Raw genomic sequence first — 57,671 nt, 5'->3', positions numbered from 1 at the left:
ATTTTTCGTGTGATGACTGCAGCTTCAGCAGCGGCCAAGACTTCTTTGAGCCACGGACCAGAAGAACGATCAACTGTCTGCAGTAAATCACGTCCATTGATCGCCAGCTCCTTCAGTGAATGGATCGGTAGCTGCTGATAGCGTTGACTGATTTTTGCTGGATCATTGGGCAGCTTGTCATAACTCAATAATCCTTCAGCTAAACAGGTTGCTTCTAAACCGAACTGATACAACAGCAGATCGTTCCATTCGCCGTTTCGACGCATTAGCAGTGCTTGATAGACCGTTTGTACTTGGCGGATGCAGTCATTCGAACATTTCCAAGCTTTTAAAAAGCTGCGGACTGCCTCAGGAGCTAAACCGATTTGGTCAATGAGCAATACCCAAGCCGTCGTTTCGTTTTCTAATGGGATCGCTGGCAGGTCTGCCATCCGCAGTAACGCCTCACCGTATTCCCGCAAGCCTGGGCAATAGATATAGCATTCGGTTTCTACTAGTGCTCGTAGTGCTTGGTTCCGATGATTGCCTAACAGCAATTTCACGAATTCAATCATGATCCGTTCAACAGAGATTTTCCCCAACAAGGCATGATTCGCATGGATAGCAGCCAATGTTTCTGTTTCTAAAACAAAGCCCAATTGACTGACAAAACGCAGCCCCCGCATCATTCGTAGGGCATCCTCATGGAAACGTTCCTGCGGGTGACCCACTGCTCGTAAAATCTGATTGTCGATATCTGCAAGTCCATCGAAAAGATCAATGATGACCCCATCTTCTTGAAGTGCCAATGCATTGATGGTAAAATCCCGCCGCTTTAGATCTTCTTTCAAGGAACGGACAAAATCAACTTTGTCAGGTCTGCGATAATCCTGATAGGCGGCTTCGGTTCGAAAGGTGGTAATCTCATATTGCGCCTGTTCCCACAAGACCAGCACCGTCCCATGCTCGATACCAATGTCAATGGTTCGAGGAAAAAGCGCCTTGATTTCGGCTGGAAACGCACTGGTAGCAATATCGACATCATGGATCGGCTGGCCTAAAATCGTATCCCGCACGCTGCCGCCAACAAAGTATGCTTCATAGCCCGCGGCTTCGATTTTTTTTAGGAGTGGCGCAGCTTCTGCAAATTCTTTTGGTAGTTTAGTCAGCTTCATGTACTTTCCCATCTTTTCTTTCAAAACGATACGCATCCCGCTGATTGAATTTTGCCATATTTTCCTCAAACACTTCAGTCAGGTCGATGTCTAGTGAATTGGCCATGATCATCGTCACAAAGAGTACATCGCCCAGTTCTTCTGCCACTGTCTTTTCAACTTCATCGCTTTTTTTATTTTTTTCCCCGTAATAGTGATTTACTTCTCGCGCCAATTCGCCAACTTCTTCAGTCAAACGAGCCATTTGGGCGAGGGGGCTGAAATAGCCAGTTTTAAATTGTTGAATATAGGCATCGACTTCTTCTTGCATCGATGCCAAGGAACGTTTATCTGTCATCTTCTTCACCCTTTCTCGTTTATCTTACCAAAAGAATGGCTGCCTGCCTAGATAGAGCCCCCCTCAGGATTTGTTGTACATTCAATGATTTCGTGCTACATTGATACTTGTGGAAGTTGAATAACGGAGGAAACAGGATGCGGGCATTTTTTTCATGGCGAACGATTCGCGACATTGTTTTGATTATTTTCGGTACGAGTATTTATGGCTTCGGTCTAGTCTATTTAAATATCCCAAATGACTTAGCAGAAGGCGGTGTGACAGGGATCACCTTGATCCTGCGAGCCTTATGGGGAATCAATCCTGCCATTAGTACATTGATCTTAAATATTCCGATCATTTTGATCGGTGGCAAAATTCTTGGTCGACGCTCATTAGTGTATACGATTTTAGGAACCTTTGGTTTGTCTTTTTGGTTGGCATTTTGGCAGAGTGTTCCCCTGTTGATCGATCTACAGCATGATCTACTGATCGTCGCACTCTTGGCTGGTTTGATTGCAGGGATCGGTAGTGGGATCGTCTACAAAGTCGGTGGAACAACAGGTGGCGTCGATGTACTGGCGCGCATTTTAGAGAAAAACTTTGGGGTGACGATCGGGCGGTCGCTTTTGATCTTTGATGTGTTCGTCCTGTTGCTTTCTTTGACCTATATAGATTTGAACCGCATGATGTATACCTTGATTTTTTCTTATGTCTTCACTCGTGTGATCGATTCGATCTTAGACGGCGGCTATTCAGCCAAAGGGATTTTAGTGATCAGCAATCACAGCGAAGAGATAGCTCCTGTTTTAATGGATGAATTGGAACGCGGTGTCACGTTTTTACAGGGCGAAGGGGCTTACTCAAGAGTATCGAAACAAATCATTTATATGGTGGTCAGCGGACGGGAGATTTCTGAAGTCAAGCGCATTGTTCATGACTTTGATCCGCAAGCGTTTGTTTCTGTCATCAATGTCCATGAAGTCGAAGGCGAAGGCTTTACTTACTTAAGACCTAAGTCACGGTTCTTACAGCGCAAAGCAGCGGTCTCTAAAACAAAATAAAGACTAAAAAAGCAGTCCCGGTTAAAGGACTGCTTTTTTATTTGTCAGCGGCTTTTTTCTTTTTGTTGGAGCAAGTGCCGATTTACTTCATCGGAAAGTTCTAAGAAGGCATCACGATCCCCATTTTCCAATGCTAGATCGATCTGCCGATACAAGGTATCAATTTTGGTTTTTGCTTCTTCTTTTTCAAGGTACTGGGTAACATGTTGGGTCATTTCTTGATCCAAGTGGTCGTTCCAACGTTCATAAGGATTGTCTTCTAAAACTGCTAAATAAAAGGATTGCGACCAAGAATCTGGAAAGAGACATTCAAGATACAAGGGTTGTTTCCAATTCATGCGAATCTCGTGAAAAATCTGATCAATGTCATAAAAGGTCTGTCCTTCGATACTCAAGACAAAGGGTTCGCCTCCAACTTCCGTACTGCGGACACTTAAGCCCCGTTTGGCTGCGGCTGCCCCTTCTACAAAATGAACATTGGTCAAGATCGCTTCATGGTTCGCCAGATAGTTTAACACCCAAGAGACTTCTCGGCGGCTGAAGGAAACGGTCGAAACTAACCAATTAAGAAACTTTTTCTTTTCTTGTACATTGATGTTCATTTCTCTCACCTATCTTTCTAATAAGTCCTCCACGATCGACTGTACTTCTAAATCACCTGGTTCGTGTGCCAAATAATGTTGTAGCAAATGAAGAGCTTCAGGTAAACGCCCTTCTTCACGTAAGAAAATGCCATATTCCTTCATAAACGCCGGTTCATGGTGCAAATCAGCATTGGCTTCTTCGTAATATTTTGCTGCTTTGTCAAAATCTTCTAACGCATTGAAGGCTTGCGCTAGATTCCATAAAGCGTGAGGCTGTTCATTGTCTTCCATTCGCTCGATCGCCAAGATCGCTTCTTGCCAACGCTCTTCATTCAAGTATAAATTACTTAAAGTCAGTAATGTATCCTCTTCTTTTTCACCAGTTTCCAGTGCTTTAAGTAAAAATGACTCGGCTGCTTCACTGTCATGAAGTCGGTAAGCATTCTCGGCAGCAAAATGATAGAAATCCACTTGATATGGATCTTCATGAATCCCTTCTTCGATCACACGTTGCGCTTCTTCCAGCTGTTCTTCTTCTTGCAATGCTTCAGCCAAATAAAGATACAAGGCCCGGTATTGGGGATTCATGACCCGCAACTGCTGCAAGTAGCGAATCGCTTGTTCATTTTCCTTCAGCTGCAAATAGACTAAAGCCGTTTGAAAGAGACGCTCGTCCGTCTGTTCGTCTTCTAAGCTTGCTTCAAAATATTCCAACGCCTCTTCAAACTTACCTGCCATACTCAATGAAGTTCCGGTCCGTTCAACGATCGAAATCCCCGAAATATCCGTAATATCTTCTTCCAGCAATCCTTGATAAAGGTCAACAGCTTCTTGATAGCGATCCGTTGAAAAAGCTAACTCAGCTAAGGCAAAACGAATCAAGGGTTCCTCTGGCACAAGGCTTTGCGCTTCTTTTAATTTGGCTTCGCTGACTTCCGGAATACCGATCAGTTGATAGAGATCCGCACTCAATAACAAGGCTTGCAGATAAGCTTCACTCGTTGGTGGTATTTGATCGATATAGGTGAAGGCTGTTTCAATCTGGTCTTCTTCCATCGCAATTTCCGCTAAAGGAAGCAGCAAAGCTTCATTTTCAGGATGCCGCTGCTGCAAGGTTTCAAATAACGTTTTCGCCTCTTCTAAAAAACCGATCTGCAGTAATTCATCGCCTAAAGCGCCAAGTGTCTCATCATCATCTTTTTGCAGAGCTTCGGTAAAATTCAATTGTGCTTCAGCCAGTTCTTCCGCGGCTAATGCTTTTAACATTTTTTCACTATATGTTTCCATTTAAACCCCTCGAATCTCATTGATTAATCGCTGATAAGTCTCCATCGTCTGGACGAGATCTTTTTCCTCGATTTTCGTTCTGCCCCCTATTGTACCAACTTTTGCCAAAAATAACAGTTTTTTTTCTTTTTGCTGCAATTCTAGTACATGACTGAAATATTCGCTTAATGAAAAAGACTCGGGCAATTCGATGGGAAAGCCTAATCGGGCAAGCCATTGGCAGAACACGGGCAGATCGACAGTCAATTGCTGCTGCTGGACGGTCCACATAAAATGAAACAAAAAGCCAAAGAATAATTTCATCGCATCAGACAGCAAGTGCCCATTTTCCGTTCGATAAGCAGCATCAGCAAAGAGTTGGCCAAACTCCTCCAATTCGCTGCCTGATTGCTGGTATAGTTGGATCAACCGATCGGTATACGCAGCCAACGAATGTCTCATCAACGCCTGATGACTGGGATAGGTTCGATAAAGCTCTTTTAAAAACTCACTATCGGCAAGCACGCCACAACGAATCAGAGTCAAAAAATCGACCAATTTCCCATCGATCTGTTTTTCTGCGATCGTCTGATCGTAAATAACAAATTCGGGTGTATTAGGATTTTCCAGCATCGGGATATCTGGCTTTTTCACAACGATCGCTGTTTCTTTCACACTTTTAGCTAAGGCCCGCAAGGAAACGGGAATCAGCCAAAGCTGTGTCGATAGGACCGAAGTCGCATGGATAAAACTGCTCAGTGCCAATACACCTTCATTCCCAAACCCGACGATCAACAAGGACTCTTGCTTTGAAAAGCGACCGAAGAAATCCATCGCGGCCTTAAATTCACTAAAGTTGTTGCAATACATTTGGTTGGTACAAATATACCAATTGACCTCGCGCGGCAAAAACAGGCGGGTTACTTTTTCTGAAAAGCGGTCATAATAACGCTGATTCGTCAAAATGATCACCTGCTGCGGCTCGATCGACTGTCCTTTCATGACCGATGCCAATGTTTCCCCGTAAGAAATCTGGGTTTCTTGCTCATTTCTGTAAAAAACAGCTTCCATCGGCTCACTCCTTTGTTGCTACTACTTACTATTATAGCAAGAAGCCGTTGAAACACCTACTAAATCGCTAACCATTAGGAAGTATTTTCGCCGATTTGTCCCATGATTCTATGCCAAAAAGCAAAAAACATGGTTTCCTGTATTACAAAGGAAACCATGTTTTTTTCTAAACCAAAAGCGAGTAAAGTGATTGATTTTGCTGAAGGTTGATGTAGCCTTGATCAAACTGTTCAATTCGTGACAGTAATGCGGGTAGATCGTTTTTTTGTTTCAACAAGATTCCCAGCATTACTGGTCCTGTTCCACGATTGATTTTTTTCGTATATTCAAACCTCGTGATATCATCATCAGGCCCTAATACATGGCTAACAAATTCCTTCAACGCACCGGGACGTTGTGGGAAATTGACGATAAAATAATGTTTCAATCCTTGATAAATCAGTGATTTCTCTTCGATCTCTGCCATGCGGGAACTATCATTGTTACCACCACTCACAATACAGACGACCGTCTTGCCTTTGATTTGCTCTTTGATCTCATCCAGGGCTGCCACGCTCAAGGCACCAGCTGGTTCAGCGACGATCGCTTGTTTGCTGTATAATTCTAGAATCGTTTGGCAGATTGCACCTTCTTCCACCGTTACCAATTGATCCACATAGCGTTTGGCATGGGCATAGGTCTGAGCTCCGACTTGTTTGACTGCCGCACCATCGACAAAGGTTTCAATATGCTCTAAAGCCACCGGTCCTTGGTGATCAAAGGCTGCTTGCATCGAGGCGGCCCCTACAGGTTCTGCTCCAACAACTTTTATATTTGGCTGCTTTTCTTTCAAATAGGCTGCGGTCCCGCTGATCAAACCACCGCCACCAATGGCAGCCACCACCAAATCGATCGATACTTGTTTTTTTTCAGCATCCGCCAACATTTCCACGGCTACTGATCCTTGTCCTGCGATAATATTGGGATCATCAAAAGGAGCAATGAAAGCCATTTGCTTTTCTTTTGCAAATTGTTTGGCAGCCTGCGCCGCCGCATCAAAGGTATCTCCCACCAATTCGATTTTGACGTAGTCGCCGCCGAAAAAGAGAACTTGCGCGATTTTTTGTTGCGGCGTCGTTGTTGGCATGAAAATGACCGCATGGATCTGCTGTTCTTGGCAGGTATAAGCAACGCCTTGGGCATGATTTCCGGCACTGGCACAGACGACGCCACGACTGGTCTGCACAGGATCTGCCTGGGTGATCGCATAGTAGGCACCTCGTAATTTGAAGGAGCGGACTTTTTGCAAGTCCTCTCGCTTCAACAAAACCGTCGCTTGGTATTTTTCAGATAAAAAGCGATCATACTGCAGCGGTGTATGACTAACTGCTCCCCGCAGTCGTTCATATGCTTGCTCGATTGCAGAAACTGTCACCAACAAACGCGCCACCTCTAATCTTTCGCAACAAACGGCATCATTTTCCGTAACTCGCTGCCGACTTTTTCAATTTGATGGTTGCCGTTTTCTTCACGCATTTTATAGAATTCAGGGAAGCCATTTTGATTGTCTTCAATGAATCCTTTCGCGAATTGACCATTTTGGATATCTGTCAATACGGCTTTCATGTTTTCTTTGGCTTGTGCGGTGATCACCCGAGCACCGGAAACGTAGTCGCCATACTCTGCCGTATTCGAGATCGAATGGCGCATTTTTTTGAATCCTCCTTCATAAATCAAGTCAACGATCAGTTTCAATTCATGACAAACTTCAAAATACGCCAATTCCGGTTGGTACCCGGCTTCTACCAATGTTTCAAAGCCGGCTTCGATCATGCTGGTCAAACCGCCACAAAGTACGGCTTGTTCCCCGAAAAGATCGGTCTCGGTCTCTTCTTTAAAGGTCGTTTCCAAAACGCCGACCCGTGTGGCACCAATGCCTTTTGCATAAGATAAAGCTGTCGCTTGTGCGTTGCCAGTCGCATCTTGATAGACTGCAAACAAGGCTGGCACCGCAAACCCTTCGGTAAAGGTTCGACGCACCAAATGGCCCGGTCCTTTAGGCGCAACTAGGAATACATCCACCTCTTCTGGCGGCGCGATCACATCAAAATGAATATTAAAACCATGCGCAAATGCTAATGCATTGCCGGCAGAAAGATTCGGTTCGATCTCATTTTTATACAACGATCCTTGGATCTCATCGGGTGCCAAGATCATGACTACGTCCGCTTTTTGAGTGGCTTCGGCTACTGGAAAGACTTCAAATCCGTCGTTTCTTGCAGCTTCTGCTGACTTTCCTTCACGAATGCCGATAAAGACTTCATGACCTGTGTCCCGTAAATTTTGCGCATGAGCGTGCCCTTGAGAGCCGTAGCCGACGATCGCAATCTTCTTGTCTCCTAGATTATCTGTAACTTCCTCGTTGTAATATACTTTTACCATACTTGTTTCCTCCGAATTCTTTCTTTATTATAAGCAATTCAAAATTGCACTTACCCTCTTGTAAAGCCAGTGACACCCGTTCGTGCCAACTGTTTGATCCCGTAGGGACGCAAAACTTCGATGCATGCTTCTACCTTTTTCGTATCACCGGCAACTTGCACAACGATCGTTTTCAGTGCGACATCGACAATGTGCGCTCGAAACGGATCAATCACTGCTTGGATCTCCGAGCGGCTAGTGGTTGGTGCATTGACTTTGATCAGCACCAGTTCTCGTTCGATATGAGGAACTTCTGTAATATCAGAAACCTTCAAGACATCTATTTGTTTGTTTAAATGCTTGGTCACTTGTTCTGTTTCTGCCAAATCGTTCACGTTGACAATGATCGTCATTCGTGAAAACTCTGGCCGTTCCGTTGTGCCGACAGAAATACTCTCGATATTGACCTGCCGGCGGTTTAAGACACTCGTGATGCGGCTCAAAACACCTGCTTCATTATGGACGATTGCTGCTAATACCCGTTTCATCCCCTTAGACCCCCATCATTTCATGATTGGCTTTCCCCGGTGGGATCATCGGCAACACATGCTCTGAGGGCGAGACCATTACTTCGATCAGTTGCGGCCCCGTATGTGCAAAAGCTTCCGCTAGCATAGCAGAAAGCTGAGTGGGTTCATCGATCCGACAGCCTTCGATGCCATAAGCTTGTGCTAGTTTAACAAAATCAGGTTGCTGTGCAAAAACAGAGGCAGAGCGTCGTTTGCCATGAAATGTTTCTTGCCATTGGCGGACCATTCCTAACGAACGATTATTCAACAAAACAAATTTGACATTCAAGCCATACTCATTCAAAATAGCAAATTCCTGGTTTGTCATTTGGAACCCGCCATCGCCAACAAACACCACGACCATTTTTTCTGGATGAGCAAATTGGACGCCAATTCCCGCAGGGATACCATAGCCCATCGTGCCTAGTCCGCCACTGGTGATCAACTGCTTAGGAAAGCGAAACGGATAATACTGCGCGACCCACATTTGATGCTGCCCAACATCGGTGATGACGTAAGCCTCTCCTTTGGTCAAACACCCTACTTCTTCGATGACTTTTTGCGGTTTGATTTCTTGTGCTTGAGTGCGATCATAGCGATAAGGTTTTTCCATCTTCCGTTTTTGGCATAGATCCGACCAGGCAGACCACGTTCCTCTAGTTGGCGGATACCGTAGCATCTGTTGCAAAGCAGCCTTGGCATCGCCGACGATTGGGATCTTTGTCTCTACAATCTTGCCGATCTCCACCGGGTCGATGTCGATATGAGCAACGATGGCCTGCTTGCCGAACTGACTGCCGGCAGTCGCTAAGCGATCATCGAAGCGAGAGCCGATATTGATAATCAAATCGGCTTCTGATAAAGCCATGTTCGCCGCATACGTTCCATGCATACCGCCCATGCCCAAGAAAAATTGATGATCATTTGGCAGTAAGCCTAAGCCGAGCAACGTTGTGACTGTCGGCAACTTGTACTTGGCAATAAATGCATTTAATTCAGCCGCAGCTTCAGCCGCGATCACGCCTGCACCAGCCAGTACCACTGGTCGCTGTGCTTTTTCTAAAACGTGCATCAATTTTTCAATTTGCAGACGGGAAGGCTCTGCATTCGGTTGATAACTTTTCCTTGTGATCGGCAATGAGCAGGTTTCAGCGGTTTCTTGCAATGTAATATCTTTCGGAAGGTCGATCACAACAGGTCCCTTACGCCCAGTTGAAGCGATGTGAAAGGCTTCAGCGATCACTTTCGGTAAGTCATCCACACAACGGACTTGGTAATTGTGTTTCGTGATCGGCAACGTGATACCTAGAATATCCGCTTCTTGAAAAGCGTCTTTGCCAATTCCTGGTACGGCCACTTGCCCCGTGATAACCACCAACGGTACGGAATCGCTCATAGCATCGGCAATGCCCGTGACGACATTCGTAGCACCTGGACCACTTGTCACTAAAACGACCCCAACATTGCCAGTAGCTTTGGCATAGCCTTCAGCGGCGTGGATCGCGCCTTGCTCGTGACGCGTCAAAATATTCGGAATCGCTGCATCATATAATTGGTCATATAACGGTAAGACGGCGCCACCCGGGTAGCCAAAGATCATTTCGACGCCTTGCTCTTGCAAGCTGTCCACTAACACTTGCGCGCCAGTCCTTAGATGCGATGCTTGATAGTCGATGTTTTCCATTGCTACTCCTCCTCATCAGGTACTCGCATAATCCCGCCCGTATTCGCAGAGGTCACTAAAGCGGTATAACGTGCAAGCCATCCTTTTTTTACTTTTGAACGAAACTTCGGTCGTTCTTGCGCACGCTTGGCAAGCTCTTCTTCTGAAACTTGCAGATTTAGCGTTCGATTTGGCAAATCAATAATGATCTCATCGCCATCGTTGACTAGTCCTAATGGACCACCGGCTGCAGCTTCCGGAGAAATATGGCCAACGGCGATTCCCCGCGTCGCTCCTGAAAAGCGGCCGTCTGTAATCAAGGCGACATCTTTGCCTAACCCACGACCAACGATACTTGAGGTAGGCGCCAGCATTTCCGGCATTCCCGGCCCCCCTTTCGGGCCTTCATAGCGGATCACTACAACATGTCCTTTTTGTACGGTATGATTGTCGATTGCTGCGACTGCTTCATCATGAGAATCAAAACAGATCGCTTTCCCTTTGAACACTTGGACACTTGGATCGACCCCGCCAACTTTGATGACACTGCCTTCTGGGGCGATGTTTCCGTACAAGATCGATAGACCGCCAACTGGACTATACGGGTTTTCTTTCGGATGGATGACTTCTTCGTTGTGGATCTTCGCTTCAGCGACATTTTCTCGTAACGTCTTACCGGTAACAGTCGGTCGATCGGGATGAATCGCTCCTTCGATATCACATAGCTCCCGAATGATTGCTGAAACCCCACCGGCTTCATGGACATCATGCATCGAATAGGCTGATGATGGCGCGATTTTTGAGAGATAAGGCACTCTTTTAGCGATTTCATTGACCCGTCTTAAGTCATAATCGATCTCTGCTTCATTGGCGATCGCTAAGGTATGCAGCACTGTGTTGGTGGAACCCCCCATCGCCATGTCTAAAGCGAAGGCATCATCGATAGCTTCTTTGGTCACGATGTCTCGAGGTTTCACTTGTTTTTCAACAAGATCCATCAACTTAAAGGCGGCTTGTCTAACTAGTTCTCGTCGTTCTTCAGACACGGCGAGGATCGTACCATTGCCTGGCATTGCCAATCCTAAGATTTCTAAGAGGCAATTCATCGAATTGGCAGTAAACATCCCTGCGCAGGAGCCGCAAGTCGGACAGGCATTTTGTTCCATAAACTCAAAATCTTCTTTTGTCATATTACCCGTCTTGTACGTCCCAACGGCTTCAAACATGGAAGATAAGGTTATTTGATGTCCCCGAGGATCAATGCCGGCTTTCATAGGACCGCCGGAACAAAAAATTCCTGGTACGTTGGTCCGCATGGCTGCTAAGATCATGCCAGGAGTGATCTTGTCACAATTTGGGATATAAAATACGCCGTCAAACCAGTGGGCATTGATGACGGTTTCTGCAGAATCAGCGATCAATTCTCGGCTAGGTAGCGAATATCGCATACCGATATGTCCCATCGCAATGCCATCATCTACGCCGATTGTATTGAACTCGAAAGGGATGCCGCCAGCTTCACGAATCGCTTCTTTTGCGATATCTGCTAACTCCCGTAAATGCACATGCCCAGGCACGATATCGATATAGGAATTACATATCGCAATAAATGGCTTGTTCATATCATGGATATTTTTAACTTGTCCTGTGGCATAGAGCAGACTCCTAGCTGGCGCTGCATCGATCCCTTTTTTAATTTGATCACTTCTCACACTCATCATCTCCTGCATTTTGGAATAAAAAAAAGCATCCCGGTTATAAAAAACTGGGATGCTTTGCCAGAATCCCATTTTACTTACGCAAATAGGACTCAAACAAACGGATAATTTTTGCTTCCGTGTTCTAAGTCCTGGTATCAATAATAATGACTAATAAATATTGATTAAAATTACGCATAGAAAATGGCTCCTTCATTAGAAATAGTAACGTTCTTGTAATTGTTTACCAATATACCCTTTGCAAAATCACTTGTCAACGAATTTTCTGAATTTTTTTTCAATAATGACAATTCCAAGGAACCCTTTCTCACATCAGATGTCATTTAATCGCTTGCTTCTTTTGATAAGAATGACTTTTAAATCACCTTTATTCTTGCTTGAGAATTAAAGTGTGCCAGCAACCCTTGTTTTTTTTAGACCAAAAGAAAAACAAAAAATATTTTTGAATTTTCTGACAATAATAACCGTTTCTTTTCCCATTCGATCCGCCTGCATAGTGGCAGTTCCTAGTTAGACAAAAGAAAAAACCCTTGATTACTCAAGGGTTTCTACAAGACTCAATTATTTCACTGCGTCTTTAAGAGCTTTACCTGGTTTGAATGCAGGTACTTTGCTAGCAGGGATCTTGATTTCTTCACCAGTTTGTGGGTTGCGTCCTTTGCGTTCTGCACGAGAACGAACTTCAAAGTTACCAAAGCCGATCAATTGAACTTTTTCACCGTTAGCTAAAGCGTCTTGAATTGTTGAGAATACAGCGTCTACTGCTGCAGTTGCGTCTTTCTTAGTTAAGTCAGTAGCTGCTGCAACTTTTTCGATTAATTCTGCTTTATTTGCCATGGATGGTTTCACCTCCTGATATTTTTTTTGATGTCATGCATCAACAAAAATCTTGAGTGGTCCAAGGTTTTTGTCAAATATTGATTACCATCAATATTCTGATATAACGTTATCATAAGAACCTTGTAATATCAAGGATTTTAACGTTTTTAGGGGGTTTTTTTTTGGTTTTTTCCCATTTTTCTAGAAAAGGACAGATTTCTTTGTAAAAAGAAACAAAGTATGATAAAATCTCTATTTTCTTCTGCGTGGAATGATCCGAATCGGCGTTCCTTCAAAAGTGAATGCCTTGCGGATTTGATTTTCTAAGAAACGCGCATAAGAGAAATGCATCAGTTCTTCTTCGTTGACAAAAATAACAAAAGTTGGCGGTTTGACAGCCACTTGCGTCGCATAAAAAATCTTCAAACGTTTGCCTTTGTCTGTTGGTGTTGGGTTGATCGCCACCGCATCCATAATGACGTCATTCAACAACGCAGATGGAATACGCATGTTTTGATTCATGCTGACTTCTTCGATCAACTGCGGCAACTTATTCAAGCGCTGTTTCGTCACTGCGGAAACGAAAATGATTGGTGCATAATCCAAATATTGGAATTCATCTCTGATTTCTTCTTCAAAATCACGCATCGTATTCGTTTCTTTTTTCAATGTATCCCATTTATTGACAACGATAATGATTCCACGGCCTGCTTCATGGGCATAGCCAGCGATCCGTTTGTCTTGCTCGCGAATTCCTTCTTCGGCGTTCAAGACCATCAAGACGACGTCTGAGCGTTCAATGGCCCGCATTGCTCGCATGACACTGTATTTTTCAGTAGATTCGTAGACCTTCCCTTTTTTACGCATGCCGGCGGTATCGATCATGGTAAATTCTTGACCGCTTTCGCTGGTAAAATGGGTATCGATCGCATCACGAGTCGTTCCTTCGATATCTGAAACAATTACTCGCTCTTCTCCAAGAATCGCATTGATCAAAGAGGATTTCCCGACGTTTGGTCGACCGATCAAACTAAACTTGATGATGGAATCGTCTTCTTCTTCCGCTTCATTGGTAAAGTGTTTGACTGCTTCATCTAGGACATCACCGATCCCTAATCCATGACTTCCTGAGATTGGGTATGGATCGCCCAGACCTAAACCATAAAATTCATAGATATCGTTGCGCATCTCGGGATTATCAACTTTGTTGACCGCTAAAATCACGGGTTTGTTGCTTTTGTATAACAAACGAGCCACAAGCTCGTCAGCATCTGTTACTCCTTCACGAGCACTCGTAATAAAAACAATGACATCTGCTTCATCGATGGCGATTTCTGCTTGATGCTTGATTTGATCCATAAACGGCTCATCACTTAAATCGATCCCACCAGTATCGATTACACTAAACTCACGGCCTAGCCATTCACCAGTGGCATAAATACGATCTCTGGTCACTCCTGGAGTATCCTCAACGATCGAAATTCGTTCTCCAGCTATCCGGTTGAAAATGGTCGATTTCCCCACATTCGGACGTCCAACGATCGCTATTGTTGGATTTGACATTTTTTACCCTCCATTTAAAAAAGCAGTCCTTGTACGCTGCTTCTTGTATTCAATCTTACTTAGTTTACCTAAAGCCATGGAAAGTTGCAAGCTTTCTCGGCAAACAAAAAATCAGCTTATAACAAATTCAAACATCGAATCGTTATAAGCTGATGGCATACAATTACTCTTCGTCGCTGTCTTTTAAGGCATCACCTAAGATATCACCCATGGTAAACCCAGTTGATTCTTCTGGCAATTGATAATCATCCTCTGAAACTTCTTGTGTTTCATTGGTATTTTCTGCTTTTTCTAATGCTTTGATACTTAATGCGATTCGGTGTTCTGAAGGGTTCACTTCGAGCACTTTCACTTGCACTTCATCGCCTTCTTGTAAGACTTCATGTGGTGTCGCAATGTGTTTATGGGAGATTTGTGAAATATGGATCAGCCCTTCAACACCTGGGAAGACTTCCACAAACGCACCGAAGCTTGTCAAACGTTTAACAGTCCCAGTTAAGACACTGCCAACAGCCGCTTGCTCTTCAATATTGGTCCAAGGTCCAGGCAATGTGTCTTTGATTGAAAGAGACACACGTTCTTTGTCTGCATCAACAGATAAGATACGGACGTTGACGGTATCTCCAACAGACAAAACGTCACTCGGTTTGCCAACATGCCCATGTGAAATTTCAGAGACATGGACAAGTCCATCGATGCCTCCTAGGTCCACGAAGGCACCAAAGTCAGTCAAACGAGCTACTTTTCCTTCTACTTCTTGTCCTTCATATAAATCAGCTAGTAAAGCTTCTTTTTGTTTTGCTTTTTCTGCTTCAACAACAGCTTTATGAGAAAGGATCAAGCGGTTTTCAGAAGGCTCGATCTCAACGATTTTAAAGGTCAATGTTTTCCCTTTGTAATCTTCAAAATCCGCAACAAAATGATCTTCGACCATTGATGCTGGAACAAACCCACGAACCCCTACGTCAACCACTAATCCGCCTTTAACGACGTTGGTGACTGGTGCTTCGATGATTTTTCCTTCTTGGAAATCTTTTTCGATATCTTCCCAAACTTTTTTCGCATCTAAGCGACGTTTAGAAAGGAGATAGCTGCCATTTTCTTTGTCTTTCCCAATTGCTGAAATCACAACTAATTCTAAGACATCCCCTACTTTGACTGCTTCGTTGATGTCTTCAACAGGTAAAGTCGATAATTCTTTTGCAGGAACAACGCCTTCGACACCGGCGCCTTCGATCCCTACGATCGCTTGTTTATCCTCAATGGCCAATACCTCGCCTTTAACGATATCTCCAACTTTTACTTCTTGGAAATTGTCTAAAGCGGCTTCCATTGATTCATTTCCACTCTCAACCTGATTATTTTCAAATTCTGTCATCTCTCATGTCCTCCTAACCAACAATTCTGCAATAATTGCACTACATCTTTTAGTTTAAAATAGAATGAAAAAAAAATAAAGCGATTTCTCTTATTTTCCTAAAAAACTACGGTTTTTTCGTTGAAAAAGTCTTTTCACGTCTGTTTTCTTGCTTGCTTTCATCTTTTTCGTAGGAAAAATAAAAAAACAATGGGGAACACCCATTGTTTTCGCTAGTCGATCTTTTCTTGGATCGTTTTTTTGATCGCTTCTACGACTTGCTCGATTGTTAAACCGGAGGTGTCAATTCGAACGGCATCTGTTGCTTGTTTCAAAGGGGAGACTTCCCGATGAGAATCCAAGTAATCTCTTTGCTGAATCTCTTCTTTTAAAGTTTCATAATCGGTACCGATCCCTTTTTGCTGATTTTCTTTGAAACGGCGCTGCGCCCGTTCTTCCACACTTGCTACCAGAAAAATCTTGACTTCTGCTTGTGGTAAAACCGCCGTACCAATATCGCGGCCATCCATCACGACACCGCCATCTTTAGCGATCATCTGCTGTTGTTGGACGAGTTTTTCGCGGATCGCAGGGTATGCCGATACCTTCGAAACTGCGTTGGTTACTTCTGGCTGACGGATCGCTTCTGTGACTTGCTCTCCTCCTGCAAAGACCTCTTGACCGTGTTCAGTCGGTTCAAAAGTGATGGGGTATTGATCGATCAAAGCAGCGATCGCCGCTTCATCCTCTAATGAACAGCCGCTTTTTAAGGCCAAATACGTGATGCTGCGGTACATGGCCCCGGTATCTGTATAAATAAACCCTAAATCATTGGCGATGATTTTTGCCACGGTACTTTTCCCAGATGACGCCGGACCATCAATAGCGATGTTGATTTTTTTCATTTTTCTTACTCCTCGTTTCCCAACGATGTGTATTCTTCATCGTTTCTGCTTATCGTTCACCTTGGCTTCTTCCTACCAAGAAAAAAAACCGCCAAAGCGGTTTTTTATTTAATTCGTAATGTGTCGCCAGGGTATAGCATGTAGTTGTTTGGATCAATCCCATTTAATTGATATAGGGTTTCAACTGAGATGCCTGTACGGGCTGCCACTTGTTCAGGACCTTCACCTGCTTGCACCGTCGTGTATTCCTCGGTACCAGTCGCTCCTTGCCCTTGATTATTTTGCGTAGTGTCTTGCCCTGCATTGTTTTCCTGTTGAGCCGGCTCACTACTACTTGATGGCGTTGTTGAAGCTGGTGCAGAACTGCTACTGCTTGATGAAGAACTTGATTCACTTGTTGACGAACTCGTTTCACTTGTCGATTCAGCAGTTGATGATTCCGTTGTTGATGACTCAGTTGTCGAAGATTCTGTCGTACTTTCTACTGTACTGCTCGAACTTGCTGCGGTCGGGGCATCACTGTTATGATTCAACACCCAAATACCGGCACCAACCGGAATTGCCACGATCAAGAAAAGCAAAACTAAAACGATCGTCAAAAAGAGTGAATTCCCACGCTTTTGTTTTCTTTGTTGGGATCTTGATGCAGAATCATCGTATTCTGTATCATAGATTGGTTGTTCCCACGGTTCTTGATTTTCTGAATTGTAGTCATTGTCTTTCTTGCTCACTCGTATTCCCTCCTAGTTTCCTTCCGATGTATTATACCATAGGTAAATAAAAACTGTCCTGCAAAATACGATTCAATTTATATCTTTAAAAATTTTTATTAAACGTTCTTGCCAATGAAGGATGACTTTTTTTTCTAAAAGCTCTTCTTCCGCTGCCAATTCGATCCCGTCATTGTCGCAACAATAAGGATTTGCTGGTGCGTCTTCCCCAAAGTGCGCCAATAAAAACTGGCGACGACAGCCGGTAAAATGAATATAAGCCAACATTTTTTGTAATTGTTCTTGCTTTTGCTGTTCGTTTTGTTTTAGCGTTTCCAGCCAAAACGCAGCCCCCAACTCCTTCATCTTCAGCTGCCATTTTTCTTGCAGCGGTGTCAAAGGTCCTTTCATCTTTTCCTGATCCATTCGTTCTAAAGCACGGCGTTCTTCTTTGTTTTCTCGCTGAAAGAAGTAGTGAATCTGCTCATCGTGTTCCTGATAAAGCAAGATCGCACTGCTTTGTTTGCCATCGCGGCCTGCTCGACCGATTTCCTGACTGTAGTTTTCCAGCGAATCAGGCAAGTCATAATGGATCACAAAACGAATATCTTCTTTATTGATCCCCATCCCAAACGCATTGGTTGCGACGAGCAATTTTAGTTTATTCTGAGAAAACTGCTGCTGCAACGTTTTTCTTTGATCGCTCGCTAGACCACCATGATAATAGCCTACCGAATAGCGCTGACGCAGTTTGTTATAGACTTCTTCGACTTTGCTTCTTGTGGAACAATAGATGATCCCAGCCCCGCCTAAGCGGCTGAGATAGTCTGCCAATGCCGCATCTTTGTCTGACGTTTTCTCTACGAACAAGCCGATATTGCTGCGGTTCATCGAATAACGGTAGACATTGGCGTTCTTTGCTAACAACACTTGCCGAATATCTGCTTCGACTTGCGCCGTGGCAGTAGCCGTCAATGCTAATGTGACGGGTGCCTTCAACCGTTTTTTTACTTCACCAAGCTGCAAGTACTCTGGTCGAAAATCAATGCCCCATTGGGAAACACAATGAGCTTCATCCACCACGAGCATAGCGATCTTAGCTCGTTCGAGTTGTTGCAAAATGGCTTCTTGCACGATCATTTCTGGACTTAAAAACAAAAATTTGTACTGCGATAAATGCTGCATCACATAGTGACGATCGGCAAGGTCCAGTTGACTATTAAACGCAATCGCGCGTTTTTCCCCTTGCTTTTGTAGGCCATAGACTTGATCTTCCATTAAAGAAACAAGCGGTGAGATAATGATTACGATGCCATCTATGAGGTACCCTGGCAGCTGATAACAGAGACTTTTGCCATTCCCGGTAGGCAAAATCGCCAACGTATCTTGCTGCGCTAAAACACTTTCGATGACTTCTTTTTGTCCTTGACGAAATGTTTTGAAGCCAAAGTACTGATTCAGTGCGTTTTCTAACATCGAATCCCCCGTTTCTGAGCAATCTGTAACAAACGGATCGTCAAAAAATCAGTCGTAAGAAGCTCCTGTAATTCTTGATAGCTGTTTTTCCAAGAAGTTTCTGGCAGCTTATTCAGCAATGATGTATCAAAGCGCTGATACGGAAATGTCGGATCAAGCAGTGCCCACTCAATCAAATGATCATTAACGGTTCCTCGTTTGATCCTTCTTTTTTCCATGATCTGCTCAACAGAAGCTCCTTGCAAGAACAATGCACGACTTTCCAGCATACTTTGATTCAGATTCCTATTTAGAAAAGGTGACAATCCTTGAAACAGAACCATCTGAGACTCTTTTTCAACCAGGGCTAAAAATTGATGGATCGCAGCTCCTACATAAAGATTGTCCCAAGGCTTACCTTGTACAGATTCTGGCAAAAGTTGGAAAAACGCCTGCCCCAGAAGATCAGGACCAGATAAGGTACCCGCTAAAAAATCTGCGACTTCTGCGGGAAGTTGGGCAAAAACTGCCGAAAGTTCTCGATGAGTGATCTTTTTGATTTCAGGGTATTGATGGATCAGTCGACGCACAGGTTCTGTATATAAAGGCGTGTTCTCAACAGGAATATACTGATTCGTCACCCCTTGATATGCAGCTGCTTGAACCAGCAGTCGGACAAAACGCCACGCCTCCTCCGTCGTTCGTCCATACCGAAAATAATCCGTATGATGCAACAACATTTCTCTTGACTGTTCATAATTTGCAGCGGTCCTTTTGAGCAGCAGACCATCTGAATCTCGACTTAGCATCCCTTGTTGGATCAAGTCAGCGATCGTCTGTTGATACTCCCTCTCATTCAACTGTGGCAACGCTTGAAAAAGACCTAATCGATCATAAAAAAAGGCATAACTCAAGACAGAGCTAGTGCGCTTACCAATGAGAATTTGATAAAGTGTCGATGGACGCAACTTGTCAGTATCAGAAAACAGCGCTAAAATAAAAGAATCCATATCTTCCTCCCAGAAAGGACTAAAAAATGTCACAACGCTGTAAAATTGTTCCTGAGCGCTGCATTGCTTGTGGACTATGTGCGATCTATGCTCCCGAGATCTTCGATTATGATGAAGATGGGATCGTTTTATTTGCCCAAGAACCGAGTGCACGGCAACAGTTTATCATAGAAGAACAACAAGAAAAAGTCAAAACTGCTTATCGCAAATGCCCCACCAGAGCGATCCTTATAGAAAAATAAAAAAGTCGACCTGCCATTAACAGACCTTTCGTCTGCCACAGCAAGTCGGCTCATTTTTTATTTTCCTATAGCAGAATGATGGGGCTGCTTACGAGCCAACCATGGGAGCAGTTTGGCATGTAGTGCTAAAAAGACGGCACTGACGATCGCTCCTTTAACCAAATTGAAGGGTAAAATCCCGATCGCCACATATTGCGGCAAAGACATCCCTAAAAATTGATCGGCTGTGACCCCGAAAAAGCGTAGATAAAGCGGTGTGATCACAAATAGGTTCGCCACACTCATAAAAATCGTTACCGACAAGATACCGCTGATGACACCAACCATTTTGTTTTTGGTGTGGATACCTTTGCGGAAAAAGTAGTACATTGGCAAAGTAAAGGCACATGATGCTAAAAAGCTTGCCGTATCTCCCACCATATCAGCAGGTGAAAAACCAGATAAGAACAAATGCAGGACCGAACGAATGAAGGCAGTCACTACCCCACTCCAAGGACCAAATAAAAACATCATGATCATCACGGGAATATCACTAAAATCGATCTTTAAAAAGCTGAATGCCGGAAAAATTGGAAAAGCGATAAATTGCAAAATTGTTCCCATAGCAGCACACATGGCGATCGTCACCATTTTTCTTGTTTTGTTGTTCATCAGTATAAATCCTCCTAAGTTCAGGATTCCTCTTCAAACGAACCTATTAAATTTCCTCGGCTTTCTTGTCGGCGCCAGACAAAAAATGCCCTCTTTTTTCCACAGGGAAAAAAGAGGGCATTCGAAATAGCCATAAGCAAATCAAATACGCTCTATCTTCTTTATCCAGACTGTACTGTCGGTATCGGAATTTCACCGATTCAGCTATTTCCGAAGAAATAGGTCGTGGACTATAACCACCGGTCGGGAATTGCACCCTGCCCCTGAAGACGAACCTTTATTCTATTTATTACATGTTCTATTATACACAAAATCTAAAAATTAACAATAGTTACGTTTTCAGATACTTTTCAACTATTTTGCACTGTTTTTCAGCTGGCTGACTTCTTTCTTCGACAACTCTCGGTATTCCCCTGGACGAAGACCTTTTAAATCTAACGGACCATAGTTTTCCCGTTTTAGTTTTTGCACAGGCAAACCAACTGCTTTTAGCATGTTTTTGACTTGATGATTGCGACCTTCGTGGATCGTCAATTGCACAATACTAGATTGTGCCGTTTGGTCTGTCGATAAGATTTCAAAGCGAGCAGGCGCGGTCTTACGCCCTTCGATCCGAATTCCTTTTGTCAATGGGAGCAGTTGCTTTTTATCCGCAATGCCTTTGACCTTGGCAACATACACTTTTTCGACTTCGTGTTTTGGATGCATCAGTGTCTGTGACAATTCCCCATCATTTGTCAGTAGCAGCAAACCGGAGGTATCATAGTCCAAGCGGCCGACTGGATACACCCGTTCAGGGACTTCAGCAAAATAATCCAAAACGACTTTGCGTTTTTTATCATCTGTTACAGCTGAGATCACGCCACGAGGTTTATAGAACAGATAATAGACATGTTGTTCTTGTTCGATCGGAACGCCGTCCACTTCAACGACATCTTTTGAACCGACTTGGACCCCTAATTCTTTGATTACTTGTCCATTGACTCGCACACGGCCTTCGGTTATCAGTCCTTCAGCTTTTCTTCTTGAGGTGATGCCGGCATGGGCAATCACTTTTTGCAAACGTTCCATCTTCATTCTCCTTCTGTTTCTGCTTGTTTGTAGCGGTCGTAAAAAAGATCAAACGGTGTATCTTCTTCAAGTTCATCTTCCATTGATTGGATGTCAGGCAATTCAGCCAAACTTTTTAAGCCAAAATAATCCATAAAGTATTCCGTCGTACCGTATAGGATCGCTCGTCCTGGTCCGTCCACGCGTCCCTTTTCTTCAATCAGCCGCTTTGCCACCAGTTTTTGGACCGAACCGCTGGATTGAACGCCGCGAATCTCTTCTACTTCCATCCGAGTGATCGGTTGCTTATAAGCAATGATCGACAAAGTTTCCAAAGCGGCTTGCGACAATGAACTCCCCATCGGTGATTCGGCGTATTTCTTCAATAAAGGGGCAAATTGCTTTTTAGTGGTTAAAATAAAATGATTGCCAACTTCTAGAATATGCAACGCGGTATGTTCATTTTCTTCATATTGCTGATTTAGTTCCTGCAAATGCTGATAGACACTGGCAGTATTACTTTTGACTAAATAACTCAGTTCTTCAAGTCCGATCCCCTCATCACCGACGACGAATAAGATCGCTTCTAATTCACTATATTTACTCATCTTCTTTACCTGTTGGATAGAGCAGAATCGACGCATAATTGTCTGATTGCTCTACTCGAATCGTTCCTTTTTTCATTAATTCTAACAGTGCCATAAAGGTTACCACAACTTCTGTTTTATTGTAAGAAGTAAAAAACGAATCAAAGCTGCGGCCTTTTTTAGCACTCACATGTTGCATCTCCAACTGAATCGCCGCCATCTTTTCATCGATGGTGCTTTCATCAGGAGAAATCTTGGTTTCTAGTACTTGGCGATTTTTCTTTTTCTCGATCATTTTTTGAAAAGCCAAAAAGAGATCGATCGTGTTGAATTGATTGGCTCTTAATTGATCTTCTTCCTCTTTGTATTCATCGACATCCATCGGATCTTTCGTGTAATACAAACTGCGCTCTTCCGCTTTTTCTGAAAGCTGTTCGGCTGCGTACTTAAATTTTCGGTATTCTAGCAGTTGTGCCACCAGCATATCCCGCGGATCTTCTTCGTACTCTTCGACTTCAGCAATCAACTCTTGTTTAGGCAACAGCATCTGGCTTTTGATCGCCATCAAAGTCGCCGCCATGACTAAATACTCTCCAGCGACTTCTAATTCTAAAATTTTCATGGCATGGATGTACTGCATGTATTGTTCGGTGATGGTAGCAACTGGAATATCATAAACATCGATCTCCAGTTTTTTGATCAAATGAAGCAGCAAATCCAACGGTCCTTCAAAGACAGCTAATTTTATTTTGATTTCTTCCATTCCATCCTCGATTTCTAGGCGCGCGGAAAGTGCTGCTTGTACACTTCCGTCATCCGTTTCTTCGTTATATGCGTGTAAATCTGAGTGGTCGAGATGTCTGCGTGCCCTAGCAACTCTTGAACCGTTCGTAGATCTGCCCCGTTTTCTAATAGATGGGTCGCAAAACTATGGCGCAGCGTATGGGGAGTCACATTCTTGGTGATCCCAGCTTGTCGAACCAAGGCTTTTAAATTTTTCCAGATCCCTTGACGAGACAGTTGCGTACCATGGTTGTTTACAAACAGATGGCTTTCATCCGGCGTTTTTCTCGTCAAATACGGACGCGCATCGCTGAGATAGGTTTCGATCCATTGAATCGCTAAGTCCCCTAATGGAACGATCCGTTCTTTGTCGCCTTTTCCGGTTGTTTGCAACAATCCCATACTTAAATGCAGATCGTTTAATTTTAACCCGATCAACTCACTGACGCGCAAGCCCGTCGCATACATCACTTCCAAAATCGCTCGGTCACGGATGCCCAAAACTGCTCGCGTATCCGGTGTTTCGATCAACCGCTCCACTTCTTGTAAACTCAAGGTATCAGGCAGCTTCTGCTGTTTTTTTGGTGAATCAATATGCTGCATTGGATCATGATCGGTAAACCGTTCTTGACGCAAAAATTGATGGAACCTTCGCAAACTGGAAACCATCCGAATCACGGTTGCCGAGGATTTTCCCGCTTCTTGCAGACTTTGCAAAAAAGACAAAACGATCACTCGGTCGATCTGCTGCCACTGAGTGACTTGTTTTTTTTGTAAAAACGCAAGATACTGTTGCAGATCTCGCTGGTAGCTGGCACGGGTATTTTGGGATAGCCCGCGCTCAATGGTCAAATAATGAAGATAATCAATGATTTGTTCGTTCATGGGCTTCCTCTACTTTCAGCTTTTTTATCATATCAAATTCTGGCTCGTTAAGATAGTAGCTTGCCAATAAAAAAGAGGCATCTACCCGTATCTTTTGCCCAAGGAAACACCCGAATCATAGCAGATTTTTCGGTTTCTTTCAAATCGGAAAAAAGAGCACTCTTCCTATTGGAAACCATCTGACTATCATTCGGGTGATAACAAACGTTTATTTAAGATCGCCAAAGTACAATCACTCGGCTTTGCTTTGGCACTTTTGACAGACACCATGAAAGGTCAACCGATGATCCTTTACTAAAAAATGGTACTTTTGTTCAACGATCTCTTCGACACTGCCCAGCAGATCCTCTTCGACTTCTTCAATATTGCCGCATTCCAAACACAACAAGTGATGATGAAAGTGTTTGGCACCTTCTTTACGTAGATCATAGCGAGCGACACCGTCATTAAAGCTGACTTTATCGACAATTTTCAGATCCGTTAAGATCTCCAATGTTCGATAGACGGTTGCCAAGCCAATCTCAGAATTTTTTTTTCGCACAAAAAAGAAAATCTCTTCTGCGGATAAATGGTCTTTCTCATTTTCTAATAAGACCAACAACGTCGCTTCTCGCTGAGGAGTTAATTTAAACCCCGACTCGTGCAATTGTTTCTTGGTCTTTTTTAACGCTGCTGTTGTGTTCATAGTTGCCTCCGTATGCCGTTAATTTATAACGATTCTAATCTGAGTGAAAATCACTCAAGACAAACATTGTAATCATTATAAATTAGAACGATAAAAGAAACAAGTATTCTCAATTAGGTTTTTTGATAAGAATCGTAAAGCCGTCTTTTTGCTCAATCAAACGCTGTTTCATCAAGGTTCCTAATGCCCGTTTAAATTGGCCTTTACTAATACCAAATGTTTGCAAAATCTCTTCTGGGGCTGATTTGTCCGTGAAAGGAATTTTGTTCTCAGGCGCTCGTTCTAAAAAGGTTAGAACCATGGCGGCATCATTTGAGATCGCCTCGTGGGCTCTTGGTTTCAATGAAAGGTTCAAGACACCATCTGGACGAATCCCAATCACTCGCCCTTTGACCACTTCCCCAAGGCGCGGCTCTTGATACCGTTCTGATGGATGGACGAAGCCAATATAAAAATCATCCGTCAGCAAGTAAGTACCCGCTAACTTCAAACGGTACACGCTACCTGTAACATCTTGATTCTTCATTTGCTCCGTACCATTTTTGCTCAATGCCTTAAAAATTTTCTCATCTGCTAATGAAGCCCAAATACGCTCTTTGTCATCGACCCGCAAGCTGACCATCAAACGGTCGCCTTTTTTGGGCCAAAGTTCCCGCATTGTTGGCAATTCATCTAATGAAACCACCATATCTTTGTCTTTCAAACCGATATCGACGAAAACGCCTAAGTCGCGACGGCTTCCTGTGACTGTACCAAAGGCATAATGCCCTTTGCGGCTTTTCGGAATATTCGTAGTGAGCACATTTTCTTGCTTTTGATTTTGATAGCCAAACCCTTCGACGGCTTCACCTAAATGATGTTCGCCTTCTTCCTTGGCTAGTCGGAAGGTAACCCCGCCTTTTTGAACAAAATAATTCTGTTCGTTTTCATCAATGATCAATCCGCTGAATACGGATGCTAATAAGTCTTTCATCTATTCTCTCCTTTTTCTTTAAAACTGCTCGTTCCTATAAAAAGAAACGCAACAGCGCCATAGCAATAACGCCTGTGATAACGATTTTCATCAAATCTTTGGTATAATACCCCACCAATAATGCCGGGATACAGGCAATGGTTTCTTTAACTTTCAAAATGGGGAATTGGCCTTCTCGAAAGATCAGCAAATTTTGCACCAATAATGCCGCCAAAATACACAACGGTAAGTAACTCAAAAAGATGGTGAAAGGTTCCGGAAATATGAGCTTTTTCGAAAATAAAAAAGGAACGATCCGCGGAAGCCAAGTAACCAATCCACATACTAGCATCAGTATAACAAAATTAGTCATGGTGTGTCACCGTCCCAACCAAACATCCTGCCAGTGTCGCCGCAATTACCGCAATCTCTGCGGTCGAAAAACGCATAAATAAAATCAAGTTCACCACAACTGTCCCTAGTATCAAGAGCGTTTGCTGGGTTTTCTTCTTAAGCGGTCGCTCTACTTGAAATAAAAAAAGACCAACAAACATAGCTACTAAGGCAAAATCTAAGCCTAACGCTTCTGGATCTGGAATAAATGAACCCAATAAACCACCCAAAAACGTCGCAAAAATCCAACTCAAATAAGCCATTACGTTCAACCCGTGGGTCCATTTCGCTGTGACTGGTTTGTCTTGTTGAAGTGCCGTCGTCAAAACGCCATAGGATTCATCAGTCAAAAGTGTCCCGATACCAATGGCAGAAAGCAACGGTGTCTTTTTAAAATAGGAAGCTACTGACAAACTCATTAAAAAGTGTCGTAAATTCACTAAAAAAACTGTTGCGACGATTGTCATGAAAGGTGCTTGAATCGCTAGTAAGGCGCAAATGATAAATTGAGCACTGCCAGCATAGACAATAATAGACATTAAAATAATTTCTAGAATAGACAACCCAACGCCTTTTCCCACAACCCCCATTGCAAAACCAATGCCCAGGTACCCAAGAATCGTTGGTACACAAGCAATGACCCCGTCTTCAAACCGATCATATCTCTCAATTTTCTGCACAAAAACCCCTCCTTGTTTGAACGATTATCTCTCATCATATCGAAAACAAGGAGGGGAAACAAGTATTTTTCACATGTGCATGTAATAACTCTGAAAATTTTCTAGTGACTCAGGAGACTTAGCGAACGGTGTGATCGTTCCCATTGCCTCTGAAATAGCCAGTTTTGGCGTTTACCGTAAATAAGTATAGCGGGAACGCTGAATCATCCGTTCCTTTAAGCAAGCTGCCTTGGGCATTTGTCGCATAAAAATTGTAATAGCCTTCACCATTGACGATTCGTACACGTTCAAAAGTATAGCCGCCTTCTACCACATAACCGCGAGCAATCGCTGTGGCGATGATTTTTTCTTGGACACCATCTGCCCACACCCAGGCGCTATTGTTTACATCATTCAAATCACTTTGGCGGGCTGGAATAATTGGCTGATTGTTGGTATTTGTTGGTGTATTCGGCGAAAGCACATACTCTTCTTCAGAAGTACTTTGCGCGGGCGTCGCAGCGCTTGTAGATCCGCTGCTCGAAGCGGAAGCGTTGTTCTCGGAAGCCGCCGCTTGTGCTGCTTCTTGGGCAGCTTGTTGTTGCGCCGCTGCTTGTTGGGTAGCTGTTTCACGCTTCGTCAAGGCAGTATCGACTTTACGTAGTTCCGTCGTAAGACTTTCAACCAGTGAATCGATTGGCAAAGCTTGGATTTTTTTCATCAAGGCATTGTAGTTCTCACGAGTGACACTCGCCGGTGCTTCACCGTCACCACTTAAAGCCACCATACTCTTCACTGCATTTTGAACTTCCTCGATCGCGCTGAACTCTTTTTGTCCCATGTCGATGGCTTGATTGATCAACTCATCAAAGGCATCCCCGTTCTCACGCTTCGCCATTGTGACAGCAGCAGCTTCTTTCAACGAGACTTCTTCCAACTGATCCTCCACAATTGCAGGACTGCTGAAATAGCTATTGATCTCTGTCAAAGCTGCTAATTTATCAGCAATTGTCTCTGCTTCTTGTGACAAGATATCATATCGTTCGTGGTCTTGAAAATCTGCCAACTGATTCGTCACAGCCGTCAGCTGTTCTGCTGTTTTGTCGCTTTTAATGAACACTCGCTCATCATTTGTATAAAAATCATTCAACTCATTTTCGATCTGATCTAACGTACGGTTCTCTTGCGCCTGTTGCGTTTGTCGGGCAGTTTCTTGTTGCTGCTGTTGATGGTAATAAGCCCAACCACCACCCGCTGCCACTAACAAACAAGCCGCTGTAATATAGAGTGCTTTGCGAGGGCTCTTCTTGCTTTCACTGGAAGAAGACGTTTCTTCTTCAGCAGTCGCCTTTTGTGGCGTTTCATCCGCTGCGGTGATTGGTTCAGGAATTGGATCGATGACTGGTTCTGGCTGCTTCTCAGCTTCTTCAATAACTGGCTCCGTCACCACTTCCTCCTCGCTTGACGGCAGAGGTTCCTCGCTGGCTTGCATCTGACTTTCCTCTTCAGCAGAGGAAAGATCAATGGCGGTTTCTTCTGCTTCTAGAGCAGCTGCTGCCTTTGCTTCTTCATCAAGTTTGTGCTGTCGGATATAAGCGGCCAAAATCTCAGAGTCATGCTGTTCATCCGTACTCAGTGCATCGGTCTCATTAACTTCTTCACTGGCTGAAATTGTGTGTTCTTCTGTAGACTCAGAGTTTTCCACTGTTTTTGGTTCTTGTTTAGACTCTGATTCAAGTGGTTTTTTTTGCTCATCAGAAAAAGCCTCTTGCTGTGCAAGGTCGATCGTTTCTTCATTCGAGGATGGTCGATCGCCTAAGTGCTCCTCCATTTTTCCAATCGGAACATTTTTAAAGTCAGACCAGCGAATATCATCGTTTTTGTTTTGTAGCTCTTCTGGCGTAACGGAAGAGTCAGATGATGGTTCCTGTTCATTCTCCTTTGCTTGGTTCCATTGAAACCCGCAATTGGGACAAACGGGTGTTTCTTCTATTGCTTGAAATCCACATTCAGGACATGTCTTCTTCATTGATTCAAACTGACTCCTTTTGTTTTTTGCATTTCCTTCTATGAAGCAGTACCCTACCAGATCAAACGCTTGACGCGCCCACTGCTTCCTATTTCAAAGACCGACAAATAATGGGTCTTTTTTCGCATTTCTTTTTTATTACTCAATTGTGCAGATGCACAAAATTAAATTTATCACATTCTAGGCAATTAGCCAACACTTGCTTGGTTACGTTTTTATTAAGTTCTTTACTTATCCTATGGAGAGATGACAAAACCTGAACAAAAAAGACTTTCCAAAGGGGACCTTTGGAAAGTCAATAAACCTTAATTATTCTAAGAAATCTTTCAATTGTTTTGAACGAGATGGGTGGCGTAGTTTCCGTAACGCTTTTGCTTCAATCTGACGAATCCGTTCTCTGGTTACCCCAAAGACTTTGCCGACTTCTTCTAAGGTCCGAGTACGGCCATCATCGATTCCGAAACGCAAGCGTAGCACATTTTCTTCACGGTCAGTTAACGTATCCAATACATCTTCTAATTGCTCTTTCAAAAGCTCATAAGCCGCATGCTCTGCCGGACTTGTAGCATCTTGGTCCTCAATAAAATCACCTAGATGAGAATCATCTTCTTCACCGATTGGTGTTTCTAATGAAACGGGCTCTTGAGCGATCTTCAAGATTTCACGAACTTTTTCCGTTGGCAAATCCATTTCTGCGCCGATTTCTTCTGGTGTCGGTTCGCGTCCTAAGTCTTGCAATAATTGCCGTTGGATACGAATCAATTTGTTGATGGTTTCCACCATATGCACTGGGATCCGAATGGTTCGAGCTTGGTCAGCGATGGCACGAGTGATCGCTTGACGGATCCACCAGGTCGCATAGGTCGAGAATTTAAACCCTTTGCGATAATCAAATTTCTCAACGGCTTTCATCAAGCCCATGTTTCCTTCTTGGATCAAATCAAGAAATTGCATTCCCCGACCCACATAACGTTTGGCGATGCTGACTACCAAACGTAAGTTGGCTTCTGCCAAACGCTGTTTCGCTTCTTGGTCGCCTTCTTCGATTTTCAGAGCGAGAGCCACTTCTTCTTCTGCGGTCAAAAGCGGTACCCGACCGATCTCTTTCAAGTACATCCGCACAGGGTCATTGATTTTCACACCAGTCGGTGCAGACAAATCTTCTTGAGGTTGGGTTTCTTGTCGTTTTTCATTACTCTTTAAACTATGGACTGAAGGCTCTCCATTTTCATCCACGACACTGATGCCGGAATCCTCCAGTTTTTGAATTAGTTTGTCCATTGCATCAGCATCCAAAGTATAAGGCGTTGCTAAACGATTGGTAATGTCATCGTAAACAACTTGCCCCTTTGTTTTGTTTTCTCGGATGTATTCGGCAACTGCTTTGTCATACGTTTTTTTTGTTTCTTCTGCCATGAAAGAAAGCCCCTTTCAGTTCGCTATTTAGCTTGTTTCAACCGTTTGGTCAAATCAATGATTTCGATTGCAAGTTCAAGTTCTAATTGCTGGTTTCCTATTTGTCTTGCTTCTTGCTGCTGGATTCGTTTTTGATTGATTTCTTCAGCAATGCCCGACTTTTGAAAGACCTGCAGAATGTCCTGAAATTCTTGTTCAGTCCCTTCCTCAGAAGCTTTAAGATCTGCAATATCGATCACCATTTTTTTCATTGAATCTTCTTTTAAAAAATCTAAGAACTTTGCTAAAACAAAGTGTTCTTCTGTTTCCATATACGCATCAAACAGCAGATACAGTTGTTGATAACGATCATGGATAAAGGATATACCACTCGCTCGGAAGCGATGGTTTAACGTACTGTCATGAAACAAACGGTACAATAATAATTCTTGCGCTTTTTCCACCTGTGTTTTGGGCTGCTGCCGTGTAGGCGGCGTAAAGACCACAGGGGTGTCTGTTGGCGGCGGTGGCGCTACATCTTGCATCGTCCGTTGCTCTTGCCGGTTTTGCTTAAGCTGCTGCTGCAAGGTCTCACGACTCAAATTGAACTCTGTAGACAACTGAGTCAAATAGCGGTCTTGCTCCAACAAAGAATCCACACGCTGCAATTCATTTAAAACAACTTGGACATAGTCCAGTTGCTCCTTCTCATTGGCTAAATTGCGATTCATCCGATGATAATCCATCTTGAAGGCAAAAACGGTTTCTTTGCCGTGGACAGCTAGTTTATAAAAAGCTTCTGTCCCATATTTGCGCAAATACTCATCTGGGTCCATCCGTTCCGGCACTCGCACCACAGATAATTTCAAACGGCTATTGTTTTGCAGAAGCTCGATCCCGCGGTTTGTCGCTTCAACCCCTGCACTATCTCCATCGTAACAAAGAATCACTTCTTGTGCCACTCGCTCGATATGGGCGATCTGCTGATTGGTCAAGCTGGTCCCCATTGAGGCGATCCCATTTTCGATTCCTGCCTGCCAAGCGGCGATCACGTCCATAAATCCTTCAAATAAATACACTTGGCCATCTTTGCGCATCGCACGGCGTGCTTTGTCAAAGTTGAACAGAACCTCGCGCTTGTTGAAAAGGATCGTTTCTGGACTATTTAAATATTTCGGCTGGTCTTGATCACCAACTTTTTCGCTTGCTAGCCAACGACCAGAAAAACCAATTGTTTTTCCTTGAGGATTACGGATCGGAAACATGATTCGTTGGTAAAAGCGGTCTGCCAATGAGCCATCGTTTCGTTGAACAAAGAGCCCTGTATCAGGAAAAAATTCAGCTTTGGCTTGTTCATTCAAAAAGACTTTCTCCAAAAACGAGCGTTCATTCGGCGCAAAACCAATATTGAATTCTTCGATCAATGCCATCGTCAATCCGCGATCCAATAAATAATCAAGCGCTTCTTGGCCAGCAGCCGTATTCACCAACATGTGATGATAGACCTCGGCGGCTTTTTCATGCAGCGCAATCAATTGACTCGTTTGTGAGGTCGCTTCATTGATGCCTTCTGATTGCTGGTATTGCGGATCAAGAGGAATATCGTTCATTTCTGCTACTTTGACGACTGCTTCAGGAAAACTGATGCCTTCAAGCTCTTGCAAAAAACCGTAAACATTGCCCCCACGACCGCAACCAAAACAATGAAAAATTTGTTTGTCTTCTGCAACGGAAAAAGAAGGTGATTTCTCATTATGGAAGGGACACAAACCAAAATAATTCTTTCCAGATTTCTTTAACTGGACATACTGTCCCACGATATCAACAATATTGCTGCGTTCGCGAATATCGTCAATGATCGTTTGAGGAATTCGTGCCATCCACTCACCTCCATTTGGTAAGTATTCATCGTTTATTAGGTAAAAAAACGCACTAATAGGTATCAGTGCGAAGAATAATTAGACGGAATCACTCATAATGATTTTACCATATTCTATTTGTATTTCAAGCTTTTTTACTTCAGTTATTTTGTGACAATCAGGAAAAGAACCCTGCCGTAACATCGATTTTCCATCGGTTCAATTTTATTAGATCCGCATAGAACATATTGCCGCCATTGTGATACAAATGACCGCCATTATAAAAGACCGATTGGATGCCCCAATAACGATAGGTTTGTTCTGTATCATTGCCTAATAACGGGGATAAAACCTCTCTGGAATATGTTTCTGCTAATTCTAAGGTGTTCACGCCACCCCGTTCAGCGACATAATCAATATAATCTGTACCAAAATTATAAGCCTGGACTGCGGTCCAAAGATCACAGTTCATTTGCTCTGCTTTTTCGATCAACTCGGCTAAATAAGAAACCCCTTGTTCGATGCTTTGTTCTGGCGTATCAAATTGGTTTTGTTTTCCATATACACTTTCAGAACTTTGCATCGGATCATTGCCTTGTCCTTTTGACTCCGTCAGCATGATACTCATTGCTAAAGACTGATATTCAGAGATGTCGTGGGCTTGTGTCTGCTGTGCGATTTCCGCTTCATACGCATAGACAGCTTTCAATGCCGTGTAGTTTCGATAGCCCCAAACCCCTGCTCCAATCAGCAGCAGCAAGAGCGCAAGCTTCAGTACAAATCCTAGGAAACGTCGAATTTTTCTCATCAAATACATCCCATCTTTTCTAAGTCAGAATCTATCGTACTATGAAATGAACAGGCTGACTAGAATTTTTTCTCTCCTAAAAAATCCTTAATAAAATCACAAGATTATTTAGAAAAAAACAAGCAATCCTAAGCTGATGGAGGGATTGTTGATGGTCTGACATGAAAAAGGAAACAGTGCTCCTTCAGATAATGGAAGCACTGTTTCACTGATTTTTATTTTTCGATCGTGGTCACGATACCAGAACCAACTGTTCGTCCACCTTCACGAATGGAGAAAGTCGTTCCATTTTCCACAGCGATTGGATGGATCAATTCCACATCGATCGTTACGTTGTCACCAGGCATAACCATTTCCGTTCCTTCTGGTAAAACGATATTCCCAGTTACGTCCGTTGTACGGAAGTAAAATTGTGGGCGATAGTTATTAAAGAATGGGGTATGGCGACCGCCTTCTTCCTTTGTCAACACATAGACTTCTGCTTGGAATTTCGTATGTGGTGTGATGGAACCTGGTTTTGCTAACACTTGGCCCCGTTCAATTTCATCCCGGGTGATTCCCCGTAATAATACTCCTACGTTATCACCAGCTTCCCCAAAGTCCATCGTCTTACGGAACATTTCTACTCCTGTCACGACTGCTTTTTGTGTTTCAGGTTTGATTCCGACGATTTCTACTTCATCACCGACTTTTACTGTTCCGCGATCGATCCGACCAGAAGCAACGGTTCCCCGTCCAGTAATTGAAAAGACATCTTCGATTGGTAATAATAATGGTTTATCAGTGTCTCGTTCAGGTGTTGGGATATATTCATCTACCGTATCCATCAGCGTTAAGATCGCTGCTTCAGCCTCTGGGTCACCTTCCAAGGCTTTTAAGGCAGAGCCTTTGATCACAGGAATGTCATCACCTGGAAAATCATATTCAGTCAGCAATTCTCTGACTTCCATTTCAACTAAATCGATCAACTCATCATCATCGACAAGGTCAGTTTTATTTAAAAAGACGATCAAATGTTTCACACCCACTTGACGAGAAAGCAAAATATGTTCACGGGTTTGCGGCATTGGGCCATCTGTCGCTGATACGACCAAGATTGCGCCGTCCATTTGGGCAGCCCCTGTAATCATATTTTTCACGTAATCCGCGTGTCCTGGTGCATCGATATGGGCATAGTGCCGTTTTTCTGTTTCGTATTCTACATGGGCAGTATTGATGGTGATACCACGTTCGCGTTCCTCAGGAGCCGCGTCGATACTTGCGTAATCTTGCGGATTGGCAAGTCCTTTTTTCCCAAGAACTGTGGTAATAGCAGCAGTCAAGGTTGTTTTCCCATGGTCGACGTGTCCTATCGTTCCGATATTAACATGGGGTTTGCTACGATCATAATGTTGTTTTGCCATATTGTTTCCCTCCTAGAGAAAGTTGAGTCGTTCTTTGACTCGAATCATATTTTGCGATTTACGCTTCCAAATTCATAAGTATCAACTTATTTTTTGTAAGTTTAAATCTACTCTTATTATAGGTCAAAATTAGTCAAAGTCAAGTGAGATGTCTCGTCTGCTAATCCCTAAGAATTTCTTTGCTTTTTTCGATCTATTGGACGTAGGACAATTTTTATGAATAATAGAAGATGAGGTGAGAAATGTGAAAAAAATCATTGCAACGCTGGTTTTTGCAGCAATTTTCCTTGGTGGCTGTTTTGCTACTTATCATTATTACTATGGTGGAAGTGACTACTATACAGTCATCAGGGATGCCGGCGAGCACGACACGGAAATTAGTGATAACGGAGTTGCCGAAGATGTCTACCGTTACACACAAGACGCTTACAGTTCCTCTGGAGAAGTCAAAACGGTCAAAATGAATGAGCACCGTTCCGCGCCTTTAAGAGAAGGTGCCTATTTGAAATTATTGGTCAATCCTAATAAAGGTGTTCTGAACTGGGAAGAAGTTTCTGAAGAAGACGTTCCCAAAGCCGCCCTTGAGAAACTGACCGATCAATAATTGCTGATATTGATCAAAGATATCCAGAAAAAAAGCAGAGACTCCTCATTACTTAAAGAGGAATCTCTGCTTTTTTGTGCTCGTTCTATGTTGTTAGATCCGCATCATCCACACATAAGACCTTTGTCCTACATCCGATTAATTACTTCTTCTACATTTTTGATCGTTACGGAAATCGTTCCGTCTGGATTATTGATAAATTCGATCAAATTTGGATCTCGGTAAACATCCAAAGGAACGATCAATTCGATCCCGTTAGATAATTTTAGTTTTTGTTTCCCGAATTTTTTCTCTGAGATCTCACGGACATCCCGCATCATTGGTGCCTGATTGACAAATCCTTTTTCAGCCACTTCTTCTTGAAAAGAAAGCTGAGCGGTAATATTGTCTTTAAAGACTTTTTGCGCCACTTCACTGACATCAATGTGTCCTGACTCTTCGATCGTGTCGTAAACCGCTTCTTTTAAATCGGCAACAACGTTATAGGTAGGTGTTTCAAATTTCTGACCAATTTTTTCCGCTACTTTTTTGATGACTTTGACGTTTTCTTCTAACGAGGGAATCGGTTCGGCATCAATGACTTTCGTTGAAAAGTAGGCATATTTTTCACCTGAAAAGCTATATTTCTTTTCAATCAGTTCAAAGTCTAAGCTCTCCACATCAATTGTGATCCCTTCATCGGCCTTTTGAGTTTTACCTGCTAGTAAGGCACGATGCAAAATCAAATTGTTTTCGATCCCAGCTTCCCCATTATCAATAAAGTGCGTATAGCCGTCTTGATAGTTGACCTTCAAAAATGCCAACTGCATTCTTGTATCAAATTCATACAAGACCACAAAGGCATCCGCACTTGGTGCATCTTCACTTTCCTTGTACGCTTCATACCACCGTTGGACGATCGCTTCACTGGCTGCGACAAAGTCTTCGGGTGCTTGTTTGACCAGTTGAGCGATCATTGATGTTTCGAGTAAACGCCCTGTTTTGGTTTGCGGTGTTGCAAGTTTCTGTATTTTTTTCGTCAAATAATCGCGGATGTATTCCGTGGTCAAATCGAGTTCAACTTGAGAAAAAACCGGATCACCAGTTTGACGGTCAATAATGTGTAATATCGCATGTTTCAAATAAATATCCATTAGTTACGCTCCTTATCCATTTGTCTAGTGTACAAAAAAAATAGGCGAACTGACAAGAGCCAAACGTCATTTTTCTTATTGGCCACTTCCTTTTTGAAAGATGCATTCATTGGAAAATCCGTCCTCGTCTGCTAAACTAAAGGTATCACAGAAAACGGAGGAATGAACATGAACAGCTATACGTTATCAAACAATGTAACCATCCCTGAGTTAGGTTTTGGCACATGGCAAACACCAGACGGCGACGTTGCCGTAGCATCAGTCAAAAAAGCACTGGAAGTAGGTTACCGCCATATTGATACAGCCCAAGGCTATAAAAATGAAGCCAGTGTTGGTCAAGCGATCAAAGAAAGCGGCATTCCCCGCGAAGAACTCTTTTTGACTACAAAATTGTGGAATGCGAACCATTCCTATGATCTTGTGATGTCTTCTTTTGAAGAGTCCTTAGAGAAACTACAAACAGACTATATCGATCTTTTCTTAATCCATTGGCCAAACCCAGTAGCCTTTCGTGACAACTGGCAAACAGCGAATGCAGAAACATGGCGCGCTTTTGAAGAATTGTATCAAGCAGGCAAAATCAAAGCGATCGGGGTCAGCAACTTCTTGCCTCATCATTTTGAAGAATTGAAAAAAACAGCGACCATCTTCCCAATGGTCAATCAGATTTTCCTTGCACCTGGCGAGTTACAAGAAGAAGTGGTGACTTATTGCCAAGAACACGATGTATTGCTTGAAGCATACAGCCCATTAGGTACCGGGAAGATATTTGATGTACCAGAAATGAAAGCATTAGCTGAAAAGCATCAAAAATCAATCGCTCAAGTTGCATTACGCTGGTCTTTACAACATGGTTTCTTGCCATTACCAAAATCAGTCACACCAAGTCGGATCGAAGAAAACATCCATGTCTTTGATTTTGAGCTATCTGAAGAAGACATGAATACGATCGATCAATTAGATGGCGTCGTTGGGAAAGCGACCAATCCAGATACGACAGGGTTTTAATTTTACTCTCTATAAGGAGAAGCCTATGAAGACAACTGATTTGATTCACCTCTCCCCTGCTGTTCAAAAAGCCTTACATGCTGATTTTGTTTTTCTTGTATGGCCAGGCAAAGTCCAACATTTCCCGGCGCGTCAATGGTCGTCTAGCGACTATCAGCAGATGCTGGCTGAGAAACTCACTGGGGAAGTACGCTTTTTTCTTTGGGAAAACTACTTAGTCGCCACTGGAGACAAGGAGCTTTTGATCCTAATGCCTAAGTACCATCAAATCAATGATCTAGTAGAAACGCCAACGCCGCTTCTTTAGCAGCGCTGGCGTTTTTTCAGGAAATATATAATTTTTTTTGTATTTTTTCATGAGAATGACTGTTCTTTTCTGCAAATTTTCCTTATAATCGATAGTGATCGAGAGGAGAAGATTATGAAAAAGAAACAATTAGCAAAATTGAAACAACAATTCCGCCCGTCTTATGAAACAGCTCGACAACAGTTGTTTACAGCGATCGAGCGCAAAACAGCAGATAAGTTCGACCTTCCGACAACTGTTTATATCAATCCTAAAAATCAAGAGGAATTATTGATTGAATTGTTGAAGGAAACACCCAAAGAACAAAAAATCGCTGTTCCTTTAGATGAGAACTTCAAAATCGTCGTGAAACGAATTCAACGCTTAGAAGCTGGCTTACTTGATCGTTTCAGCGATAACTTAGTCGATGAGATCGCTGCTTACTGGTTACCGACCAATCCGCAAGAAAGTGCGGCACCTACCTCCGCTCCTGTGAAAGAACCAGCAGAAGTGAAGGAAGAAACGGCACCAACTATACCTGCATCAACTAAAACTAAAGAAGTGGAAAAATCAACGGCTGATGATTCTGACGAATCCATGACTTTTTCAGCATTTGCCGAAAAAATCGCAGCATTCCCTAAATTTTCTGCAAAACAATCTTCAGGAGAAACGACCGTGATCGAAGCTTCCCCGAAAGAAGATCGTGTTCTAGCAACAATTTCTGAAACAGAAAGTGATACTTTTACCATCGAAACCGCTCTAGAACGCAAATACAAAGTAAAACTAGAAGTCATTCCATTGATCGAGGCGTATGCCCACACGGCGATTTCTAAACGATAAACAAAAGGTTCTCTAGGAATTTCCCTAGAGAACCTTTTTTAGTTACGTATTTCTGTTAAAAATTTACGGGCTTGCTCTTGGTTCATTTGACTCGCCGCTCGCAGCTTAGCTGCCAGCTGTTCAATCTCGGTTCCTTTTGCTCCAACTGAAATAGCTAATGAACGGGCTTGCATGCTCATATGGCCTTGCTGGATACCTTCTGAAACCAATGCTCGCAAAGCGGCCAGATTCTGAACCAACCCGACACTTGCCGCCAGCGAAGCTAACTCACTCGCCGTTTCAACACCAGTCAATGCCAACGCAGCTTGGGCTTTTGGCAATATTTTTGTGGCACCCCCGACTGTGGCGATCGCCAACGGCAGTGTGATACTACCAATCAAACGGTCTTCTATGATGGTCCAGGAAGTCAACCCTTGCACGCGGCCATTACGGACAGCATAGCCATGACAAGCGGCAGAAACGGCGCGAGTGTCGTTTCCGGTAGCCAAAATCAGCGCTTCAACCCCATTCATGATCCCTTTGTTATGGGTAGCGGCACGATATGGATCGATCTTGGCAAAATCAGCTGCATGAACAATTTTTTCGGCAACTTGTCTGCCATTTCCGGTCTTGCTCAATTTGTCAAAAGGCACCGAGCAAGTGGCTGTTACTAACGATTCCGTAGCGAGATTGCTTAAAATACTAAAGAGAATTTCTTCTTCTGGGAACCACTTCCGAAAGAGGTCGGCCACTCCTTCTAAAATCGAATTGATGATGTTGGCGCCCATGGCATCTTTGACATCAACCAACAAATCGATTGAGACATAGGCTGTTGCTAATTCAGATTCTGCTGGCACAAAGTTCCGACCGATCACTCTTCGCAATCCACCGCCGCGTTTCACGATGGAAGGATACGTCTCATTCGCCATTGCAAAGATCGTTGCTTGCTCGGATTCAACTTTTGCCAAAATCGCTTCCGGATCCTGAACATCCATAAAGACGATCTGGCCTCGAAGCAAACGTTCTTGACTGGTCGTTGTAATGGGCCCAGCCATTTTTGCTCCATTGCTCATCGCTGCAATCACAGAAGGTTCTTCTGTGGCTAACGGGACATTGTATCTCTTGCCATTCACTTGCAGATTCAACCCCACACCTAAGGGAATCTCCACTTCACTGATCTGGTTTTCGATCAAGTGATTGGAAGTTTCCTTGTCTAATGCCATTTCTTGAAAAACCAAGGATTCGGCTGCTGTGATCGCCCCTTGTGCTTCAAGAAAGGTTAGTCGTTCGTTAGGCGTAAGGGCGTAAAACTTTTTTTTTTCTGTTTTTTCTGATGCCGACTCTTCATGAAAATCGGTTTGACTTGCTGCCGCCGAAGGGTTTTCTAACAGCATCGCTAGCCCTAACCCGCCACCGACACATAAAGAGGCGATCCCATAACATTCTTGTGTGTCTTTTAGCTGATAAGCGACGGTCGTTGCGATCCGAGCACCGGTTGCTCCAATCGCATGGCCAAGGGAAATGCCCCCACCGTAACGGTTGACTTTCTTGGGATCCAAACCAAGTTCACGTTCTACTACGATCGAGGAAGCTGCAAAGGCTTCATTGATTTCAAAAATACCGATATCTTCAATCGACAGTGCTTGCTTTTTCAGCAAAGTATCGATTGCTTTGATTGGTGAGATTCCCATGATCTCTGGGGCAAAGCCAACTTCAACGATCTCTTTGATCACTGCCAGATAAGGAATCTGATGCTCCTCACAATAGCTTTTTGAGGCGATCAAGACCATGGCAGCCCCATCATTGATGGTTGAGGCATTCCCAGCAGTCACCGTACCGTCCTTTTTGAAAACCGTTTTTAGTTCAGCTAATTTTTCGACTGTCGTAGCGGCGCGAATGCCTTCATCCTGGGAAACGGTAGCAGACTTTTCGGTCACGGGTACGATCTCTTGCTCAAATTTCTTTTCCGCTTGTGCTTTGGCAGCCTTCATTTGGGAGTGGTAGGCAAATTCATCTTGTTCTTGTCGAGTGATGCCATATCTTTCTGCAACAGTTTCAGCCGTTAAGCCCATCGGTTTGCTGCTAAAAGCGTCTGTTAAGCCATCATGCATCATTGTCGATACTGGATTTGAATACTGATCATCCGCCTTGTTATAATAACTGAATAGCGGCGCATTCGTCATACTTTCGATCCCACCAGTCAAGACGACTGATGCCTTGTTTAACTGAATTTGCTCCATGCCCATTAGAATCGCTTTCATTCCCGAACCGCAAACTTCGTTGATCGTTGAGGCTGGAATATCTGAAGAAAGCCCACTTTGCAGGGAAACTTGGCGACTTGGATTTTGCCCACTGCCTGCTTGCAGGACATTTCCGATAATCACTTGTGCGATATGTTCTTTTGCTTGTTGGTTTCTTGCCAACAAGGCTTTCGCAGCAATTGTTCCTAATTCTACTGCTGAATATTCTTTTAATGACCCATGGTATTTGCCAATTGGCGTTCTTAGTGCGTCGATAATGACAACTTCTTCCACGTACGTCACCTCCTCTTGAAATATATCATTAAATCTTCCAAAAAAGAATACCCCACATCAGCTTGCTGTGCCCTTTTCTACTTTCTTTAATAAAGTTTAAATTCTAATCAATTCTTTTTCATTTTTTTCAAAAAATATGATACCTTAGAACGTGTAGCCTACTAAGTACGTAGAACATAAAGGAGCGACGGAATGAACGTTGGTATTGATAAAATAAATTTTTATGTCCCCCCCTATTTTATAGATATGGTTGATCTAGCTCACGCCCGAGAGGTCGACCCAAATAAATTTACGATCGGGATCGGTCAAGATCAAATGGCGGTCAATAAAAAAACGCAAGATATCGTCACCTTTGCCATGCATGCGGCAAAAGATATCCTCACAAAAGAAGATTTACAAGCAATTGATATGGTGATCGTCGGCACAGAATCCGGCATCGATGAATCAAAGGCTTCGGCAGTGGTTTTGCATCGCCTATTGGGTATTCAACCATTTGCCCGCTCCTTTGAAATCAAAGAAGCGTGTTATGGCGCAACAGCAGGCTTACAGTTTGCTAAAGCCCACGTACAAGCCAATCCAAAAAGCAAAGTTTTGGTGGTGGCTTCAGACATCGCCCGTTATGGCTTAGCTTCCGGTGGAGAGCCCACTCAAGGCGTAGGTGCAGTTGCTATGCTGATCTCTGCAGATCCAGCGATTTTGCAGTTGGATAACGATAATTTGATGTTGACGCAAGACATTTATGATTTTTGGCGTCCCGTTGGTCATCAATATCCAATGGTAGATGGCCACTTGTCAAATGACGTCTATATCGATTCCTTTAAACAAGTTTGGCAAGCCCATTGCGAAAAAACGCAACGCACAGCAAAAGATTACGCTGCATTGAGTTTCCATATTCCTTATACAAAAATGGGAAAAAAAGCCTTATTGGCTGTTTTTGCCGAAGAAGAAGAAACGCAACAAGAACGCCTGATGGCTCGCTATGAAGAATCGATCGTTTACAGTCGTCGTACCGGCAACTTGTATACGGGTTCATTGTACCTAGGCTTGATCTCTTTATTGGAAAATTCCTCCAGCTTGCAAGCCAATGATCGGATAGGACTGTTTAGTTACGGCTCAGGAGCGGTTGCTGAATTTTTCAGCGGCGTATTGGTACCCGGTTATGAAAAACAGTTAGCACAAGCTGCTCACCAAACGTTACTTGATGCCCGTCAAAAACTAACGATCGCTGAATACGAAGCAATGTTCAATGAGACCATCGATATTGATCAAGATCAATCCTTTGAAGATGATCTGCTTTACAGTATTCGTGAAATAAAAAATACCATTCGTTATTATAAAGAAGAAAACGAGTGATGTTAAGAAAAACTTTGTTTATTTTCAAGCAAGAAAGCTTGATGAAACAAAGTTTTTTTCTTTCTTTTTAATTTGTTGAAACAAAGCATCTTTTTCAGACTTTTTCTGATTGTTATTCAAAAATTTTCAGATAATTCAGGAAAAACATTTGACAGTCCGCTTTTTTTTGTCTATACTAAAAACAATTCAAGTATGGAGGAACTTTTTTATGTTAAAAACGACCGTGTCCCCACAACTGAATATCTTTTACTTTAGCTACTTTAGATAGTTTGTATTCATAACACATTATGGATGCAAACCGCAAAACGAGTTTTGTTTGTATCTATGATGGCTAAAGCATTTTAACTTGAACTTGCAGCCATGTAGAAAATCTTCTAAATGGTTGCCAATATACGTTTACGCTTGGTATAGGATCGAATCCATTTAGACGATTGTCTGAATGGATTTTTTTGTTCAGGTAAACCCCAATTAAAAAAGAAACGTTTATAGGAGGAGTTACAATGAAAATGAAAAAATGGATCACAACTGGATTATTAACGGCTTCACTACTGGCACTGGCAGCTTGTGGGGAATCAAACAATGCTTCTGAGGGAAACGACGGATCAAAAACAGTCGGTGTCTTGCAACTCGTGGAACATGGCTCCTTGAATGCCGCCTACGAAGGATTTAAAGAAGGCTTAGCAGAAGCGGGCTATACAGAAGGTGAAAACCTGACGATCGAATACCAAAATGCGCAAAACAGTCAAGACAACTTAAAAAGCATGAGCGAACGCCTAGTGAATGCCAACCCTGATCTTTTATTGGGCATCGCTACTCCTGCTGCTGTTTCGTTAGCAAATGAAACCACTGATACCCCAATCGTGGTTACCGCAGTTACTGACTTAGTTGGGGCAAAATTAGCCGACTCAAATGAAGAACCCGGTCGCAACATCACCGGTACGTCAGACATGGTACCCATTGAGCAGCAGATCAATTTGCTGTTAAGCATCGTCCCTGACGCCAAGACGATCGGCATTATGTATAATGCAGGTGAAGCTAACTCGAAAATTCAAGCAGACTTGGCAGAAGAAGCCTTAAAAGCTGCTGGAGTCGACGTTAAAGTATTGACCGCCAATACCACCAATGATGTGCAGCAAGTGACCTCTAGCCTGGCAAAAGATGTCGATGGCATTTATATTCCAACAGATAATACCTTTGCCTCTGCTGCTGCAATCGTCGGTGAAGTGGCGAAAGAAACCAAAACACCGATCGTCGCAGGTTCCGTGGAACAAGTCGATGATGGAGCTCTAGCAACTTATGGTATTGACTATAAATCACTAGGCATTCAAACAGGAAAACTAGCAGCAAAAATTTTAGATGGCGATGCAGAACCAGCTACCACACCCGTTGAAACAGCGGAGAATTTAGAGTTAGTCGTCAATGAAGAAATGGCTGCAGCTTTAGGGATTGATCCTGCCAGCATCACTGCCCCAGAATAACCATACTATTTTAGATTTGAGGAAATCATATGAATTTAGTCGACACGTTCTTACTATTACTACAATCTGCCACCTCTCAAGGGATCCTTTGGGCATTGCTGGCAATCGGAGTATTTTTGACCTTCCGTATTCTGGATATCGCTGATTTAACTGCAGAAGGAAGTTTTCCATTAGGTGCAGGGATCGCTGCAATCAGTATTACGAATGGCGTTTCCCCCATACTAGCCAGTTTGATGGGCTTTGGCGGTGGCATGTTAGCCGGCTTGGTATCCGGACTACTGCATACAAAACTAAAGATCCCAGCCTTGTTGGCCGGGATCATCACGATGACTGGGCTTTATTCCATCACAAATCGTGTGATGGGTGCTCCCAACATTGCCTTGTTAGGACAAGACACGGTCTTCACCCAATTTCAAGCAATGGGTCTGACCAAAAACAATGCCGTGATTCTTGCGGGCTTTCTCTTCGCAGCTATCGTCATTTTGTGCTTGTTCCTCTTTTTCCGTACAGAGATCGGCTTAGCATTGCGCGCAACAGGCGATAATTTAGCTATGAGTGAAGCCAACGGCATCAACACCGATAATATGAAGATCATCGGTTACATGATCTCTAACGGCTGTATCGCCCTTTCAGGTGCTCTTTTAGCCCAAAACAACGGTTTTGCTGACCTAAACTCCGGAATCGGTACGATCGTGATTGGCTTAGCATCGATCATTATTGCAGAAGTTTTATTTGCCAATAAATCTTTGCTTTTGCGGTTGATCACCATCGTGATTGGAGCGATCGTTTATCGCTTTATCCTGGCCGTCGTTTTCGAGTTCAATGTCGAAGCCAATGATATCAAACTGGCATCCGCAATCGTCTTAGTCATCTGCCTCTCGTTACCGCAGCTTCGTTCAAAACTAGGACTTAAAAAGATGCTGCCAAAAACCAAAGGAGGCCAATCCTAATGACTTCAGTCTTAACAATCGAAAATCTACACCAAACCTTTGAAAAAGGGACGATCAATGAGAACCATGTCTTGCGAGGCATTGACCTGACGATGAATGCCGGAGATTTTATCACGATCATCGGTGGCAATGGTGCCGGAAAATCGACCCTTTTAAACAGTATTGCAGGAACGATCCCAACAGAACAAGGAAAAATCACCTTAGATGGGAAAGACATCACCCGTTTATCCGTTACGAAACGCTCAAAGGATATTAGCCGAGTCTTTCAAGATCCACGTATGGGGACAGCGGTTCGTTTGACTGTTGAAGAAAACTTAGCACTTGCTTACAAACGGGGCCAAGTCCGAGGGTTTGCGACAGGCGTCAAAGCAAAAAATCGCGCGTTTTTCCAAGAAAAATTAGCCAGTCTAAACTTAGGCTTAGAAAATCGTCTTTCTGCCGAGATCGGTTTGTTATCAGGCGGACAGCGTCAAGCGATTACCCTCTTGATGGCAACGTTGCAACAACCTAAATTGATTTTATTAGATGAACATACCGCTGCCCTAGATCCAAAAACCTCGTTGACTGTCATGGCATTGACCGATCAATTGATTCGTTCACAGCAGTTGACGGCCTTCATGGTTACTCATGATATGGAAGATGCCATTCGCTATGGCAATCGCCTGATCATGCTTCATCAAGGCAAGATCGTCGTGGATATTGCCGGTGAGCAAAAGCAACATTTAACCGTCCCTGAATTGATGGAAATGTTCCATCAAAATAGCGGTGCTGAATTAAAAGATGACCAACTGCTCTTACGCTCTTAACAAGCAAAAAGACACGTAGAAAGGAACCCCCTTCTACGTGCCTTTTTTGATTCTTCCAAATGATTGGCAAAATCCTTACTTTGCTTCATTTTCCGCAATGATATCTGTGACCTTCATCAAGCGGGTCAATGTTGCTCGTTCGTCTTCTGCCAGATTGCTTTCGATGTATTGAATGGTTTCCGTCAGCTTGGGAATCGTCATATACTCTAACGCATTGACTCTTCGCCTCGTCCGCTCGATCTCATTGGCCATCAGTTGACAGGTTTTCTCGATTTCGGCCAACTGAAGCATCACTGGCAGCATCTGATCAAGATGAGACAACGAGAGATCCAGCTCACTGGTGGTACTTACAAAACCGTAGGAAAAGTCATCATCGGAGCTCTCTTCTTCGTAAACAGGATTTAACACTGGCACATCCATATTCATGATGGTCCGACTTTGTACATCTAGGGTCACTTTATTTAAAGGGATCATAAATGCTTCTTGCAAAACGACATCGGGAATACTACTAGAAGCCAGCACATACTCTTCCATCCCTGCTTGCAGCGCAGTTTCCATTTTTTTACGAAGCTCCTGGTTTTTCTTTACTAGCTGAATGAATTGGCGCACCAGCTCATCTTGCTTGTCTTTCAATAATTTGTGACCACGGGTTGCCGTCGTCAGCCGTTTTTTCAAACGACTTAGTTCCATCCGCGTCGGATTGACATTTAAGATCGCCATTAAGAACTCACATCCTCGTCCGTTGGGTAATAGGCGTCGATAAATTCTTCTTTGATACGGCTCAACTCTTGTTTTGGCAAGGTAGCTAATAGCTTCCAGCCTAAATCTAACGTTTCTTCAATCGTCCGGTTGGTTTCAAATCCCTGGTTGACATACTCTTTTTCGAAAAGATCTGCAAAACGCGCGTACTTTTTATCAAGATCAGACAAGGCAGACTCTCCTAAAACGATCGATAACTCTTTGGCAGCTTTCCCATCGGAATAGGCGGCATAAATTTGATTCATCGTTGCCGCATGATCTGCACGGGTCTTACCTTCTCCCGTTCCTTTGTCCTTCAACCGAGAAAGACTTGGCAAAATATCCACTGGCGGATTGATATTGCGTTTGTAAAGGTCCCGCGACAAAATGATTTGTCCTTCTGTGATATAGCCAGTCAAATCAGGAATCGGGTGGGTTTTATCGCCATCTGGCATCGTTAAGATCGGAATCTGTGTAACCGATCCTTCTTTGCCCATCAAACGTCCTGCCCGTTCATACAGTGTAGCTAAGTTGGTGTATAGATACCCTGGGTAGCCGCGACGTCCCGGAACTTCTCGGCGGGCAGCGGAGATTTCTCGCAATGCTTCGCAATAGTTCGTCATATCGGTCATGATCACTAAGACGTGCATGCCTTTTTCAAAAGCCAAATACTCTGCTGCAGTCAATGCCATCTTAGGAGTAGCGATCCGTTCGATTGCTGGATCGTTGGCAAGGTTCATAAACAAAACAGATCGATCTAATGCACCGGTTTTGCGGAATTCATCCACGAAAAATTCAGCTTCTTCAAACGGAATCCCAATTGCTGCGAAGACGATCGCAAAATTGCCTTCTTGGCTGGGTACTGTTGCTTGTCGTGCGATTTGAGCAGCGATCTCTTTATGAGGCAAACCAGAAGCAGAAAAGATTGGTAATTTTTGTCCACGAACTAATGTATTTAAATGATCGATCGTTGAGATCCCCGTTTGGATAAATTCATCTGGGAAGTCCCGTGCCATCGGATTGATGGCTTCACCGTTTACATCGATGCGTTTTTCGGGCAAGATTCTCGGGCCATTATCTTTTGGTTTTCCTAAACCGTCAAAAACCCGACCCATCATATCTAGAGAAACCCCTAAAGTTAAACCAGTTCCTAGAAACCTTGCTTTGCTTTCTTCAGCACTCAAATTACTGGTACCTTCAAATACTTGGACAACAGCATTGTCATCACTGACTTCCAGTACTTGACCTTGACGGATCTCGCCTGTGTCCATGCGGACCTCAACGAGTTCGTCGAATTTAACGCCTCGAACATTTTCGACCACCATTAAAGGGCCGGCAATTTCGGAAACTGTACGATATTCTTTTAACATCAATGAACACCTCCAGTTTCAATGATTCGTTGTAACTTTTCTTTGATGTCATGCTTGATCGTATCCAAGCGGGTCAATTCTTCTTCAGGAATGTATTTGCTGCGGGCGATGCGCTCACGCAGATCAACCGTTCCTTTTGTGATCTCATCTAAGTAAGCACCTAGCTGCAGTGCACGTTGGGCTTGTTCATTAAAGTAAAGAATATTCTCCAACATTTTGAACTGCTTATTGCGAGATGTATACGTGTCAACGTCATCAAAGGCGTTTTGCTGCAAGTAATCTTGTCTCAAAGAACGGGCTGTCATCATTGTCAAACGGTCTCTTTGAGAAAGAGAATCCATCCCTACCAATTGAACGATTTCTTCTAAACGGCTTTCTTCTTGGAGAATCGCCATTGATTCATTGACTAGCTCCGACCAGCGATCGCCTAATAATTGATCTAAATAAGAATTGATTTGATCTTCGTAAAGGGAATAGGAATTCATCCAGTTGATGGAAGGAAAATGCCGTTTTTGCGCCAGCATACTATCCAATGCCCAGAAGACTTTCACGATTCGTAAGGTATTTTGGGTGACCGGTTCTGAGATGTCTCCACCAGCAGGTGAAACCGCACCAATTGCGGTAATGCTTCCTTCCCGAGGCTGTGTGCCTAATGAATGGAAACGCCCTGCTCGCTCATAGTATTCCGCAATTCGACTTCCAAGGTACGCCGGATAGCCTTCATCTCCTGGGATCTCTTGCAATCGTCCACTCATTTCCCGCAGCGCTTCTGCCCAACGTGATGTTGAGTCTGCCATGATAGCAACACTATAGCCCATGTCTCGGTAATATTCTGCAATCGTGATTCCTGTATAGATTGAGGCTTCCCGAGCAGCAACTGGCATATTCGACGTATTGGCGATCAAGACCGTTCGTTCCATGATGGACTTGCCGGTATTTGGGTCGATCAGTTCAGGAAATTCATTCATAACATCCCGCATTTCATTGCCTCGCTCGCCACAGCCGACATAGACAACGATATCCACATCCGACCATTTAGCAATTTGGTGCTGAACAACCGTTTTTCCGGCACCAAATGGTCCGGGAACGGCAGCTGAGCCGCCTTTTGCCACTGGAAAATAGGTGTCGATGACGCGCTGACCAGTGACCAGCGGTTCGCCTGGATTTAATTTAGCAGTAACGGGACGTGGTTGACGAACCGGCCATTTCTGAACCATCGTCAAGTTTTTTTCACCCTCAATGGTTTCTAAGACACAGATCACTTCAGTAATAGCAAAATTCCCTACCATGATTTCTTTGACGGTTCCTTCATAGTTTGGTGGCACCATGATCTTATGCTCGATCACCGATGTTTCTTGTACTGAACCTAAAATGTCGCCACCTTGTACGGTATCACCGACTTGTACTTGAGGGACAAAGGTCCATTTCTTTTGGCGATTCAGTGGATCGATGGTAACCCCTCGTTCCAAAAAATCACTTTCTGTTTGCGACATAAACGTATCTAATGGTCGTTGGATCCCATCAAACATCTGAGTCAACAAACCTGGTGCTAGTTCGACAGACAATGGTGCGCCTGTCGTTTCCACGGGCTCGCCTGGTCCGATTCCCGCTGTTTCTTCGTATACTTGGATCGAAACCAGCCCTTTTTTGATCTCAATGATCTCACCGATAAGGCCCTTGTCACTGACTTTGCAGATTTCGTGGATTTTTGCGCCACTTAATCCTGAGGCGGTGACCAGTGGTCCCGATACTTTTTCAATTGTGCCAAATGCCACATTTATTCCTCCTAGCTGGCTGACTTGTCTGTTATGAATCTAATATATTCATTCCTACCGCTTTTTCCACATTTTGCTGAATTCGTGCCATGCCGATCCCTAAACTACCCGTACTACTTGGAATCGGAATGATCGCTGGTGTCGGTACTTCTTCATAGCGGCGAACGATCGGTTCTAATTGTTCGATCAGTCGCTCAGTCAAAAAGATTACCCCATAGGCTTCAGCCATTTCTTCTAGTTGTTGGGCGGCTTCATCCAAATCGCTGACTGGAAAGATGTCGATCCCTAGCCCTTTGAAAGGCAAGATCGAGTTCTTACCACCCATCATTGCTATTTTTTTATGCATAACTATCACGCACCCGACTTATTAAAATCTCTTCCGGCACCTTATTGATTTTCCCAATCAGGAGAATACGCAAGTTCTTGCTTTCAATTTCCTTGGCGTACAAGTACCCTGCCAATGCTGAAGGGCCAAAAGGAACAATTTTATGTTCTTTGAGCTTCGCCATTAGAAAATTGTCTTTGCGTATATCAAAGGTATTCAAGGTCTTCTTCTCTACCAACTCTTCATAGCTGTGATTGATCAGTTCTTTATAAGGAGTCCCTTGCAAATATGCCACAAATGCCTCAAGGGAAGTCGTGATCTCAGCTAACAATTCTTTTGCAGGCAGGTTTCCATGATCGGCTAAAACTGCGCTGATAAAGCCGCGCTTGCGTTTCATCGCGTAACTGCGCAACGTTGTTGAAATGTTGAAAATATCGATTTGTCGACGAATCAAGCTTTGCAGCAGATCGTCGTCGTATTCTTTGCCAATCGTCCACAATTGTTCCCAATAGTGGTTATCAAAGATGATGTCGATCGATTGGACCTCATGGTAGTTCTCAATATAAGAGAAGACTTCTTCCACACAATCAACCATCTCTTTGGCAACAAGATTGCTTTTTCTGGTCTTGACCAGATCCTTAAGGACGGAAAGCGGCTGGGTACCAATTGGGACAAGATATTCAGAAAAATCTTCTTGCATGTACGCCGCTTTTACCAAGACTTTCAGATTTTGATAGTCATATTTCAAAGCAAAGAAATCAACGATCGCTTTTTCCGGTGTCAGCTGATACATCGTGTCGTATACCCGTTTCAACTCCGCCATCAACACATGTTCAAAGTCGTGTACACGATCATCCTCGTTGATGAAGTCACCATAAACCGTTTCTTGCAACATACCGTAGATTTCTTCTGCGCTAGCAGCCGAGAGCATCCGCTCATAGCGGCTGCGATCGAATAATTGCGATTCATACGTCCGAATTCTCGTATTTAAGGTATTGTATTTGATGTCATTCATCTGTTTGCACCTGCTTACTGTTCAAAAATCAATTGCAGTAACGTATTGCTTAACTCTTCTTTGTTGGCTTCTAGTAGCGCATCAAAAGTAAAATTCAACTCGATCGCTTCTTGTCGCAACAAAAAGCCACCCTTACGAGGGATCGTTTTATTTACCAGTTTCAGCTGAACATCTGGGGCAGATGCCTGCAATTTAGCGAGGAGCTCCTCATCCACTAAATGGCGGGTCTTCTCACCTAAAAGCAACTCAACCTCACCAGTTAACCTTGCATTCGCCAAGCCATTAGCGATAAACGCATAAAATGCTGCTTGATCCATCGTATTTAAACGGGTCAAAGCCTCAGTAAACAGCTCATCTAAGACCGACTGCTTTGCTGCCAAGACCTTGTTTCTTGATTGAATATGCACATCTGAGATTTCCAAATACATCGCCGCACGTTTTTCTTTTTCATAAAAAGCTAACCGCTCACTAAGCTCTTTTTCTAATTGCGTTCGCTTCAAGTTTTCTTGATTTTCACTTTCTTTTTTCGCTTCTTTGATTTGCAGCTGGTATTTCTTTTCCGCATCAGCGGTTATTTTGTCAGTTAAACGTGTAATATCAGACATTCACTTTTCCCTCCTCTTAATTCAAGACAAGCAAGAAGGAAATAACGAACCCTAAAATACAATACGTTTCCATCATCGCTACCAAGATAATTCCTTTGGTCACATGTTCTGGTTTTTTGGCTAAAATCTGCATCGCAGCACTTGCGGCACGTCCTTGCCATTTTCCGGCTACGATCGCTGTTAATGCGATTGGCAATGAAGCAATAAACAAGTACAATCCGCGATCGAATGAAAGCGAACCGCTGATTTGACCAAAGATCATAAAGGAAATTACGAACCCGTATAACCCCTGAGTACTAGACAGCAACTCTAAGATCAACGCTTGTCCGAATTTCTCTGGCTGCTCTGAGATCAAGCCTGACGCTGCTTCACTGGTCATCCCAACACCAATCGTTGATCCGATACCGCCGCAAATCGTTGCGGTCGCTACACCTAAAGCTGCAAAAACAATTCCACCATTTTCGTAAAAGAAACTAATCCAATTTTCCATTATTGTCCTCCTGTAACTTCTCTTCTGAGATGATCTCTACATAGTTTTCATTTGATTTGAAGGGGTCAAAGGCACGTCCGCCCCCCGTAAAGAATTTTCCAAAATACTCTAAATACTGCAAACGGATACCATGAACATACGCACTAAGGTAACTTAAGAAAATATTTAGGCCATGCAATGCCACAAATAATAAGATACCAACCGTAAACCGGGCTGCTGGCGGCAGGTAGCTGATGATCAAGTTGAAGGCTGAGGCGATACTTCCGCCGGCAACCCCTAACGCCATCAGACGGGTGTAACTGATCAAGTCACCAACATAATTGGTCACATCCATCAATCCGTACAATCCAGAACCGATTTTTCCTGCTAAGGTTTTACCTTCTAAACTGCCTCCGATGGCCACTGCTAATAGACTGGCAGCGATCATTACGATCCCAATCATTTGTAACGGTGTGTCAGGGAAAAGCAGCATTCCTGCGGCAACAAAAGCCACACTGATCAAAAAGACGATCCATGAACCGGCTTGGAACATCGCAGCCAGTTTCTGGTCTTTTTTCTTCCATAGAATATAGAATTTCAGCGCCAAACCAAACATAATCTGGATGTACCCAAAGATCACGGATAAGACTAAGATCTGGTTGACATCATCCTGGGCAGACAACAGTTGGAATGAGAATTCAAATCCGAAGAAGTTGCCATAGATCAAGCCCCAAATAATCGTGGGGATCGAGCATAACTGAAAGAGGGTCAAGTTTTGTTCCAGCCCTTTGCTGAGGTGGAACAGCTTTTTACCAAGAAACGTCGCCAGAAACAAAAGCAAACCATAGCCAAAATCGGCAACCATCATCCCGAATGCCACCATATAAAAAGGCGCCATAAATGGTGTCGGATCTAACTCGTCATATTGCGGCAAGCTGTACATCCGAACAAGTCCTTCAAAAGGTTTGATCCAACGTGCGTTTTCTAATAAAATCGGCACATTACTAATCTCTTTTTCCGTCACTTCTTGGTATTCGAGGTAATAGTTATCCGTGGTTCCTTTTTTGATGCGTTTTTCTAATTCGGCCGTTCCATCAACAGGAACCCAGCCAGAAAGCGAGACCGCATGAGTAGAACGTAAAAGCATCTTATTGCTTTTTAAGCGGGTGATTGCTCCATCTAAATACTCGGCAACGATCCGCAAAGTTTCTTGCTCGTTTGTCATTGCACGAAGAGAGGCTTTGATCTCTTTTTCTTCATCAATTAAACGTTGGGATTTTTCTTTCATCGTTTGCAGATCTTCTTCTGGGATGCCCTCATAAGGGTAGATGTATTGCTCAAAGGCTACTTTTTTAAGAAGTGAAGTTACTTTTTCTTTTACATCTTTGTGGAAAAGGACCAGTAAATAAGTGGTTGTTTGTGATTGATAAACAGTTTCCACATAGACGAGCGGCAGCTTCTCACTGTTCGTCGTAAAGTCAGCCATTTCAGAAGTGGGAATCGAACCTAGCAAGCCACCTGATTTTTTTAATTCCTTTAAAACCGCTGGACGCTCTTTAAAATACTTCCAAATCGACAGCTCTGCTTCTTGTGCTAATACATCGCGTTTTTCTTGATCGATCAAGCGAAGACGTTTGTCTTGTTTACGAAGGGTCTGGCATAATTCTTGCCAGGGATAGGTGTGGGCTGTTTCAGCCAATTCTTGAAGGGTATATTTTTTGATTGGTTGCCGCAGTTGTGCCAGCATTCCTTTTTTGGGTACATATTCTTCTAAAAAATTTAAGCTCCAGTTGACTTGACCAAACTGGTTCTCCATTTCTTCTTCAGACTGTTCCTCGCGAACCGGTGTCAAAACACCCGTCGTTTCTTCAGAATCGTAGTATTTCTCCGAAGAAAGCAGTTCTACGCCCTGAAAGTCTTGCAGCTGCTCTAAAACAGCTTCTTTCTGATCGTAAAAGGTCAACAGACTGAACTTTTGCATTTTTGCAATTGCCATTTATGTCACAACCTTATTTATTATTATTGCCAATGCTTCTTCCTTTAACTCATTAGGGATCGTTCGTAGTGTTTCCACTTCTGCTTTCGTTTTAGCCATGAGCGGTTCTTTTGACTGTGTTAACTCAGCTGCGATTTTTTGATTGATTGCTTCTTTTTGTTGGGCTTCTTTTTCTGCCAACTCTTTTTTAAACGCCTTCAACCGTTCTTCGCGTTCTTGTGCCAATTGTTTTTTTTCTGCTTCCGCTTCTTGGTTTTTATTTTCAGCAAATTGCTCTGCTTCTTGTAATAATCGAATTGCATCTACTGCCATTTTCTCACCTGCTTTCCCTTTTTTTCCGCAAAAAAAACCACTACAAATCAAGCATATGGCATTCGCTGATCGTAGGGTGTCAAAAATCAATAAGTGGCAAATACCTTCACCTATTTCCGTTTTCTAATATAACCGTACCATAAATTTAGCGATAGAACAAGGTTCCTAGCGTTTTTTTATAGTCTTTACATATAAAAGTCACAAAAATTACACATTTTCACAAAAAGAAATCCTTTTCAATTTATAGGGGGTTAAATGATGACAAAAAAGAAAGATTAGAAACAGAATGCCGTTTCAAATCTTTCTTTTATTTTTCTCTCTTCTATTTCTTAACTTTCATAATTTCAAAGCAAAAATCCGTAATTAAAATAACAAAGATTCGTCCTACTCACGAATAAATGGCATACTCATACAGCGTGGACCTCCACGTCCGCGAACCAATTCACTTCCTGAGATCTCATTCAACTTGACGCCTGCCTCTTTTAACAACCCGTTGGTGATGGTATTGCGGTCATAGACCACGACTTCCCCTGGGGCGATCGCCAATGTATTGGAACCATCATTCCATTGTTCTCTGGCTGCTGCCGCTAAGTCGTCACCACCACAGCGAATCAAGTGTACTTCAGGCAAATCTAAATAACGGCAAAGAATGTTTTCCAACGTATCTTTTTCCTCATATACTCGCACACCGTCCTTGTGTTTAGTGATTGAATACAGCGAAAGTTCTCCCTCGATTTCTGGATGGATCGTGAACTTATCATGATCCACCATCGTAAAGACCGTATCTAAGTGCATAAATTTTCGTTCTTCACCAATATTAAATGCCAAGATATGTTCAAAACTCGGTTCTGTAGCAAAAATCGTTTCGGCAATTTTTTCGATAGAAGCAACCTCGGTTCGTTGAGAGATACCGATCGCCACGATTTTATCAGATAAAATCAGCTGATCGCCACCTTCCATCCGCGTCGTTTCGTCCCGATGATACAAAAAGTTCGTCTCATTGCGGGAAAACATCGGGTGGTGCGTAAAAATTTGTTTTCCGTAGAGGGTTTCTCGTCTTCTCGTTGCAGAATACATTCGATTCAAGGAAACGCTATGACCAATCGTAGCAAACGGATCTCTCGTGAAATACAAGTTTGGCATGGGATCGATCAAAAAAGGATATTCCGTTTCAACGATCGCCGTTAACTTGCTAGCTCTTGGAATTTCTACCTCACTTTTTTTCAAGCCCGCCATCGTATGATCGATAAAGGAGCGATTATCTTTGATCGACAGGAAAAAATTGCGCACTTCGTTGCGAATCTCTTCATCAAGGATCGTTGTCTCATTTAAATAATCTTCTAAAAAAGCTTCTTTGGCACCGGTCGTCGACAATGTCTCTGCAGCAAGATCTTCCAAATAAAGGACTTCCACCCCTCTGTTTCTTAAAGTCTCGGCAAAAAAATCATGCTCTTTTTGTGCTTGGTCTAGAAAAGGAATATCATCGAACAACAAGCGATCAAGATAATCCGGCATCAAGTTTTCCAATTCTGCTCCTGGACGATGCAACAGCACCCGCTTTAAGGGCGCAATCTCAGAAAAGATCTGTATTGGCTGGTTCATGGACTTTTCTCTCCTTCTTGGCAATTTTGTAGAATAACTTATGTCATTCTTTTTTTTGATTCTACATCACATAATTATTCATTTCTTCGACTCATCGTGTTTTTTCTACTCGTGATTCAAAGTTTTTTCGGATCATATAGTTATAAACATGCATTTTAAAAAAAGAAACCCCCGATAAAAAAACAACTAATAAAGAATATAAATTCTAGATACTTTAATTTACCGCCTTTTTCAATTGTATATTTTTGTTAAAAAAACAGCAAGGCAAAAGAACTGGCGGACTATAGCCCTAGTTGCGAAACCAGATTGAACTATCTTTGTTTTTTTGGATCATTTCATGATTTTCAAATGATACCGCTATCAAACAGATGAATATTTGATATGATTCAAGTATCTTGATACTAAAGAAACGTCTATAAAGGAGCGATTTGATGAAAACGCAACGTCAGCTTTACTATGGTGCCGACTACAATCCTGAACAATGGTCTAAAGAAGTCATTCTTGAAGATATGCGCTTAATGAAAGAAGCAGGTGTGAACTATGTAAGTATCAATATTTTTGGCTGGGTCAATCTGCAGCCAGATGAATCCACCTATGATTTTGAATTTCTGGATTGGCTGATGGATCTTTTATATGAAAACAATATCATGATCGACCTAGCCAATGGAACAGCTTCTCCTCCCGCTTGGCTTGTTCAAAAACACCCTGAGATGCTGCCTGTGACCATTCATGGCAATCGACTGGTTCATGGTGCGCGCCAGCACTACTGTCCGACTTCCCCTATCTATCGTCAATATGCCGCCGATTTGTCTGAAGCAGTCGCAAACCGTTATGCTAATCATCCAGGGCTGGTCATGTGGCATATCAATAATGAATATACCTGTCACATCCACGAGTGTTATTGCGATCATTGTCGGAAAAGATTTCAGACATGGTTAGCAGAGAAATATCTGACCATCGCTGGATTGAATGATGCTTGGTCAACGAAGTTTTGGAGTCAATCCTATGGCAGCTGGGAGGAAATTTTCTTACCAGAGGCAATGCCAACCTTCAAAAATCCTGCACAGCAATTAGACTACCGTCGGTTTCTTTCCGACATGAATCTGGAACTTTATCAAATTGAAAAGGCGGCGATCGCAAAATATTCCCATGACATTCCTTATATGACCAATCTTATGGGCTTACACAAATACGTAGATGGATTTAAATGGGCACCTGAAATAGATGTGGTCAGCTGGAATTCGTACCCGAATCCCTTTGAAAAAATCCCTTACCCGCAATTTCTTGCTAACGATTTAACCCGCAGTTTGAAGAAAAAGCCATTCTTGATCATGGAGCAAGCCACAAGCGCTGTTAATTGGCGACAAATCAACGGGGCCAAGACACCCAACCAGTTGCGTCTTTGGAGTTATGAATCGCTAGCTCATGGTGCTGATGGTATCATGTTCTTCCAATGGCGACAGTCTCGTGGCGGTGCGGAAAAATTTCATAGTGCGATGGTGCCTCACGGAGATCCTCAGTCAAGCCGTATCTTTCGTGAATGTGCACAATTAGGCAACGAATTTTCGCAACTATCCGAAATCGTTGGGACGCGCTTCTTGGCTGATGTCGCGGTTGTCTTCGACTGGGAAAATTGGTGGGCGCTGGAATTGGATGCCAAACCAAGAACCTTAAAGTACATTCATCAGTTACGCAGCCTGTATGCCGCGCTAAGGGCGTTAAATTTGAGCGTAGACTTTGTCCATCCTTCCGAATCCCTAGATGGCTATCCTTTAGTGATCGCCCCAAATCTCTATTCAGCACCCGAAGCCTTCGGTAAGAAGATCCATGATTACGTGCAACAAGGCGGTATCTTCTTGACCAATTTCTTTAGTGGGATCGTCAATGAAAATGACCAAGTCTATCTTGGGGGCTATCCAGGCTTGTTTAGAGACACATTAGGGATCATTGTAGAAGAGTTTTACCCAATGAAAGCAGCTACCCAGCATCAGATTGACTTTCAAGGTCATCGGAACGACAATTCTCTATGGGAGGAAGTCATTCATCTAAAAGGTGCGAAAGCTTTGGCAACCTTCCAATCCGGTTATTTGACCGATAAGCCCGCCATTACCATGAACCGGATCGACGATGGGTATGCGTATTACGTGGGAACAGAATTGTCTCTTGAAGGACTAACTACATTTTTAGCGACCATTCTGGAAAATCACAAATTAACGACTCATGCCCAGCACTTCTTGGCTGCTCCTACTGAAATCTCCGTTACCTGTCGCAAAGGTGCTGGCTATACACTCGTCTTTTTCTTAAACCATACCGAGCAGACAACAGAAGTGAAGCTGAAAGCCGCTGGAGTAGACCTTCTAACCAAAGAAACCAAACAGTTGGCAGTTCTGAAACCAAAAGAAGTCGCAGTTCTTAAGTATATTGATTAATCTAAGGAAAGAACCTCCATGAAGCGATCGCTTCATGGAGGTTCTTTTATTGAGGTTAC

General features: G+C 43.2%; 54 protein-coding genes and 1 riboswitch (1 of these 55 only partly in view). Of the genes, 11 read left to right on the top strand and 43 right to left on the bottom strand.

The features are described from left to right. Window positions 1-1,154, bottom strand: partial view of a CCA tRNA nucleotidyltransferase gene (locus IGK63_RS05160; protein WP_016613091.1) — the 5' portion only. 61 nt of this gene lie to the left of the window's left edge; only the first 1,154 of its 1,215 coding nucleotides appear in the window; the start codon lies at window positions 1,152-1,154; its stop codon lies beyond the left edge, outside the window. Then, window positions 1,141-1,491: a nucleotide pyrophosphohydrolase gene (locus tag IGK63_RS05155; RefSeq protein WP_008381054.1), complete on the bottom strand. Its 351-nt coding sequence runs from the start codon at window positions 1,489-1,491 to the stop codon at window positions 1,141-1,143. Before IGK63_RS05155 ends, IGK63_RS05160 begins: the two co-directional genes overlap by 14 nt. Window positions 1,492-1,628: 137 nt before the next feature. Between IGK63_RS05155 and IGK63_RS05150 the strand changes: the two genes are divergently transcribed. After that, complete coding sequence (locus IGK63_RS05150) at window positions 1,629-2,534, top strand: YitT family protein (protein ID WP_005237068.1); 906 nt, start codon at window positions 1,629-1,631, stop codon at window positions 2,532-2,534. 44 nt (window positions 2,535-2,578) lie between these two features. Here the strand turns inward: IGK63_RS05150 and IGK63_RS05145 are convergent, their stop codons facing one another. The 15 genes from IGK63_RS05145 to IGK63_RS05075 form a co-directional block, all read right to left on the bottom strand. Then, window positions 2,579-3,136 carry a YpiB family protein gene (locus IGK63_RS05145; RefSeq protein WP_034872191.1) on the bottom strand — a complete coding sequence of 186 codons (558 nt, stop codon included), beginning with the start codon at window positions 3,134-3,136 and terminating at the stop codon, window positions 2,579-2,581. Window positions 3,137-3,145: 9 nt separating this feature from the next. Beyond that, window positions 3,146-4,405 carry a tetratricopeptide repeat protein gene (locus tag IGK63_RS05140; RefSeq protein ID WP_016613089.1) on the bottom strand — a complete coding sequence of 420 codons (1,260 nt, stop codon included), beginning with the start codon at window positions 4,403-4,405 and terminating at the stop codon, window positions 3,146-3,148. Beyond that, the gene (locus IGK63_RS05135) at window positions 4,406-5,455 is read right to left on the bottom strand and encodes a hypothetical protein (RefSeq protein ID WP_016613088.1); all 1,050 of its coding nucleotides are present in this window, start codon (window positions 5,453-5,455) and stop codon (window positions 4,406-4,408) included. Between the two features lie 166 nt (window positions 5,456-5,621). Then, window positions 5,622-6,875: a threonine ammonia-lyase IlvA gene (gene ilvA, locus IGK63_RS05130; protein WP_254908479.1), complete on the bottom strand. Its 1,254-nt coding sequence runs from the start codon at window positions 6,873-6,875 to the stop codon at window positions 5,622-5,624. 11 nt (window positions 6,876-6,886) lie between these two features. Next, a complete protein-coding gene (ilvC, locus tag IGK63_RS05125; RefSeq protein WP_008381047.1) occupies window positions 6,887-7,876 on the bottom strand; it encodes a ketol-acid reductoisomerase in 990 nt (329 codons plus the stop codon). Window positions 7,877-7,926: 50 nt separating this feature from the next. Continuing rightward, window positions 7,927-8,403 (bottom strand): acetolactate synthase small subunit, encoded by a 477-nt coding sequence (gene ilvN / locus IGK63_RS05120; protein ID WP_005229349.1) that lies wholly within the window; start codon window positions 8,401-8,403, stop codon window positions 7,927-7,929. 4 nt (window positions 8,404-8,407) lie between these two features. Then, entirely contained in the window at window positions 8,408-10,108 is a 1,701-nt protein-coding gene (ilvB, locus tag IGK63_RS05115) for a biosynthetic-type acetolactate synthase large subunit (RefSeq protein ID WP_016613086.1), read from the bottom strand. Between the two features lie 2 nt (window positions 10,109-10,110). Then, the gene (ilvD, locus tag IGK63_RS05110; protein ID WP_008381045.1) at window positions 10,111-11,799 is read right to left on the bottom strand and encodes a dihydroxy-acid dehydratase; all 1,689 of its coding nucleotides are present in this window, start codon (window positions 11,797-11,799) and stop codon (window positions 10,111-10,113) included. Window positions 11,800-12,366: 567 nt separating this feature from the next. Then, window positions 12,367-12,642, bottom strand: coding sequence for an HU family DNA-binding protein (locus IGK63_RS05105; RefSeq protein WP_003126821.1), 276 nt, complete (start codon window positions 12,640-12,642; stop codon window positions 12,367-12,369). Between the two features lie 234 nt (window positions 12,643-12,876). Continuing rightward, window positions 12,877-14,187, bottom strand: a complete 1,311-nt coding sequence (gene der / locus IGK63_RS05100; protein ID WP_005237082.1) for a ribosome biogenesis GTPase Der — start codon at window positions 14,185-14,187, stop codon at window positions 12,877-12,879. Window positions 14,188-14,350: 163 nt separating this feature from the next. Continuing rightward, window positions 14,351-15,565 carry a 30S ribosomal protein S1 gene (gene rpsA / locus IGK63_RS05095; RefSeq protein WP_005229333.1) on the bottom strand — a complete coding sequence of 405 codons (1,215 nt, stop codon included), beginning with the start codon at window positions 15,563-15,565 and terminating at the stop codon, window positions 14,351-14,353. A gap of 212 nt (window positions 15,566-15,777) precedes the next feature. Then, a complete protein-coding gene (gene cmk, locus IGK63_RS05090; RefSeq protein ID WP_005237085.1) occupies window positions 15,778-16,449 on the bottom strand; it encodes a (d)CMP kinase in 672 nt (223 codons plus the stop codon). Window positions 16,450-16,553: 104 nt separating this feature from the next. Then, window positions 16,554-17,180 (bottom strand): SAG1386/EF1546 family surface-associated protein, encoded by a 627-nt coding sequence (locus tag IGK63_RS05085; RefSeq protein ID WP_005237087.1) that lies wholly within the window; start codon window positions 17,178-17,180, stop codon window positions 16,554-16,556. Window positions 17,181-17,252: 72 nt separating this feature from the next. Further along, window positions 17,253-18,635, bottom strand: coding sequence for a RecQ family ATP-dependent DNA helicase (locus IGK63_RS05080; protein WP_016613083.1), 1,383 nt, complete (start codon window positions 18,633-18,635; stop codon window positions 17,253-17,255). Next, window positions 18,629-19,624, bottom strand: coding sequence for a helix-turn-helix domain-containing protein (locus IGK63_RS05075; RefSeq protein WP_016613082.1), 996 nt, complete (start codon window positions 19,622-19,624; stop codon window positions 18,629-18,631). The genes IGK63_RS05080 and IGK63_RS05075 overlap by 7 nt, the downstream gene beginning before the upstream one ends. 26 nt (window positions 19,625-19,650) lie before the next feature. On the opposite strand from IGK63_RS05075, the gene IGK63_RS05070 reads away from it, so the two are divergent. After that, window positions 19,651-19,866, top strand: a complete 216-nt coding sequence (locus tag IGK63_RS05070) for a ferredoxin (protein WP_005237096.1) — start codon at window positions 19,651-19,653, stop codon at window positions 19,864-19,866. Between the two features lie 57 nt (window positions 19,867-19,923). On the opposite strand, the gene IGK63_RS05065 is transcribed toward IGK63_RS05070, so the two are convergent. From IGK63_RS05065 to tuf, 14 genes are all read right to left on the bottom strand, one after another. Beyond that, a complete protein-coding gene (locus IGK63_RS05065; RefSeq protein ID WP_016613081.1) occupies window positions 19,924-20,517 on the bottom strand; it encodes an ECF transporter S component in 594 nt (197 codons plus the stop codon). A 150-nt stretch (window positions 20,518-20,667) separates the two neighbouring features. Continuing rightward, window positions 20,668-20,792: riboswitch (FMN riboswitch) on the bottom strand. Between the two features lie 79 nt (window positions 20,793-20,871). Further along, window positions 20,872-21,588, bottom strand: coding sequence for a pseudouridine synthase (locus IGK63_RS05060; RefSeq protein ID WP_034872188.1), 717 nt, complete (start codon window positions 21,586-21,588; stop codon window positions 20,872-20,874). A gap of 2 nt (window positions 21,589-21,590) precedes the next feature. Continuing rightward, on the bottom strand, window positions 21,591-22,175 hold the full coding sequence (gene scpB / locus IGK63_RS05055) for an SMC-Scp complex subunit ScpB (protein WP_016613078.1): 585 nt from the start codon (window positions 22,173-22,175) through the stop codon (window positions 21,591-21,593). Next, the gene (locus IGK63_RS05050) at window positions 22,168-22,917 is read right to left on the bottom strand and encodes a segregation/condensation protein A (RefSeq protein ID WP_008381030.1); all 750 of its coding nucleotides are present in this window, start codon (window positions 22,915-22,917) and stop codon (window positions 22,168-22,170) included. Before IGK63_RS05050 ends, scpB begins: the two co-directional genes overlap by 8 nt. A gap of 14 nt (window positions 22,918-22,931) precedes the next feature. After that, entirely contained in the window at window positions 22,932-23,822 is an 891-nt protein-coding gene (gene xerD / locus IGK63_RS05045; RefSeq protein WP_005237104.1) for a site-specific tyrosine recombinase XerD, read from the bottom strand. 232 nt (window positions 23,823-24,054) lie between these two features. Then, on the bottom strand, window positions 24,055-24,507 hold the full coding sequence (locus IGK63_RS05040; protein ID WP_005237105.1) for a Fur family transcriptional regulator: 453 nt from the start codon (window positions 24,505-24,507) through the stop codon (window positions 24,055-24,057). Between the two features lie 109 nt (window positions 24,508-24,616). After that, window positions 24,617-25,480, bottom strand: a complete 864-nt coding sequence (locus IGK63_RS05035; protein ID WP_008381026.1) for a CvfB family protein — start codon at window positions 25,478-25,480, stop codon at window positions 24,617-24,619. Window positions 25,481-25,514: 34 nt separating this feature from the next. Next, window positions 25,515-25,832 (bottom strand): AzlD domain-containing protein, encoded by a 318-nt coding sequence (locus IGK63_RS05030; protein WP_008381024.1) that lies wholly within the window; start codon window positions 25,830-25,832, stop codon window positions 25,515-25,517. Beyond that, a complete protein-coding gene (locus IGK63_RS05025) occupies window positions 25,825-26,532 on the bottom strand; it encodes an AzlC family ABC transporter permease (protein ID WP_016613076.1) in 708 nt (235 codons plus the stop codon). Before IGK63_RS05025 ends, IGK63_RS05030 begins: the two co-directional genes overlap by 8 nt. 118 nt (window positions 26,533-26,650) lie before the next feature. After that, a complete protein-coding gene (locus tag IGK63_RS05020; RefSeq protein WP_016613075.1) occupies window positions 26,651-28,540 on the bottom strand; it encodes a cell division site-positioning protein MapZ family protein in 1,890 nt (629 codons plus the stop codon). Window positions 28,541-28,849: 309 nt separating this feature from the next. Continuing rightward, window positions 28,850-29,956, bottom strand: coding sequence for an RNA polymerase sigma factor RpoD (gene rpoD / locus IGK63_RS05015; RefSeq protein ID WP_005229298.1), 1,107 nt, complete (start codon window positions 29,954-29,956; stop codon window positions 28,850-28,852). A 23-nt stretch (window positions 29,957-29,979) separates the two neighbouring features. Continuing rightward, on the bottom strand, window positions 29,980-31,815 hold the full coding sequence (gene dnaG / locus IGK63_RS05010) for a DNA primase (RefSeq protein WP_008381016.1): 1,836 nt from the start codon (window positions 31,813-31,815) through the stop codon (window positions 29,980-29,982). A 157-nt stretch (window positions 31,816-31,972) separates the two neighbouring features. Then, window positions 31,973-32,602, bottom strand: a complete 630-nt coding sequence (locus IGK63_RS05005; RefSeq protein WP_016613074.1) for a lysozyme family protein — start codon at window positions 32,600-32,602, stop codon at window positions 31,973-31,975. A gap of 215 nt (window positions 32,603-32,817) precedes the next feature. Then, on the bottom strand, window positions 32,818-34,005 hold the full coding sequence (gene tuf, locus IGK63_RS05000; protein ID WP_005237121.1) for an elongation factor Tu: 1,188 nt from the start codon (window positions 34,003-34,005) through the stop codon (window positions 32,818-32,820). A 244-nt stretch (window positions 34,006-34,249) separates the two neighbouring features. Between tuf and IGK63_RS04995 the strand changes: the two genes are divergently transcribed. Next, complete coding sequence (locus tag IGK63_RS04995; RefSeq protein WP_034872187.1) at window positions 34,250-34,609, top strand: YxeA family protein; 360 nt, start codon at window positions 34,250-34,252, stop codon at window positions 34,607-34,609. Between the two features lie 128 nt (window positions 34,610-34,737). On the opposite strand, the gene IGK63_RS04990 is transcribed toward IGK63_RS04995, so the two are convergent. Further along, window positions 34,738-35,742 (bottom strand): nucleoid-associated protein, encoded by a 1,005-nt coding sequence (locus tag IGK63_RS04990; protein ID WP_005237126.1) that lies wholly within the window; start codon window positions 35,740-35,742, stop codon window positions 34,738-34,740. A gap of 162 nt (window positions 35,743-35,904) precedes the next feature. On the opposite strand from IGK63_RS04990, the gene IGK63_RS04985 reads away from it, so the two are divergent. The 3 genes from IGK63_RS04985 to IGK63_RS04975 all read left to right on the top strand — a co-directional run bounded on the left by IGK63_RS04985 (window position 35,905) and on the right by IGK63_RS04975 (window position 37,876). Further along, window positions 35,905-36,750: an aldo/keto reductase gene (locus tag IGK63_RS04985; RefSeq protein WP_016621006.1), complete on the top strand. Its 846-nt coding sequence runs from the start codon at window positions 35,905-35,907 to the stop codon at window positions 36,748-36,750. 25 nt (window positions 36,751-36,775) lie between these two features. Beyond that, entirely contained in the window at window positions 36,776-37,057 is a 282-nt protein-coding gene (locus IGK63_RS04980; RefSeq protein WP_005237130.1) for a hypothetical protein, read from the top strand. A gap of 114 nt (window positions 37,058-37,171) precedes the next feature. Further along, window positions 37,172-37,876 carry a hypothetical protein gene (locus IGK63_RS04975; RefSeq protein WP_086299636.1) on the top strand — a complete coding sequence of 235 codons (705 nt, stop codon included), beginning with the start codon at window positions 37,172-37,174 and terminating at the stop codon, window positions 37,874-37,876. A 38-nt stretch (window positions 37,877-37,914) separates the two neighbouring features. On the opposite strand, the gene IGK63_RS04970 is transcribed toward IGK63_RS04975, so the two are convergent. Next, the gene (locus IGK63_RS04970; RefSeq protein ID WP_422708659.1) at window positions 37,915-40,389 is read right to left on the bottom strand and encodes a hydroxymethylglutaryl-CoA reductase, degradative; all 2,475 of its coding nucleotides are present in this window, start codon (window positions 40,387-40,389) and stop codon (window positions 37,915-37,917) included. Window positions 40,390-40,581: 192 nt separating this feature from the next. Here IGK63_RS04970 and IGK63_RS04965 point away from each other — a divergent pair, with 192 nt between their 5' ends. The 4 genes from IGK63_RS04965 (at window position 40,582) to IGK63_RS04950 (ending at window position 44,976) form a co-directional block, all read left to right on the top strand. Further along, window positions 40,582-41,742, top strand: a complete 1,161-nt coding sequence (locus IGK63_RS04965) for a hydroxymethylglutaryl-CoA synthase (RefSeq protein ID WP_086372697.1) — start codon at window positions 40,582-40,584, stop codon at window positions 41,740-41,742. Window positions 41,743-42,242: 500 nt separating this feature from the next. Beyond that, window positions 42,243-43,220, top strand: a complete 978-nt coding sequence (locus tag IGK63_RS04960) for an ABC transporter substrate-binding protein (RefSeq protein ID WP_086372696.1) — start codon at window positions 42,243-42,245, stop codon at window positions 43,218-43,220. Window positions 43,221-43,249: 29 nt separating this feature from the next. Further along, window positions 43,250-44,170 carry an ABC transporter permease gene (locus tag IGK63_RS04955; RefSeq protein ID WP_005237148.1) on the top strand — a complete coding sequence of 307 codons (921 nt, stop codon included), beginning with the start codon at window positions 43,250-43,252 and terminating at the stop codon, window positions 44,168-44,170. Continuing rightward, a complete protein-coding gene (locus IGK63_RS04950) occupies window positions 44,170-44,976 on the top strand; it encodes an ABC transporter ATP-binding protein (protein WP_005237149.1) in 807 nt (268 codons plus the stop codon). Before IGK63_RS04955 ends, IGK63_RS04950 begins: the two co-directional genes overlap by 1 nt. Before the next feature lie 75 nt (window positions 44,977-45,051). Here IGK63_RS04950 and IGK63_RS04945 read toward each other — a convergent pair whose 3' ends face one another. The 10 genes from IGK63_RS04945 to arcA all read right to left on the bottom strand — a co-directional run bounded on the left by IGK63_RS04945 (window position 45,052) and on the right by arcA (window position 55,183). After that, entirely contained in the window at window positions 45,052-45,696 is a 645-nt protein-coding gene (locus IGK63_RS04945) for a V-type ATP synthase subunit D (RefSeq protein WP_005229243.1), read from the bottom strand. Beyond that, window positions 45,696-47,084 carry a V-type ATP synthase subunit B gene (locus tag IGK63_RS04940; RefSeq protein WP_005237151.1) on the bottom strand — a complete coding sequence of 463 codons (1,389 nt, stop codon included), beginning with the start codon at window positions 47,082-47,084 and terminating at the stop codon, window positions 45,696-45,698. Before IGK63_RS04940 ends, IGK63_RS04945 begins: the two co-directional genes overlap by 1 nt. Next, on the bottom strand, window positions 47,084-48,859 hold the full coding sequence (locus IGK63_RS04935) for a V-type ATP synthase subunit A (protein WP_008380990.1): 1,776 nt from the start codon (window positions 48,857-48,859) through the stop codon (window positions 47,084-47,086). The genes IGK63_RS04940 and IGK63_RS04935 overlap by 1 nt, the downstream gene beginning before the upstream one ends. Before the next feature lie 31 nt (window positions 48,860-48,890). Beyond that, window positions 48,891-49,205: a V-type ATP synthase subunit F gene (locus tag IGK63_RS04930; protein ID WP_005229240.1), complete on the bottom strand. Its 315-nt coding sequence runs from the start codon at window positions 49,203-49,205 to the stop codon at window positions 48,891-48,893. Beyond that, window positions 49,198-50,199: a V-type ATP synthase subunit C gene (locus IGK63_RS04925; RefSeq protein ID WP_429972457.1), complete on the bottom strand. Its 1,002-nt coding sequence runs from the start codon at window positions 50,197-50,199 to the stop codon at window positions 49,198-49,200. The genes IGK63_RS04930 and IGK63_RS04925 overlap by 8 nt, the downstream gene beginning before the upstream one ends. 14 nt (window positions 50,200-50,213) lie before the next feature. After that, a complete protein-coding gene (locus tag IGK63_RS04920) occupies window positions 50,214-50,804 on the bottom strand; it encodes a V-type ATP synthase subunit E (RefSeq protein WP_061053898.1) in 591 nt (196 codons plus the stop codon). Between the two features lie 16 nt (window positions 50,805-50,820). After that, entirely contained in the window at window positions 50,821-51,294 is a 474-nt protein-coding gene (locus tag IGK63_RS04915) for a V-type ATP synthase subunit K (RefSeq protein WP_005237160.1), read from the bottom strand. Further along, on the bottom strand, window positions 51,278-53,269 hold the full coding sequence (locus tag IGK63_RS04910; RefSeq protein WP_008380982.1) for a V-type ATP synthase subunit I: 1,992 nt from the start codon (window positions 53,267-53,269) through the stop codon (window positions 51,278-51,280). Before IGK63_RS04910 ends, IGK63_RS04915 begins: the two co-directional genes overlap by 17 nt. Further along, entirely contained in the window at window positions 53,270-53,581 is a 312-nt protein-coding gene (locus tag IGK63_RS04905) for a hypothetical protein (protein WP_008380980.1), read from the bottom strand. Between the two features lie 384 nt (window positions 53,582-53,965). Further along, entirely contained in the window at window positions 53,966-55,183 is a 1,218-nt protein-coding gene (arcA, locus tag IGK63_RS04900) for an arginine deiminase (protein WP_008380978.1), read from the bottom strand. Between the two features lie 431 nt (window positions 55,184-55,614). Here arcA and IGK63_RS04895 point away from each other — a divergent pair, with 431 nt between their 5' ends. Then, the gene (locus tag IGK63_RS04895; protein WP_016613060.1) at window positions 55,615-57,612 is read left to right on the top strand and encodes a beta-galactosidase; all 1,998 of its coding nucleotides are present in this window, start codon (window positions 55,615-55,617) and stop codon (window positions 57,610-57,612) included. Window positions 57,613-57,671 lie beyond the last annotated feature (59 nt).

Source organism: Enterococcus sp. AZ040 (assembly GCF_050499185.1).
In the GTDB taxonomy this organism is placed as follows: Bacteria; Bacillota; Bacilli; order Lactobacillales; family Enterococcaceae; genus Enterococcus_D; species Enterococcus_D entomosocium.
The sequence above is the reverse complement of the archived record's forward strand: the minus strand, read 5'-3'. Positions and strand labels throughout refer to the sequence as shown.

Coding starts and splice junctions, on each gene's coding strand:
- IGK63_RS05155 (WP_008381054.1), bottom strand. CDS start 1,491: ATGACAGATAAACGTTCCTTGGCATCGATGCAAGAAGAAGTCGATGCC.
- IGK63_RS05150 (WP_005237068.1), top strand. CDS start 1,629: ATGCGGGCATTTTTTTCATGGCGAACGATTCGCGACATTGTTTTGATT.
- IGK63_RS05145 (WP_034872191.1), bottom strand. CDS start 3,136: ATGAACATCAATGTACAAGAAAAGAAAAAGTTTCTTAATTGGTTAGTT.
- IGK63_RS05140 (WP_016613089.1), bottom strand. CDS start 4,405: ATGGAAACATATAGTGAAAAAATGTTAAAAGCATTAGCCGCGGAAGAA.
- IGK63_RS05135 (WP_016613088.1), bottom strand. CDS start 5,455: ATGGAAGCTGTTTTTTACAGAAATGAGCAAGAAACCCAGATTTCTTAC.
- ilvC (WP_008381047.1), bottom strand. CDS start 7,876: ATGGTAAAAGTATATTACAACGAGGAAGTTACAGATAATCTAGGAGAC.
- ilvN (WP_005229349.1), bottom strand. CDS start 8,403: ATGAAACGGGTATTAGCAGCAATCGTCCATAATGAAGCAGGTGTTTTG.
- ilvB (WP_016613086.1), bottom strand. CDS start 10,108: ATGGAAAACATCGACTATCAAGCATCGCATCTAAGGACTGGCGCGCAA.
- IGK63_RS05105 (WP_003126821.1), bottom strand. CDS start 12,642: ATGGCAAATAAAGCAGAATTAATCGAAAAAGTTGCAGCAGCTACTGAC.
- der (WP_005237082.1), bottom strand. CDS start 14,187: ATGTCAAATCCAACAATAGCGATCGTTGGACGTCCGAATGTGGGGAAA.
- rpsA (WP_005229333.1), bottom strand. CDS start 15,565: ATGACAGAATTTGAAAATAATCAGGTTGAGAGTGGAAATGAATCAATG.
- cmk (WP_005237085.1), bottom strand. CDS start 16,449: ATGAAAAAAATCAACATCGCTATTGATGGTCCGGCGTCATCTGGGAAA.
- IGK63_RS05080 (WP_016613083.1), bottom strand. CDS start 18,635: ATGTTAGAAAACGCACTGAATCAGTACTTTGGCTTCAAAACATTTCGT.
- IGK63_RS05075 (WP_016613082.1), bottom strand. CDS start 19,624: ATGGATTCTTTTATTTTAGCGCTGTTTTCTGATACTGACAAGTTGCGT.
- IGK63_RS05070 (WP_005237096.1), top strand. CDS start 19,651: ATGTCACAACGCTGTAAAATTGTTCCTGAGCGCTGCATTGCTTGTGGA.
- IGK63_RS05065 (WP_016613081.1), bottom strand. CDS start 20,517: ATGAACAACAAAACAAGAAAAATGGTGACGATCGCCATGTGTGCTGCT.
- IGK63_RS05060 (WP_034872188.1), bottom strand. CDS start 21,588: ATGGAACGTTTGCAAAAAGTGATTGCCCATGCCGGCATCACCTCAAGA.
- scpB (WP_016613078.1), bottom strand. CDS start 22,175: ATGAGTAAATATAGTGAATTAGAAGCGATCTTATTCGTCGTCGGTGAT.
- IGK63_RS05050 (WP_008381030.1), bottom strand. CDS start 22,917: ATGGAAGAAATCAAAATAAAATTAGCTGTCTTTGAAGGACCGTTGGAT.
- xerD (WP_005237104.1), bottom strand. CDS start 23,822: ATGAACGAACAAATCATTGATTATCTTCATTATTTGACCATTGAGCGC.
- IGK63_RS05040 (WP_005237105.1), bottom strand. CDS start 24,507: ATGAACACAACAGCAGCGTTAAAAAAGACCAAGAAACAATTGCACGAG.
- IGK63_RS05035 (WP_008381026.1), bottom strand. CDS start 25,480: ATGAAAGACTTATTAGCATCCGTATTCAGCGGATTGATCATTGATGAA.
- IGK63_RS05030 (WP_008381024.1), bottom strand. CDS start 25,832: ATGACTAATTTTGTTATACTGATGCTAGTATGTGGATTGGTTACTTGG.
- IGK63_RS05020 (WP_016613075.1), bottom strand. CDS start 28,540: ATGAAGAAGACATGTCCTGAATGTGGATTTCAAGCAATAGAAGAAACA.
- rpoD (WP_005229298.1), bottom strand. CDS start 29,956: ATGGCAGAAGAAACAAAAAAAACGTATGACAAAGCAGTTGCCGAATAC.
- dnaG (WP_008381016.1), bottom strand. CDS start 31,815: ATGGCACGAATTCCTCAAACGATCATTGACGATATTCGCGAACGCAGC.
- IGK63_RS05005 (WP_016613074.1), bottom strand. CDS start 32,602: ATGAGAAAAATTCGACGTTTCCTAGGATTTGTACTGAAGCTTGCGCTC.
- tuf (WP_005237121.1), bottom strand. CDS start 34,005: ATGGCAAAACAACATTATGATCGTAGCAAACCCCATGTTAATATCGGA.
- IGK63_RS04990 (WP_005237126.1), bottom strand. CDS start 35,742: ATGGATATTTATTTGAAACATGCGATATTACACATTATTGACCGTCAA.
- IGK63_RS04985 (WP_016621006.1), top strand. CDS start 35,905: ATGAACATGAACAGCTATACGTTATCAAACAATGTAACCATCCCTGAG.
- IGK63_RS04980 (WP_005237130.1), top strand. CDS start 36,776: ATGAAGACAACTGATTTGATTCACCTCTCCCCTGCTGTTCAAAAAGCC.
- IGK63_RS04975 (WP_086299636.1), top strand. CDS start 37,172: ATGAAAAAGAAACAATTAGCAAAATTGAAACAACAATTCCGCCCGTCT.
- IGK63_RS04965 (WP_086372697.1), top strand. CDS start 40,582: ATGAACGTTGGTATTGATAAAATAAATTTTTATGTCCCCCCCTATTTT.
- IGK63_RS04960 (WP_086372696.1), top strand. CDS start 42,243: ATGAAAATGAAAAAATGGATCACAACTGGATTATTAACGGCTTCACTA.
- IGK63_RS04955 (WP_005237148.1), top strand. CDS start 43,250: ATGAATTTAGTCGACACGTTCTTACTATTACTACAATCTGCCACCTCT.
- IGK63_RS04950 (WP_005237149.1), top strand. CDS start 44,170: ATGACTTCAGTCTTAACAATCGAAAATCTACACCAAACCTTTGAAAAA.
- IGK63_RS04945 (WP_005229243.1), bottom strand. CDS start 45,696: ATGGCGATCTTAAATGTCAATCCGACGCGGATGGAACTAAGTCGTTTG.
- IGK63_RS04940 (WP_005237151.1), bottom strand. CDS start 47,084: ATGTTAAAAGAATATCGTACAGTTTCCGAAATTGCCGGCCCTTTAATG.
- IGK63_RS04930 (WP_005229240.1), bottom strand. CDS start 49,205: ATGCATAAAAAAATAGCAATGATGGGTGGTAAGAACTCGATCTTGCCT.
- IGK63_RS04925 (WP_429972457.1), bottom strand. CDS start 50,199: ATGAATGACATCAAATACAATACCTTAAATACGAGAATTCGGACGTAT.
- IGK63_RS04920 (WP_061053898.1), bottom strand. CDS start 50,804: ATGTCTGATATTACACGTTTAACTGACAAAATAACCGCTGATGCGGAA.
- IGK63_RS04915 (WP_005237160.1), bottom strand. CDS start 51,294: ATGGAAAATTGGATTAGTTTCTTTTACGAAAATGGTGGAATTGTTTTT.
- IGK63_RS04910 (WP_008380982.1), bottom strand. CDS start 53,269: ATGGCAATTGCAAAAATGCAAAAGTTCAGTCTGTTGACCTTTTACGAT.
- IGK63_RS04905 (WP_008380980.1), bottom strand. CDS start 53,581: ATGGCAGTAGATGCAATTCGATTATTACAAGAAGCAGAGCAATTTGCT.
- arcA (WP_008380978.1), bottom strand. CDS start 55,183: ATGAACCAGCCAATACAGATCTTTTCTGAGATTGCGCCCTTAAAGCGG.
- IGK63_RS04895 (WP_016613060.1), top strand. CDS start 55,615: ATGAAAACGCAACGTCAGCTTTACTATGGTGCCGACTACAATCCTGAA.